This window comes from Streptomyces griseicoloratus, from assembly GCF_014534645.1.
GTDB classification, from domain to species: domain Bacteria; phylum Actinomycetota; class Actinomycetes; order Streptomycetales; family Streptomycetaceae; genus Streptomyces; species Streptomyces griseicoloratus.
The window spans coordinates 1-48,862 of record NZ_JACVQF010000230.1; the positions used below are offsets into that span (position 1 = coordinate 1).

The window sequence follows — 48,862 nt, forward strand, 5'->3', positions numbered from 1 at the left end:
CTGGCCGGCAAGGTCGTCGTCGCCGGCGAAGCACTCCCGGGTGCCCTCGTCGAACGCTGGCGACAGATCCTCGGCGACGGGAAGGTCCTCAACGAGTACGGGCCCACCGAAGCCACCGTCGGCACCTGCGTCTTCCCGCTCGTGGACGAGTTCGACGGCGTCGTACCCATCGGCCGGCCCCTGCCCAACATGACCATGCGCGTCCTGGACACCCACCTCCAGCCCGTCCCCGTCGGCGCCGTGGGCGAACTGTTCGTCGGCGGCACCGGCGTGGCCCGCGGCTACGTGGGTGACCCGGCCCGCACCGCCGACAAGTTCGTCCCGGACGTATACGGTCCGGCGGGCAGCCGCATGTACCGCACCGGCGACCTCGCTCGCCGGCGGCACGACGGAGCCGTCGAGTTCCTGGGCCGCATCGACGACCAGGTCAAGATCCGCGGCTACCGCATCGAACTCGGCGAGGTGCGCGCCGCACTCGTCGCCCGACCCGGCATCACCGACGCGGCCGTGATCGTGTCCGAGCAGGACCAGCGCCTGATCGCCTACGTCGTCGGCGAGGTCCCCGACCTGGCCGACGCCCTGCCGGACTACATGATCCCGTCCGTCTTCATGCAGGTGGACGCGATCCCGCTCACCGCCAACGGCAAGCTCGACCGCCGCGCCCTGCCCGACCCGGACCAGACCGCCACGGACACCTACGTCGCCCCCCGCACCCCCGCCGAGGAACGCATCGCCGCGATCTGGAGCAAGGTGCTCGGCGTGGAACGGATCGGTGTCGAGGACAACTTCTTCGACCTCGGCGGACACTCGATCAAGGCCATCGCCCTCGTCGGCGCCCTGCGCGCCGAAGGCTTCGAAGCCGCCGTACGCGACGTCTTCCAGCACCGCACCGTCGCCAACCTCGCCGCCACCCTCACGGCCGGCGGCGAAACCGCCGACGCCCACCAGCCGGTTGAACCGTTCGCCCTCATCGGCGACGAAGACCGCGACCGCCTCCCGAACGGACTCGTCGACGCCTACCCGGTCGCCAAGGTGCAGCTGGGCATGCTGGTCGAAATGCTCGCGGGCGACGGGCTGCACAAGTACCACAACACGGCGACCTTCCGGATCAACGACGGCCGGCCCTTCGACGCCGAAGCCCTGCGCCACGCGGCCCGCACCGTGGTGGAGCGGCACGAGATGCTGCGGACCTCCTTCGATCTGGAGGGCTTCTCGGTGCCGTTGCAGCTGGTGCATCCGGCCGCCGAACCACAGGTCGTGGTGCGGGACCTGAGCGGTACGGACGCCGAGCGGTTCACCGCGGCCCGGCAGGAGCACATCGCCGCCGAGCGGGCCGCGCTGTTCGACCTGGACCGGCCGCCGCTGCTGCGGTTCGCCGCGCTGGTCGAGTCGGACGAGGCATGGCACCTGGGCTTCACACACTGCCACGCCATCACGGAGGGCTGGAGCCAGCAGTCACTGCTGCGGGAGGTCCTGGACCTGTACCAGGTGTACGCGGCCGGCGAACTGCCCGGTGAACCGGAGCCGGTGGCAGTGCGGTACGCGGACTTCGTCGCCGCCGAGCAGGAGTCCCTCGCCTCCGACGAGGACCGCTCGTACTGGCAGGGCGTCGTCGACGGGTACGCGCCGTGCCGGCTGCCGCTGGAGTGGGGCGCGGGCAACGGTGCTCCCCGGGAGGACTTCAAGCTGTCCGTGGACTTCCGCGACATCGAGCCGGCGCTGCGCGAGCTGGCCCGGTCCACCGACACCTCGTTCAAGGCGGTCCTGCTCGCCACTCACCTGAGGGTGCTCTCCACGATCACCGGCGAGGACACCTTCCACACCGGCGTGGTCTACAGCGCCCGTCCCGAGGCGCCGGGCGCCGAGCGCGTGTTCGGCATGTACCTGAACACGTTGCCCTTCGCGCACGACCGGACCGCGCGCACCTGGCGCGAGCTCGTCCGCCAGGTCTTCGACCGGGAGGCCGAGGTGTATCCGCACCGCCGGTACCCGCTGCCCGCCGTGCAGCAACTGGCGGGCGGCAGGCGCCTGTTCGACGTGATGTACCGCTACCAGGACTTCCACCAGACCGTCGGCAGCGCGGTGGACGTACAGGCGGGCGCGGGCGACAGCTCGAACGAGTTCACCCTGTCGGTGGCGAACGTGCCCGGACGGCTGGTGCTGCGCGCGGTGAGCACCGGACTCGACCGGGCCAACGCCGAACGGGTGGCAGGCATGTACCGGGCGGTACTGGACGCCATGGCCACCGACCCGGACGGCGACGTGCACGCCTCGCTGCTGTCCGTCACGGAGCTGTCCCAGGTCCTGGACGACTTCAACGACACCGAGGTGGAGTGGGGATGAGACGCTACGTCCACGAGGTGATCGAGGGGCAGGCCGCGGCCACCCCCGACGCCGTCGCCGTACAGGTCGGCGCAGAGACCATCACATACCGGCAGCTCGACGAGCGGGCCAACCGGATCGCCCACCGGCTGCGGGAGGCCGGGGTGGGACCCGAGTCGGTGGTCGGGGTGCTGCTGCGCCGGAGCCCCGACACCCTTCCGGCCCTGCTCGGCATCTGGAAGGCGGGCGGATCCCATCTGCCGTTGGACACCGCCCTCCCCGCCGAGCGGCTGCGCTACATGCTGGAGACGGCGGGCGCGCGGCTGACGGTGACGCACGGCGGCAGTGCCGCGCTGCTCGGCCCCGGGCACGGGGGCGAGACCGTCGACCTGGACACGGAGCGCGAGCGGATCTCGGCGTGTCCCGTGACGCCGCCCGACCGGTCCGCCGACCGCGACCCGGACGATCCCGCGCGCACCCACCGGCTGGCGTACACCCTGTTCACCTCCGGCTCCACGGGCCGTCCCAAGGGCGTGCAGATCGGCCAGTACGCCTTGCTGAACATGCTCTTCTCGATGCGGCGGTGGCACCGTTCGAAGCCGGAGCACCGCTGGCTGGCCATCACCTCCCTCGCCTTCGACGTGTCCACCGCCGAGCTGTACCTCCCCCTGGTCACCGGTGGCCGGGTGGTGCTCGCCGACGACGCCGAGGCCCACGATCCGGTGGCGCAGCTGCGGCTGGTGGAGAGTGCGGGGATCACCCATGTGCAGGCCACCCCGGCAGGCTGGAAGCTGCTGCTGGCCGCGGGGATGGACCGGCTCCCGGTCGCCGCGGTCACCACCGGGGAGGAGTGCCCGCCCGGACTCGCCGGACAACTCGTGGGCCGCGTCGACCGGCTGAGCAACCTGTACGGGCCCACCGAGGCCACCGTCTGGTGCACCGGCACCGACCTGGCGCCGGACGCGGAGTCGGTGCCGATCGGCCGGCCGCTGCCCAACTACCGTGCCTACGTGCTCGACTCGGCTCAGCGGCCGGTGCCCATCGGGGTGACCGGCGAGCTGTACATCGCGGGCGCGGGCGTGGCCCGCGGCTATGTGGGGCGGCCGGGGCTCACCGCCGAGCGGTTCCTGCCGGAGCCGTACGGCGGCCCGCCCGGCTCCCGCATGTACCGCACCGGGGACCTGGCCAGGTTCCGGACCGACGGACAGCTGGAGTGCCTCGGGCGCGTCGACAACCAGATCAAGATCCGTGGTTTCCGCATCGAACTCGGCGAGATCGAGGAGGTGCTGCGCGGCGGACCGGACGTCCATGACGCCGCTGTGGTGGCCCGCGACGACGACCAGGGCGAGAAGTGGCTGGTGGCGTACGTGGTCGGCGCCGGCGGCACGGCGCCGGACCCGGCTGCGCTGCGGGACCGGCTGGCCGCCGCCCTGCCCGCGTACATGGTGCCCGCGGCCGTGGTGCCGCTGCCGGCGCTGCCGTTGAATCCGGCCGGCAAGGTCGACCGGGCCGCGCTGCCCGCCCCCGGCCGCGCCGCGCTCGCCGGGGACCGCGCCTACCTGGCGCCCCGCACCGCCACCGAGCGGCGCCTGGTGGAGATCTGCTCCCAGGTGCTGGGCGTGACCGACGTCGGCGTACGGGACCGGCTGCAGGACCTGGGCGCCGACTCCATGCGGATCGTCCACGTGATGGCCGCCGCGCGGCGGACCGGTCTCGCCCTGACCCTGCGGATGCTGCTGGACAGCGAGACCGTGGAGGACCTCGGGCGGGCCCTCGACGGCGCCCCGTCCGAGGAGACCGGAACGGAAGAGACACGAGAAGGCGAGGAATCGGCCATGACGTCGTGGGTTCCGGCGGGCGGGCCCGTGGACCCGACCCGGACCATGGCCGCGCACCGGGTGCCGGGCGCCGCCGTGGCCCTGCTGCGGGACGGACGGCTGGTGGGCGTGCAGGTGTACGGGCAGCGGTCCGCGGACACCGGACTCCCGGTGACGCTGCGCACCCGCTTCCAGGTCGGGTCCATCAGCAAGCAGGTCACCGCTTTCGCCGCGCTGCGTCTGGTCGCCCGTGGCGAACTCGACCTCGACACGGACCTGGACCGGTACCTGAGCGGGCGGCGGGTGCCCCGCACCGCTACGGGAGCCTCCGTGACCCTGCGCCACCTGCTGTCGAACACGGCGGGTTTCTCCAGTGCCGTCGCCACCTGGTGGCGGCCCGGTGAACCGATGCCGAAGCTCGACACCCTGCTCGACGACGTGAGCGCCGAGCACGAACCGGGCACCCGGTTCCGCAAGGCGGGGAGCCAGTGGGCGCTGGCCGAACGGCTCCTCGGCGACGTCACCGGTCAGGACTTCGCCGACCTCGCGGAGGAACTGGTCTTCGCGCCGCTCGCCATGGCGGACAGTTCCTTCTCACCACCCGCCGACGGGCTCGCCGCCCGGGACGACTGGGCGGCGGGACACGACCGGCACGGCCGGCCTCTGCTCGACGGCTTCCGGGTGCGGCCGGTGCGGGCCGGCAGCGGACTGTGGTCCACCGCCGCCGACATCGCCCAGCTGGCCGCGGAGATCCGCCAGGCCCACCTGGGCTGCTCCGACCTGCTGCCGGCGCCGCTCGCCACGCAGATGCTCACCGAGGCGTTCCCGGGCAGCTTCTACGGTCTGGGCACGGTCGTCGACGGGTCCCTGGGGGAGAAGGAGTTCGGCCACGGCGGGCAGACCGCGGGGTTCCGCGCGCTGGTCTCGCTGCGGCTGCGTTCCGGCACCGGCTGCGTCGTACTGACCAACGGAGAGGGCGGCAAGCACGTGCACAAGGCGGTCGCCGCGTCCCTGGGCCGTGAGCTGAACGTCGACGACGACTGACCCGTGGCGGTGGACCGGTGGCGAGTGGCCGGTTCCCGACCGGCCGTTCCCGGATGTTGCCGTCGCGAGCCGGTGGTGTTACCGAACGGATAACACGAGAATAGGGCTCCCGCGTAGCTTCGTGGCGATTCATCGTTCGCACATGCCAGACGGGGGATGTCACATGGACTTCCGAGTCCTCGGCCCGGTGGAAGCGCACAGAGGCGGACTCCGCATTCCGCTCTCCGGTTCCAAGGTGCACACAGTACTGGCGGCGCTGCTGCTCGCAAAGGGCCGTGTCGTGTCGGACAGCAGACTCAACTTCCTGCTGTGGGGCTGGGAACCGCCGGCCACGTCCGGCGCGCAGATCTACACGTACATGTCGCGGCTGCGCAAGCTCCTCGGTGACGAGGTGCGCATCGAGCGCAGACCGCCCGGCTACCGGCTCCAGGCCCCGAACAGCGCGGTGGACCTGCTCGAGTTCGAGCGGCTGGACCGGCTCGGACGGGCGGCGCTGGCCCAGCGCCGCCACCGGGAGGCGGGGGCGCTGCTCGCCGAGGCCCTCGGGCACTGGCGCGGCACCGCACTCGCCAACGTCACCGAGCACCTCGCCGACGCGGAGCTGCCGCAGCTGGAGGAGGCCCGGATGCACACCCTGGAGAACCGCATCGAGGCCGACCTCGCGCTGGGCCGGCACGAGGAGCTCACCGCCGAACTCACGGGCCTCGTCGCCCGGCACCCGCTACGGGAGAAGCTCCGGGCACAGCTGATGACCGCCCTCTACCGCAGCGGCCGGCAGAGCGACGCCCTGCAGAGCTACTACGAGGGCCGCAGCCTCCTCGCCGACCAGCTCGGCATCGACCCCGGAGAGGCCCTCGGCGCGACCTACGCGGCCGTCCTCAAGGGCACCCGGGGGCCGGGCCCCGGCGGTGCCACCCGGCCCACGCGGGAGGTGCCGGCCGGTCCCGTCGCACCGTCGACGCTGCCGCCGTGCGTCGAGCGGCTCGCCGGGCGGGACGCGGAGATCCGGACGCTCCGCACCCAGCTAGCGGATTCGGTCGCCGGACGGGGCCCGCGCCATCTGCTGGTCACCGGCATGGCCGGCGTCGGCAAGACCGCCCTCGCCGTGCACGTCGCGCACGCCGCGGCCGGGGACTTCCCCGACGGCCGGCTCTTCGCCGAGCTGTCGGACGCGCACGGCCGCCCTCGCCGGCCCCACGACGTCCTCGTCGCGCTCCTGCGCGACCTCGGGGAGCCCCTCGAGGACGGCGACACGACGCCGGAGGGCGGCGAGCGGGGCGACCGCAGGCAGTGCGAGGACCTCGTGCGGCTGCTCCGCGCCCGCACCGCGGGCCGGCAACTGCTGGTGGTGCTGGACGGCGCGGCCGAGGGAAGGCTGCTCGACCCGCTGCTGGCGGGTCTCCAGGGCGCCGTGGTGCTGATCACCGGCCGGACCAGGCTCACCCAGGTCATCGGCGCCCGCACCACGGCACTCGCGCCGCTCGGCTCTTCCGCGGCGCACGACCTGCTGGCCGCGGTCACCGGCCGGGCCCGGCTGGCCGCGGAACCCGACGCCACGCGCGAACTGCTCGGCCACTGCGGTGGACTGCCGCTCGCGCTGCGCATCGCCGGGAGCCGCCTCCTCGCCCGCCCGTTCTGGCCCGTGGCCCGCCTCGCCCAGCGCATGGCGGCCCCCGAGAACCGGCTGCGGGAACTGTCCTACGGCGGCATGGACGTCGGCGCGGCCCTGCTGCCGTCGCTGTACGCCCTGCCGTCGCCGGCACGGTCGGTTCTGGTACGGCTCGCGGGCATGGGCGCCGAGCCCTTCCCCGCGCACCGGGCTGCCGGGGTGCTGGGGACGACGGAGGCGACCGCGGAGCAGTGGCTGGAGCAACTCGTGGACGGTGCTCTGCTCGACCTGTGCGGCGTCGACCTGATGGGCCGGCCCTTCTACCGTTTCCACGAACTGGTGCTGCTCTTCGCCGCCGGCCTGCCCGCCGCGGCACGCACCGGCCCGAGGTCCCCGGCCACCCGGTGAACGAGCGGGAGACGACGGCGGCCCCGAGCCGAGCTCGGGGCCGCCGTCGTCGGCTCAGTGCCAGCTCTCGTCGTCGGAGCCGGTGATCGCTGCGGCGTTCCGGTGAGTGACACGGACGTCCATCATTTCATCCCCCATGTATCGACAGTGATGTTGCGAAATCCTGGAACAACACCCTAATGCCTTCGGTTTTCCCCTCATTATCGAACGGCTTACCGTCCCGGTTTCCCCGTCCCCCGTTTCTCCTCGGGAAGTTCGTCCAGCGCGGTCCGGGCCCGCCGTATCCACGCCTCCACACCGATGCGTTCGAAACTGGCCAACGCCCCCAGATAATTGCGCCGAGCCTCTTGGATATCGCCGCATTGCCGACCGGCGGTGCCGAGCGCGAGTTTGATGCGTCCGTCGACGAGCGCACTGTCCACCAGGGCCGCCGTCTCCAGCGCCTGCCGCAGCGTGGCCCGCGCCTGCTCCCACCGTCCGGCGCCCATCCGGGCCTCACCGAGCGCCAGCAGCCCGTGGGCCAGTCCCAGCATGTCCAGCTGGCCCCGCACGATGTGGATCACCCGGAGCAGGGCCTCCTCGGCGAGGTCGTACTCCTGGCGGGCCAGATGCACCCGGGCCAGCCGGTGGGTGCCCAGCGCCAGGCTGCGGGCGCCGCCCTCGCCGATCGCGGCGGAGACCCGTACCGACTCCTCGCTCAGCCGCAGGGCCTCGTCGACGTCGTCCCGGTCCAGGCAGATCTGCGCCATGTTGTTCAGCACGTGGGCCTCCGAGGAGCGGTCTCCGACCGCACGGAAGACCTCCAGCGCCGCGGTGCTGTACCGCATCGCGGTGTCCAGTTCACCGCGCATCTCGTCGATCATCGCCATGTTCCGCAGCACCAGGGCCCCGCCGTGTTCCTCCCCCGCCCGTTCGTGCAGCTCCCGTGCCCGGGTGAACAGGCCGTACGCCGTGGTGAAGTCCCGTTGGCGCATTTCGAGTGCCCCGAGAACGTGCAGCATCGTGGCCTCGCCGCGCGCGTTGCCCGCGGCGCGGGCCGCGGCCAGGGAGCGCTCCGCGCACTCGCGCCAGTCGTCGAGGTAGTTGCGGGTCTCGAAGAGCACCAGGATGCAGAGGGTGAGGTCCCAGGCGAGCTCGTCCATGCCGGCGTCGGCCGCCTGGGCGACGACCGCGTTCAGCGAGAGCCGCTCGGCCTCCAGCCAGTCCAGCGGCCGGGCCAGCAGGACGTCGGTCGGCTCGGGCGGCAGCCGGTGCGGGACGACGGTGCCGTGGATGATGCTGAAGTCGCCGCCGAAGGAGCGCCGGTGGGCCTCGGCCGCGAGGAACAGGTACGTGCGGAACACCCGGTCCAGCGCGGCACCCCGCTCCTCGGCGCTCTCCTCCTCCACGCGCTCCCTCGCGAACAGCCGCAGCAGGTTCTGGAACCGGTAGCGTGTGTGCCCGGACAGGTCCTGGCCGATCACGTCGAGGAACTGCGCGTCGACCAGCTCCTCGATGAGCCGTTCCCCGGTGTAGAGGTCGGTGTCGAGCAGGGCGGCGGCCACCCAGGAGGAGAAGTCCGGCACGTCCAGCAGCCCGAGTCTTCGGTAGAGCCGCGCGGTCTGGTCGGCCAGGCCCCGGTAGGTCAACGCGAAGCTGGCCCGCACCTGCGACTCGCCCTGGCTCAGTTCGTCCAGCCGCAGCCGCTCGTCGCTGAGCCGGCGCACCAGGTGCTCGACGGTCCAGTGCGGCTTCGAGGCGAGCCGGGCACCGGCGATGCGCAGCGCCAGCGGCAGCAGGTCGCACAGCTCGGCGAGCGTGGCGGCGGCGGCCGGTTCGGCGGCGACGCGCTCCTCGCCCACGATGCCGCCCAGCAGCTCGACGGCCTCGTAGCTGGAGAGCGGACCCAGCCGCACCCAGGCGCGCGGCGGCCAGGCCACCAGCTCGGGCAACTGCTCGCGTCCCGTGACCAGCACACAGCAGCCGTCGCCGCTCGGCAGCAGGGGGCTCACCTGGGCGAAACTGCGCACGTTGTCCAGCACGACGAGCACCCGGCGGTCGGCGAGCAGGCTCCGGTAGAGCGCGGCCCGCTCCTCCGGCTCGGCGGGTATCTGGCCCGCGGGCACGGACAGGGACCGCAGGAAGCGACTGAGGACCTCGTCGGCGGTGGTCGGCTCCAACTGCTCGTCGTAGCCGTGGAGGTCGGCGAAGAGCTGGCCGTCGGGGAAGAGGTCCGCGACGCTGTGCGCCCAGTGGATCGCGAGTCCCGTCTTGCCGACCCCGGCGACGCCGGTGATCAGTCCGGTGGCGGGGCCGCGCGTGGCGCCGCCCGTGTCGAGCAGTTCGCTCAGCAGGGCCAGTTCCTCCTTGCGGCCGGCCAGCCTCGGCACGCCGGGCGGAAGCTCCAGTGGGTCGCCGACCGGGTTCGGCCGGGGTACCGGCTCGTCTTCGGGGTCGGGCACCGACAGCGACCGTTCGTCCTGCAGGATGGCGTCGCGCAGTTCGGTCAGGGCGGGGCCTGGCTCGATGCCGAGTTCCTCCAGCAGCGACCGTCGCCCTTCCTGGAAGGTCTCCAGCGCCTCGGCCCGCCGGCCGGAACGGTACTGCGCGGTGATCAGCTGATGGCGGGCGCGTTCGCGCAGCGGATGGCGCCGGACCATCGCCGCCAGGTCGGGCAGGACCCGCTGATGGTCGCCCAGTTGCAGACGTACGGCGGTGGCGTCCTCGAAGGCGTTGAGGCGTAGCTCCTCCAACCGCTGTGCCTCGTCCTCCATGCGCACGCCGCTGACGCCGGCGAGCGGGCGTCCGCGCCACAGCCGCAGCGCCTCCGCGTAGGCGCGGGACGCCTCCGGCAGCCGCTCCTCGCGCACCGCCGTCTCGGCCCGGGCGACCAGCGCGGTGAACTCGGCCGTGTCCAGCGTGTGACGGCCCAGCCTCAGGAGGTACCCGGGGTGGGCCGTGACGATGATCTCCTCGGTACAGCCCGCGTTCTTGAACGCCTTGCGCAGCGCCGCGATGCAGATGGAGACCTGGGTGCGCGCCGTGGCGGGCGGGTGCTCGTTCCACACCGAGTCGATCAGCGCGTCGACCGGGACGACACGGCCCGGGGTGAGAAGCAGAAGGGTGAGAATCGTGCGGTGCCGTGGCCCGCCCAGCGGCACCTGCTCATCCCCGACGCGTACTTCCGGTGGCCCCAGGAGTCGGAATTCCAGCCGCTTCTCCATGCTCCCCTTGATCCCGTACATGGCGGACAGGCGGGAGCGTGCCCCTGCCCCACCAGAATTCAACGGCTCGCCCCCCAGCACACGATACGACGGAGGATGAAGCTACTGTCCAGTAGAGGGGCGATAACCGGCAGTAACGAAAGAGAGTTCACCGAAAAATGACCCTCCCGAACGTTCCTGGAATGAAGCTGAGTATCGCTCAGTTTCCCGACAGGGAAGGGAGCGGAGGGGTATTGCCGTCTGGTTCCGGCCCGACACGGTGCACCGCTGGAGCGCCATCGACACCTCGGCCCGATCCTGCGCCTGCCGCGGGACGCATCCCCTCGAACCCCGGCGGGCCCCCTCTCACCGGCCCGTACGGCTCGACCAGCGCGAGGTAGGCCGGGTCGTCGCTGCGCGGGGTGCAGTCGGCCTGGCTCAGCCAGTCGGGATGGCCGCCGTTTCGGCACTCACCGTGGGACCGCGGGCCGAGTCGTACCACGAGAGCCAGGTCGAGTTCGGCGCACAGCTCCACGAAGCGGCGCAGGTCGATGCCGCCCGCCTTCATCTTGAGGAGTTCCTCGCGCCGCTGGGCGGCCGGGCACCGGCTGAAATGGAACTCACCCATGGCGGGAGTCCAGGGCCGACCGTCCCGGATCAGGCTCTGGCAACATGACAATCGGCTCCTACAAGCGCGGCTCGGTGAAGTGCGTTCATCGTGGGCCGCAGCCCCGTCAAGATGTATTCATAATTAACGCTCAGAGCTATGATGGACGCGTCCCAGCACCCCAACCGCTTCCCACCGCGAGGAGAACACCGCCATGGCGTCCTACACCGGCCGCGGCGTACACGGGCAGATCGTGCGCACTCTGGGCACTCGCATCGTCGGTGGTGACCTGCCCGAAGGCGCGATACTCGACGTCCGCGCACTGGGTGAGGAACTGGACGTCAGCCTGACCGTCATGCGCGAGTCCCTGAAGGTCCTCGCCGGCAAAGGGCTGATCGACGCCCGCCAGAAGCGCGGCACCTTCGTCCGGGAGCGCAAGTACTGGAACCTCCTCGACGCGGACCTCATCCGCTGGCAGGTGGAGTGCGGCGGCGGTCAGCGCCTGATGCGGGACCTGGCCGACGTGCGCTCCATCGTGGAGCCCGCCGCCGCGCACCGGGCCGCACTGCATCGCACCGACGACGACCTGAGCGCCATGCAGAGCGCCCTCGACGCCATGGCCGAGGCTCACGCCCACTCCCCCGCAGGTGCCGCCGAGGCGGACGCCGCGTTCCACCGAGCCCTGCTCAACGCCACCGGCAACGAATTGCTGGCCCGCATGGACCTCCTCCTGGAGCCGGGACTGCGCGAACGCGACCGCGTGGTGCACTCCCACAGCCAGGCATCCGACCCCCTGCCCAGCCACCAGGCCGTGTTCGACGCCGTCCGCGACCAGGACGCGGCCCGGGCAGAGCTGGCCATGCTCGACCTGCTGGCCCAGGCCACGCACGACTTCGACCAGGTCACCGGGGACCGGCACACCGCACCCCGCTGATGCGGCGCGCATCCCGGGGCGTCCGACTGCACAGGGCGGCCCCCTGCGAGCCCTCTCCGTCCCCGGTCAGGCGCGCTGCTCGGCGCCGGGGGTGACCGGAGCGGTGGCCGTGCAGGAGGCGCGGAGCACGGCTCCGTCCCACGGGCCCGGGTCGGCCGGCCCGTACGCGGCCGTCGACACGATGAGGTGCTGTCCGGTCAGGCAGACCGCGGTGGGCTGGAGGGCGGGAACGTCCACGCTCTGCAGCAGCTGCCCTTCAGGGCTGTAGCGGCGAATCTGGCTGCCACCCCAGATCGCCGACCAGATACAGCCGTCGGAATCGCCCGTCATGCCGTCCGGGGTGAAGACCGGCCCGTTGGGAATGGTCAGCCCGTCAAGGACGCAGGTCACCGAGCCGTCCTCGGTGTTCCACCGGTGCAGCGCGCCGGCGCCGGGTGAGACGTCGTAGGCCATGGTGCCGGCCCACATCCGCCCGGCGGGATCACAGACCGGGGGCGCAGGCATGTAACGGCCTTTCGGGGGAGGGAGGAAGAGGATGTCGCCTCGCCGGGTACCGGGCGGGCTCAGCGCACCGTCGCGCCGGGCGCCGCGTCCAGGAGGCGGAGTTCGTCGCGGTGGGGCAGCCCTTCCCAGTCACCGGAGCCGGCGACGGCGAACGCGGCGGTGCGGGTGGCACGGTGCAGCCTTTGTCCGGGCGGAAGTTCGTCCAGTACGCCGGAGAGGTAGCCGGCGCAGAACGCGTCGCCGGCGCCCACCGTGTCGACGACGGGTACGGGGTGGGCGGGGGCGTGCACGATCCGATCGGCACCGAGGTACAGGTCCGCGCCCTGGGCGCCCCGCTTGACCACGACCTCCTGCACGCCGCGGGCGATCAGCTCGGCCACCCGGTCGGTCTCCGACGTGCCGGGGTCTCCGGCGATCAGGGGCAGCTCGTCGTCGGAGGCGATGACGATGTCGATCAGGCCGAGCAGCGGGCGCAGGGCGGCTGAGGCGGTGGCCGCATCCCACAGGCGGGTGCGGTGATTCACGTCGAAGGACACGGTCCAGCCGTGCTCGGCGGCGTGTTCGGCCGCAGCGCGCACGGTGTCCAGGGGGCCGGGGCCCAGGGCGCAGGTGATGCCGGTCAGATGCAGGAGGCGGGCTCCCGCGCTCAAGGCGCTCCTCACGTGCGGTGGCCGCAGGTGGGACGCGGCGGATCCGGCGCGCCAGTAGTGCACGCGGGCCAGATCGGCGACCCGGCGCTCGCGCATCAGGGCTCCCGTGGGGGCGCCGGAATCGACGGTGGCATGGTCCACGTGCACGCCTTCGCCGCGCAGCGTCCGCAGGATCATCCGGCCGGGTTCGTCGGCACCGAGGCGGCCGGCCCAGCCGACCTGGTGCCCCAGTCGGGCAAGGCCCACCGCCACGTTGGACTCCGCGCCCGCGACCGCGGTGCGGGCCGTGCCGCCCGAGGTCAGCGCACCGTCCACCTGGAGCGAGAGCATCGTCTCACCGAACGTCAGGGCCTGCAGCGGGGCGGCGCTCACGCGCTGGCTCCCGCCGCGCACACGGCCAGGAACTCCCGGGCCCGGACCCGCAACTGGGCCAGGTCCCCGCCCTGCGCCGCATCCCCGAGCAGGGGGGAGCCCACGCCCACGGCGACGGCACCCGCGGCGAAGTAGGCCCGGGCGGCTTCGGCGTCCACTCCTCCCACCGGCACGAACGGGATGTCGGGCAGCGGGTCGCGCAGCGCGCGCAGATAGCCGGGGCCGCCCAGGGAGGCGGGGAACAGCTTGACCGCGCCGGCCCCGGACCGCATCGCCCTCACCGCTTCCGTCGGCGTGAGCGCGCCGGCCAGCACGGGCACGCCGAGTGCGACGGCGTGCTCGAAGCCCTCGTCCAGGGCGGGCGTCACCATCCACTGGGCTCCCGCGTCCCGGGCCCGCAGAGCGTCCTGCCGGGTGACGACCGTACCCGCTCCGATGACGGCGTCCGCGCCTGCTTCTTCGACAGCCCGCGTGATGACGGTTTCGGCGTCGGGCGTCGTCAACGAGATCTCGATCAGGCGCACGCCCTCCTGGGCGAGGGCCAGAACGCCGGCCAGCGCGGCTTTTGCGTCACTGCCTCGCACGATGGCCACCAGCCGGTTGCGGTGCAGTTCATGGGTGAAGTCGCTGTGGTTCAGCATGTGCTGTTCTCCGTCGGGCTCGGCGGGGGCGGGGGTCACCATTCGGCGAACGAGCCGTCGGCGTGGCGCCACAGGGGGCCGCGCCAGTCCGGGGCGCTGTCGTTCGCGCGGCGTACGGCCTGCTCGTCGACCTCGATGCCCAGGCCCGGGCCGAGCGGCCGGTTGATGTGGCCCTGGTCGAACCGGAAGACGGCAGGGTCGACCAGATAGTCCAGGACCTCGGCGCCGGCGTTGTAGTGGATGCCGATGCTCTGTTCCTGGATGAGGAAGTTCGGTGTACTGAAGGCGACTTGCAGGCTGGAGGCGAGGGAGATCGGGCCCAGCGGGCAGTGCGGGGCCAGCAGCACGTCGAAGGTCTCCGCCAGCGACGCCATGCGCCGCACCTCGGAGATGCCGCCGGCGTGCGAGAGGTCCGGCTGCAGCACGGCGATGCCGGCCTGCAGTGCGGGCAGGGCGTCGGTGCGGGAGAAGAGCCGCTCTCCGGTGGCGATGGGCACGGAGGAAGCCCCCACGACTTCGTGCAGTCGGTGCGCGTACTCCGGCAGGACGGGTTCCTCGACGAACAGCGGGTGCAGCGGGGCGAGTTCGGGCAGCACGCGGCGGGCGTTCGGAGTGGTGAACCGGCCATGGAAGTCGATGGCGAAGTCCCGGTCGGGCCCCAGCACTTCGCGGGCGGTGCGGGCCCGTTCGACCACGGCGTGGACTTCCGCGGCAGTGGCCACCTTCCCGGTCCGCCCGCCGGCGTTCATCTTGACCGCTGTGAAGCCGGCCTCGACCTGGGCCTGGACGGCTTCGGCGATCTCGCCGGGTTCGTCGCCGCCCACCCAGCTGTAGGCCCGTACGCGGTCGCGCACGGGGCCGCCCAGCAGCACATGGACCGGCACGCCGAGGGTCTTACCCGCGATGTCCCACAGGGCCTGGTCGATGCCGGCGACGGCGCTCGACAGGATCGGGCCACCCCGGTAGAAGGTGCCCTTGGTCATGACCTGCCAGTGGTCCTCGATGCGCATCGGGTCCTGGCCGACGAGGTACTCGGCGAGCTCGTGCACGGCCGTGCGGACGGTGGCGGCCCGGCCTTCCACCACCGGCTCGCCCCAGCCCACCACGCCGTCGTCGGTCTCGATGCGGCAGAACAGCCAGCGGGGCGGTACGGCGAAGGTCTCAACCCGGGTGATTTTCAAGGGACATGACTCCAAGGCGAGGGTTCGGGGGGAAGAGGGGAGGGTGATGCGGGCCGCTCACGAGGACTTCTTCAGCACACTCCATCCGCCGTCCACGACCAGGGACGTCCCCGTCACGAACGACGCGTCGTCGCTGACGAGGAAGGCGACGGCGGCGGCGACCTCCTCGGGGCGGCCCAGGCGGCCCATTGCGGTCTCGGCGGCGCTCGCCCGCCGGTCGTCCTCGCTGATGGCGTCCCATGCCCGGGTCAGGACCGGGCCGGGCAGCACACTGTTCACACGCACCTGCCCGCCGTACTCGACGGCCAGCTGCCGGGCCAGTCCCGTCAGGCCTGCCTTCGCGGCCGCGTAGGCGGGCCGTCCGGGCAGGCCGACCAGGGCGTGCACCGAGGACACCAGCACCACGCTTCCGTCCGTGGCCCTCAGGTCGTCGAGGCAGGCCCGCACGCCGAGGAACGATCCGCTCAAGGTCACGGCGAGTTGCCGGTTCCACTGCTCGGCGCTGGTCTCGTGGGCTGCGGCGACCCGGACCGTGTAGGCGTTGCTCACGAGAGCCCGGATCGGCCCGAACGCGTGGCGGGCGGCCTGGACCGCCCCATGCCAGGAGGACTCGTCGGCGACATCGCAGTACTGGAACAGCGCCTCTCCGCCGTTCTTGCGGATGTCGGCGGCCACCGCCTCTCCGGCTTCGGCATCGATGTCGGCGAGGACCACGCGGGCACCCTCGGCAGCGAGGCGGTGGGCCGTGGCGGCCCCGATGCCGGACGCGGCTCCGGTGACGAGCGCGCACCGGCCGCTGAGGCGTTCCGAGGGGGTTACCCGTGCGGGAAGCATGGAGGCGTCTCCTGTGGCCGAGGCAAGCAACAACAAGGACATTAAATATTAATTATCCATGCACGCCAAGAGGTGAGAGGCCCCGGTCCCGGCGACGAGGCAGGAGGCCGTGAACTGCGGACCGACCACCGACCGACGCGATGACCGCAACGCGGACAGCTCGGGGCCCGGGTTGATGCCCAGGTCGTCGCGCAGCCGGTCGCGCACCTCACCGAGGCCGGCCAGCGCCTCGTCCTGGCGGCCCTGGAGGTACAGGGCCCGGACGTGGGCGGCGCGCAGGCGCTCGCGCAACGGGTGGGCGGCGACCGGTTCGCTCAACTCGGCTGCCACCAGCGCGTGTTCGCCGAGCGCGAGCCTCGCCTCGGCCAGTTCCTCCAGAGCGGTCAGCCGCTGTTCCTCGAGCCGCCGGGCCTCGGCGCGTACGAACCCCTCGTCGGCGTGGTCGGCGAACCCCTCAGTGCCGCGCCACAGCTCCACCGCCTCGCCGAGCAGCCGGGCGGTGGCGCGCGGGTCGCCGGTGACCGTCCGGGCGCGGCGCAGCAGTGCCTCGAAACGCCCGGCGTCGACCGCGTCCTCGTCCACCCGCAGCAGGTATCCCGGTGGCCTGGACTCGATGCCGAAGTCTCCTGACCGGATGCCACCGGGCGGCAGCCGCCCGGAACGCCGGAACTGCTGACTCCGGTGCCTGGAGTCCCCAGTCCCTTTGCCCAGCCGGTCAGAGGGCTCCCGGTGTGCCCAGGCCCGTCAGGGCGCCGACCGGGTCGAGGTCGGGGGTGCCGCGCGGCCACCAGTCGTCGCGCCCCGGCTCCGACTCGTAGGCGTACCACAGGCCGGTGCGTCCGAGGCGGAGCTGGACATGGCCCTGAGGGTGCGTCAGGCGGTTGCGCCAGGGCCTGAAGGCGGGGAGATCGGCGGCCAGGAGCAGGGGCCGGGCACGGTCGAAGCGGCCGGCCGGCGGGTCCCAGGGTTCCTCCAGGACGGTGAGGGCCTCCAGGCCGCCCTGGCGCCACGCGGCCACCGCGCGCGCCAGCTCCGTCGGGGTGCGGCCGGCGGCCGAGGCGAGGGAGGTGTAGAGGGAGCGGCTGCCGGCGGTGAGACCGGAACCGGGGCGGGCCGCGGCGAGACGGACGGCGTCCTGCCACAGCGTCAGCCCGCCGACCGGGTCGCGGCCGGTGGTCAGCAGGGCGTGCGCGCGGGCGGCGGCGTCGGTGGCCAGCTGGTCCAGCGCGAAGGGGTCCGGGCCGCCGGGAGCGGCCGGGTAGGCGGGGGGCTGCTCGGGGTGCGGGGGCGCGGGCAGCGGCGCCGGGAGGGGCGGGAGGGTGCGCACGGCCAGCGCCTCGCCGGCCCGGACGCCGGGCAGCGGCGCCGGGCCCTTGTCCTGGGCGGCGCGTGCCGCGCGGGCGGCGCTCAGCCGGGACAGGGCGTCCAGCAGCTCGCGTTCGCCCCGGCCGCGCAGCAGGAGCAGGACGAAGGGGTCGGCGTCGAGCAGTCGTGCCGTCTGGTAGCAGAGCGCGGCGGCGTGCTTGCAGGGGTGCCCGGAGTCGGGGCAGCTGCACTGCGGGGCGAGGTCGCCGGGGCCCGGGAGCAGGGGGACTCCGCAGTCCGCCAGGGAGTGGGGCAGCTCCTTGTCCAGCAGGGCGGCGATGTGCCCGGGGCGCTCGGCGGCCGCGTCCAGGAACCGCTCCCAGTCGGCGTCGTCGAGTGTGCGCAGCCGTACCTGTACGCGGTACGGACGGGATCTGCTGCCCTGTACGTAGGCGAGGACGAGCCCGGGCGTCACGGTGATGGCGTCGACGTGGCCCCGCGCGGCGTACCCACGGCCCCGGGCCAGCCGCTGGGGGTCCAGCGCGCCCTCCTCCAGCGCGGTCACCCACGCGTTGCCCCACCACGTCTCGGCGATTGCCTCGTCCTCCCCCGGCGTGGGCGGGAACGTCGGGAAGGTACGGCGAAGCTCGCCGTCACGGCCGGGCGCGGCCATGGAGCGGGGGGTGCGAGGGGACGCGGGCGCGGCCGTCGCGGGGTGCCGGCGGGCGTCCGGGTGCCCACGGCCGGTGGGCGGGGCGGTCGGGGGCGGGTCCGCGGGGCGCGCCGGGGGTGGTGTGTGAGACGGATCCGCTGCGTGGGCGGGGGTCTCCTCTTCGGGGCGCTCCCCGGAAGCGGACGTCTGCGCCGCTGCACCGGTGTGGTTGTCCGTGCCGGTGCTGTCGGTGTCGCTGTCGGTGTCGTCGTCGGAGGGCAGCCGGAAGGCGCCCGCGATCAGTTCCCGGAGTTGGCGGGCGCGGGGGTCGGCGATGCGCGTGCCGCTCCCAGCGCCGGTCGGGGACGGCGCGGCGGACGCGGGGCGGGACGCCCGTCGTACGCCGGCCTTCCTCCCCGTGGTGTCCGCCCGCCGTCGCAGCGCCTCCTGACGCGCCGCCCGCAGCGCCTCACGCGCCACGTCGGCGGGACGAACGCCACGTCCGTCACCGGCCCCGGGGCCGGGAGCGGCCGACGGCGCGGAGTCCGGTCCGGCGCTCGAATCCACATCCTGGCGCGGGTCCCGGTCCCGGTCCCAGTCCCAGTCCGGGTCCCGATCCTGGTCCTGGTCCTGGTTCGGGTGCCGGTCCCGGTCCCGGTGCCGGTCCTGGTCCGGGTGCCGGTCCTGGTCCTGTTCCTGGCTCTGGTGCCGGTCCGGGTCCGGGTGCCGGTCCTGGTCCTGGTCCTGGTCCTGGTGCCGGTCCCGGTCCCGGTGCCGGTCCTGGTCCGGGTCCGGGTGCCGGTCCTGGTCCGGGTGCGGGGCGTCCGCGAGATCTGGCCGCGCCGTCGGGGCGGGGGCGACGGTTGCCCCGGCCGGGTCGAACCCGACGCCGGAACGGCCCGGCGCGGCCCCTCGGGCGCCGGACTCGTCACCGAGACGCCCCGGCTCCGCTCCCCCGGCACCCGCCATGCCATCGAGCCGGGCCACTCCCGCACCCGCACCCGAGACGCCGGACGTGTCACCGAGCCGGGCCGGCTCCACTCCAGGGTCGGCGGAGACGTCACCCGGGGTGTCAGGGCACGGCCCGGCGGTGTCCGTGGTGTGGTCCGGCGTCTCCTCTGCGGTGCCCCCGGCCGCGGCGCGCCTGGCGGTCACCGCACGCCGCAGCGCCGCGCGCGCGGCGTCGGCGGGGCGCGGCTCGGTGCCGCCTTCGCGCTCGGCTGCCGGCGGGCGCTCCGCGTCCGCGGCCGTGGCCGGGTCCGGCGCGCTGTCACCGCGGCCCCGTGCCGCGCGCAGGGCGCGGCGGGCCTCGTCCGCGGGCCGACGGGTCATGAGGGCCTCCGCAGGGACACCAGGTCGGACAGCTCACGGTCCGTCAGTTCGGTCAGGGCCGACTCGCCGGAGCCGAGGACGGCGTCGGCCAGGGCGCGCTTGGACTGGAGCATCTCGGCGATGCGGTCCTCGACCGTGCCCTCGGTGATGAGGCGGTGGACCTGGACGGGCTGGGTCTGGCCGATGCGGTAGGCGCGGTCGGTGGCCTGTTCCTCGACGGCCGGGTTCCACCAGCGGTCGAAGTGCACGACGTGGCCCGCCCGGGTCAGGTTGAGTCCGGTGCCGGCCGCCTTGAGGGAGAGGACGAGGACGGGGGTCGCCCCGCTCTGGAAGCGGTCCACCATGCGCTCGCGCTCCGGCACCGGCGTACCGCCGTGGAGGAGGTCCACCGGGACCGCGCGCACGGCCAGGTGGGAGGCGATGAGCCGGGCCATCCCGACGTACTGCGTGAAGACGAGCGCGGAGCCGTCCTCCGCGAGGAGCGTGTCCAGCAGTTCGTCCAGCAGGGTGAGTTTGCCGGAGCGGGCGGCCAGGCGGTCGCCCGCGCCCCGCGGGTGCTCCTCCTTCAGGAACAGCGCGGGGTGGTCGCAGATCTGCTTGAGCGAGGTCAGCAGTTTCAGCACCAGGCCCCGGCGGGCCATGCCCTCGGCGGTCTCGATGGCGGCCATCGACTCGCGCACCACCGCCTCGTACAGCGCGGCCTGCTCGCGGGTGAGCGGGACCGGATGGTCCGTCTCGGTCTTGGGCGGCAGCTCGGGGACGATGCCGGGGTCGGATTTCCGGCGGCGCAGGAGGAAGGGGCGGACGAGCCGGGCCAGGCGCTCCACCGCCTCCTCGTCCTCGCCGGTCTCCACCGCCCGCGCGTGCCGGGCGCGGAAGGACTTGAGCGGGCCGAGGAGCCCGGGGGTCGTCCAGTCGAGCAGGGCCCAGAGTTCGGAGAGGTTGTTCTCCACCGGCGTGCCGGTCAGCGCGACGCGCGCGGGGGACGGGATCGTGCGCAGCGCCTTGGCCGTCGCGGAGTACGGGTTCTTGACGTGCTGTGCCTCGTCGGCGACGACCATGCCCCAGCGCTGCTCGGCGAGCGTCGCCGCGGCCGACCGCATCGTGCCGTAGGTGGTGAGGACGAAGCCGCCGGTCAGGTCGGCGAGGGTGCGGTCGGGGCCGTGGAAGCGGCGCACGGGGACGCCGGGTGCGAACCGGGTGATCTCCCGCTGCCAGTTGCCCAGCAGCGAGGCGGGGCAGACGACCAGGGTCGGCTCGGTGCGGGCGCGCTTCAGGTGCAGGGCGATGACGGTGACCGTCTTGCCGAGGCCCATGTCGTCGGCGAGGCAGCCGCCGAGGCCGAGCGAGGTCATGAGGTCGAGCCAGGCCAGTCCGCGCAGCTGGTAGTCGCGGAGGGTGGCGTCCAGGCCGGGCGGGGGCTCGGCGGGCCGGACACCCGCCGTCAGCCGGTCGCGCAGGGCGGCCAGCGCTCCCACCGGCACCACCTCGACGGTCTCGCCGTCGGCCTCGGCGCTGCCGGTGAGGGCGACGGACAGTGCGTCGACCGGGTCGAGCAGGCCCAGGTCGCGTTTGCGGGCCCGGCGGACGAGGGCCGGGTCGACCAGCACCCACCGGTCGCGCAGCCGGACGACCGGGCGGTGGGCCTCGGCGAGGGTGTCCATCTCGGCCTCGGTGAGCGCGTCGCCGCCCATCGCCAGCTGCCAGCGGAACTGCAGCAGGTCCCCGCTCTCGAAGAAGCCCGTGCCGTCGGTCGCCGAGCCGGGCGCGGACCGGACCACGGCCGTCGCGGTGAGGTCCTGGGCCAGGTCGCGGGGCCAGTGCACGGCGACGCCGGCGGCGGCGAGCCGGCCGGCCGCCACGCCCAGCAGGTCGGTGACCTCCTCCTCGGAGAGGCTGAGGACGTCGGGCACGTCCTGCTCGGTGAGCCGGTCGAGCGGCGGCCAGACCCGGGCCGCGCGCCGCACCGCGAGGGCCGTGTCTACGCGTGCGCGGGCACCGAACGCCGCGTCGGCCGCCCCCGACCACAGGTCCGCGGCGTCGGCGACGAGGGTGGGGTCGGCGAGGCTGTGCACCTGGACGATCGCCGCCCCCGCGCTGCGCGCGCCGGTGCCGTCGCCGTCCCCGTCGAACAGGTCGTACGCCGACAGGTCGAGGCGGAGCGAGATCCGTACGCCCGCGTCCATGCCGGCGGCGACCTCCGCGGCCCAGTCGTGGGCGGCGGGCAGCCGCCGGGCCTCGCGCGCGGCGAAGGGCCGGCCCACGGCGTGGGGCGCGGCCGGGGTGCGGGGCAGGGTGTCGGCGACCGCGTCCAGGAAGGAGCGCATCAGCGCTTCCGGCTCCGGCAGCCGGATCGGGCCAGGGCCGTCCAGCGGGACCGCGTGACCCTCGGGGGGCAGTGCGGCGGCCACCGCGCGCAGGTGCGCGATGTCGTCCGGGTCGAGGGGGCCGGCCCGCCAGGCGTCGTGCCCCGTCGGCGTCAGGCCGGGCAGCAGCCGGCCGCGTGCGGCGAGCCGCAGGGCGTGCAGGGCGGCGGCGCCCCAGCAGGCCGTGGCCGGGTGGGCGGCCGGGTCGTGCCGGGCGCCGACCAGCAGGGGCAGTGCCTGGTCGAGGGGGAGTGACAGGGCGGGTGTGGTCCGGCGCCGCACCCCGGAGCCGTGCCGCCGGACGACGGTCAGTTCCGTCGTCCCGGCGGGCGGTGCCTCGCCCTCGGGGGCGTCGACGTGCGGGTGCCCGGCGGGCCGGGTTCCGCCGTCGGGGTCGGGGACGGCGACGGGGCCGCCCTCCGGGTCCCAGAAGGCGATCCGCCCGGCGCGCGGGAGGGAGGCGGGCAGGAAGACGGCGGCGAGCCGCACGGGAACCGGCGGGGCGGACCGCCCCGTCTCCCCCGGCGCTCCCGCTTCTCCGGGCGCTCCCGTCTGCCCCGGCGCTCCCGTGCGCTCGGCCGCCGAGGCCGCCACGGCCATGTCGCTCATACGTTCTGTCACCTCCCGCCCGTGTGTCGGATCAGACGTCTTCGACTCTACGGGCGGGGTCTGACAATCGGCTCCGGGCACCGGCGGCCCCCGCGACGGTCAGGGCACCGTGCGCGAGACGACGTACACCATCGGGTAGTCCGGGTCGTTCATGTCGACGACGATGTCCCGCGTGGGCGCCGGGTTCTTCTGCTCGTGGACCAGGCCCCACCAGGGACCGGGCCCGCCGAGGTCCCAGCCGGTGACCCGCTGGTCGCGGTCGCTGATGGCGATCTTGTCGCGCTTCAGGTCGTCCCGGCCGACGCCCACGCCGGCCAGGAAGGCGTCCAGACCGGCGGCGGTGGTCTCGAACTGGACGTAGAGGCGGCTGGTCTTCCAGTTGTTCGTCTCGTAGTACGCGACCTCTTCGGACGGTATCGGGACGGGCACCTCGTAGATGCGCCGCTGGAGCTTGGAGGGCCAGCCCCGGGTCAGTCCGGTCGCCGCGTACTTCGCCTCCTTGTCCCTGCCGCTGTCGCGGCTCTGGTTGGCGGAGATCACCAGGTAGCCGGCCGGGACGCCGATCAGCAGCACGATGATGATCAGCGTCAGCGTCCGGCGGCGGATCATGTGGCGGCGGTCCTCGGCGGGGCGGCCGGGGCGGTCCGGGAGGCCGGCCTGGTGCGGCAAGGAGTCCGTCACAGCGACTCCCGGGCCGTGCGGCGGGCCTCCGCGTACCGCTCGTAGCGCTCGTAGCGCTCCACCCGGCGCCGCTTGGCGCGGCGGAACCGGCGGGCGACGAGCCGGGCCAGGTCGGCGGCGCCCACCATGCCGGCCTCGGGGCCGAGCTGGGCGCGGACGATACGGGCCTCGGGACGGTAGCCGCGGCCGGTGAGCTGGCGTTTGAAGGCGTCCCGCGCGGGGCCGATCAGCAGGTCGTCGGCCGCGCTGACCCCGCCGCCGATGACGAAGCAGGACGGGTCGAGGGCGGCGGCGAGGTTCGCGATGCCGACGCCGAGCCACTGCCCGATGTCCTGCAGCAGCTCGATGCACATGGCGTCGCCCTCGCGGGCCAGCTCGGTGATCATCGGGCCGGTGATGTCGGAGACGTTGCCCTTGACGTGCTCGATGATCCCGTAGGCCACCGGCGAGTCGGCGGCGGCCAGCTCACGGGCCTCCCTGACGAGGGCGTTGCCGGAGCTGTACTGCTCCCAGCAGCCGCGGTTGCCGCACGGGCAGCGGTGTCCGCCGGGCACGACCTGCATGTGGCCGAACTCTCCGGCGACGCCGTACTTGCCGCGCTTGACCTGGCCGCCCTCCAGGATCGCGCCGCCGATCCCGGTGCCCAGCGTGATCATGACGAGGTGGTCCTCGCCGCGGCCGGCGCCGAAGCGCCACTCGGCCCAGGCGGCGGTGTTCGCGTCGTTGTCGACCAGGACGGGCACGGACAGCCGGCTGGAGATGCGGTCCCGCAGGGGTTCGTTGCGCCAGGACAGGTGGGGGGCGAACAGCACGCGGTTGCGGTCGGCGTCGACCCAGCCGGCCGCGCCGATGCCGACGGCGTGCACGTCGTGCCGGTCGGACAGGTCCAGGACCAGCTCGACGATCGTGTCCTCGACGACCTTGGGGCTCTTGGACTTGTCGGGGGTCTCCGTGCGGAGCTTCTCCAGGATGTTGCCGTCGGCGTCGACGACGCCCGCCATCACCTTCGTGCCGCCGATGTCGATGCCGACGGTCGGCACGCGGGGGGCCGTCAGGTGCGAGCGGCGTTCCCTCGTGCCCACGGTGCGCAGGACCGGGGCACGGCGGGAGCCGATGGGGGCGGTGAAGTCGCGGTAGGTGCTCATCGGGTGCGATTCTGCCGCACGGGTGCGGTCTGTGCGGTGCGGGGCAGCGGTGGGGTGGTGCGGATCATTGCCGGGTGCGGGTTGCGTCGTGGCTGGGCGCGCCCACGCGGCGGAGCCGCACATTTACACAGCCCCGCGCCCCTAGCCCCGCTGCAGTTCATGGCGTAGATCGTCCAGCTCATTCCCCCCGGCCATCTGGCGCGTCAGTTCGTCCAGGGTGATGGAGTCCCGTGTGTGGTTTCCCACCATCGTCCCCCTCTTGAGCAGCACGAATCGGTCGCCCACCAGGTACGCGTGATGCGGGTTGTGGGTGATCAAGACAACACCCAGGCCCTGGTCCCGTGCCGCCGCCACATACTTCAGGACCACACCCGACTGCTTCACGCCCAGTGCCGCCGTCGGCTCGTCCAGCACCAGCACCTTGGCGCCGAAGTACACCGCGCGTGCGATCGCCACGCACTGGCGTTCGCCGCCGGAGAGGGTGCCGATGGGCTGGTCGACGTCGCGCAGGTCGATGCCCATGCGCAGGAGTTCCGCGCGGGTGGTGCGGCGCATGAGGTCGACGTCCATGCGCTTGAACGGGCCGGCGCCCTTGCGGGGCTCGGAGCCGAGGAAGAAGTTGCGCCACACCGGCATGAGCGGGACGACGGCCAGGTCCTGGTAGACGGTGGCGATGCCCCGGTCCAGGGCCTCGCGCGGGGAGGACAGGCGGGTGTCCTCGCCGTCCAGGGCCAGCGTGCCGCCGTCGTGCTGGTGCAGTCCGGCGATGATCTTGATGAGGGTCGACTTGCCGGCGCCGTTGTCGCCGAGCACGCAGGTGATCTCGCCCGCGTGGACCTCCAGGGAGACGCCTTCGAGGGCGCGGACGTTGCCGTAGTGCTTGCTGACGCCGGACAGCTCCACGAGCGCCGTACGTGCTTCCGTCTCGGTCACTTGGTGGCCTCCGCGCGCTTGCGGACCCAGGCGTTGAGCAGGGTCGCGAGGAGCAGCATCGCTCCGAGGAAGAACTTGAACCAGTCCGGGTTCCACTCGGCGAAGACGATGCCCTTGCTGGTCATGCCGAAGATGAACGCGCCGACCGCCGAGCCGACGGCGCTGCCGTAGCCGCCGGTGATCAGGCAGCCGCCGATGACGGCGGCGATGATGTAGGTCAGCTCGTTGCCGACGCCCTCGCCGGACTGGACGACGTCGTAGGAGAAGAGCAGGTGCTGGCCGGCGATCCAGGCGCCGAACGCGACGCCCATGTAGAGGCCGATCTTGGTCTTGGTGACCGGGACGCCGACCGCGCGGGCCGCTTCCTGGTTGCCGCCGACCGCGAAGATCCAGTTGCCGGCGCGGGTGCGCAGCAGGATCCAGCTGGCGACGGCGACCAGGGCGAGCCACCACAGGATGGTGATCTTGAAGCCGACGCCGCCGACGGTGATCGTGGAGGCGAAGACGTCCCGGGCGGAGGGGAAGCCCTCCATGTCGGCGATCGTCTTGGTGGAGACGGTCCCGTCGATCAGCTTGGTGAAGCCGAGGTTCATGCCGGTCAGCATGAGGAAGGTGCCGAGCGTGATGATGAAGCTCGGCAGCTTCGTGCGGGTGAGCATGAAGCCGTTGAAGGCGCCGATGGCCAGGGTGACCAGCAGGGAGACGCCGACGCCCACCCAGACGTTGGCGGTCATCTGGTAGCTGAACATCGACGACACCAGCGCCGACGAGGTGACCATGACGCCGGCGGACAGGTCGAACTCGCCGCCGATCATGAGCAGGGCGACGGGGACGGCCATGATGCCGATCGTCGAGGAGGCGTACAGCACCGTGCTGATGCTGGAGGCGCGCAGGAAGCTGTCGGCGGCGAAGGCGAAGAAGACGAAGACGGCGATCGCGCCGACGACCGAGCCCAGCTCGGGGCGGCCCAGGAGCTTCCGCAGCGGAGAGGTCTGAAGAATCCTTTCGTCAGCGGTCGTCGCGTCCGTGGCGCTCATCGGGTGCCCCGCTTCGTGTAATCGGCCAGCGCGGCGGCGTCGTCCTTGGTGATGATCTGCGGGCCCGTGAGCACCGGCCGGCCGCCGCCGAGCACGTCGGCGTTGTACTTGTACAGCCACAGCAGGTCGACCGCCTCGTAGCCCTGGAGGTAGGGCTGCTGGTCGACGGCGAAGCCCAGCGTGCCGTCCTCCAGGCCCGCGGCCACCTTGGCGTTGAGGTCGAAGGTGTCGATCTCGGCCTTGCTGCCGGCGCCCCGCTTGGCCTTCACGGCGGTGTCGGCGTAGGGGGCGCCGAGGGTGACGACGGCGTCGAGGGTCTTGTCCGTCTGGAGCTTGGCCTCGATGGCGGACTGCACGTCCGGCATGCTGGTGCCGTTGACGTAGAGCCGCTCGGTCTTGCCGTCGAAGGTCTTCTCGACGCCGTCGCAGCGCTGCTCGTGGCCGACGTTGCCCTGCTCGTGCAGGACGCAGATCGCCTTCTTGCGGCCCCGCGCGTTCAGCTCCTCGCCGACCGCCTCGCCGGCGATGGTCTCGTCCTGGCCGATGTGGGTGAGCGCGCCGAACTCCTTGGACTCCTCGGAGCCGGAGTTCACCGTGATCACCGGGATGCCGGCCTTCTCGGCGCGGGCCACGGCGGCCTTCATGGCGTCCGGCTTGGCGAGCGTGACGATGATCCCGTCGACCTTCTTGTCGACCGCCGCGTCCACGAGCTGCGCCTGCTGCTGGGCCTCGTCGTCGTGGGAGTACAGGAAGTTGATGTTGTCCTTGACGGCGGCCTGCTCGGCGCCGCTCTGGACGATGTCCCAGAAGGTGTCGCCATCACCCGAGTGGGTGATCATCGCGAACGTCCAGCGGGGGGTGTTCACCGCCGCCTTCCCCTGGGCCGCCGCGGCCTTGCGGGCGTCCTCGGCGCGCTTGCCGCCGGTGCTGCTGCATCCGGCGAGGGACACCGACAGTGCTCCTGCCAGCGCGATGCCTACCCAGGTCCGAAACCGTGCCACGAGGCCGTGCCCTTCTTGCTGTCGTGCTGCGTCTTGCTGTGCGTTCTGTGGTGGTTCTGTCGTACGCAGGGGCCGGTGACCCCACCAACCCCAAACGCCCCATTGTCCGACACGGCAATCGATCATGTGGCGCCGGGGAGCGGGAGTCGGTCACATTGTCCGGACATTGCGACGAACGCGCACGACCGGGCCGGGCGCGGTCAGGACCGGACGAGCAGCTGGAACTCGAAGGAGTAACGGGACGGCCGGTAGGTGTGGGTGCCGAACTCCACGGCCCGCCCGGTGTCGTCGAACGTCGTGCGCTGCATGGTGAGCAGGGGCGCGCCCTCGTCCTCGCCGAGCCGCTCGGCCTCGTCCGCGGTGGCGGCGCGGGCGCCGATGGACTGGCGGGCGCTGTGCAGCGTGATCCCGGCGCCGCGCATCAGCCGGTACAGGCCGGTGGCCTCCAGTTGTTCCGTGTGCAGGTCGATCAGGCCGGGGGGCAGGAAGTTGCACAGGTACGCCATCGGCTCCCCGTGCGCCAGCCGCAGCCGCTCCACCCGGTGCACGTCGGCGCCCTCCTCCACGCCGAGGGCGGCGGCGACCTCGGCGGACGCGGGAACGACCGTGTTGACCAGGACCTTGGTGGCCGGGCGCTGGCCCGCCGCCTCCAGGTCGTCGTAGAGGCTGCTGAGCTCCAGGGGGCGCTTGACCTGGCTGTGCACGACCTGGGTGCCGACGCCGCGACGGCGTACGAGCAGGCCCTTGTCGACGAGCGACTGGATGGCCTGGCGGACCGTGGGCCGGGACAGTCCGAGCCGCGCGGCCAGCTCGATCTCGTTGCCCAGCAGGCTGCCGGGGGTCAGCGCTCCGTGCTCGATCGCCGCCTCCAGCTGCTGCGACAGCTGGAAGTACAGCGGCACCGGGCTGCTGCGGTCCACGCTGAGATCGAGGGACACGGTCGGGTCCGTTACTGGTTTCGGCACGGCCCGAGCGTAGCTCCGTGCGCTGTTGACGGGAAGTTGTGTAGTTCGGTTGTCCGGACATACGCATTGACAGGGTGCGGGCTGTGCACCCACTTTGTTTCCATGCGCATCGGGGTCATCGGTACGGGCCGTATCGGCACCGTTCACGCCAACACGCTCAGCCGCCACCGGGACGTGGGATCCCTGATCCTGACGGACGCGGACGTGACGCGGGCCCAGGAGCTGGCCCACCGGCTGGGCGAGACGGCGGCGCCGGGGGTGGACGAGATCTTCCGGTGGGGCGTGGACGCGGTGGTGATCACCACGGCGACGTCCGCGCACGCCGAGCTGATCGGCCGGGCGGCGCGCTCGGGGCTGCCGGTGTTCTGCGAGAAGCCCATCGCGCTGGACCTGCCCGGCACCTTGCAGGCGATCGCCGAGGTGGAGGCGGCGGGGACGATTCTGCAGATGGGGTTCCAGCGCCGCTTCGACAAGGGCTACACAGGGGCCCGCGAGGCGGTGCGGTCCGGGCGGCTCGGCCGGCTGCACACCGTCCGGGCGGTGACGAGCGACCAGGCGCCGCCGCCCGCCGCGTACCTGCCGCAGTCGGGCGGGCTGTACCGGGACACCCTGATCCACGACTTCGACATCGTGCGCTGGGTGACCGGGCGGGAGATCGTCGAGGTGTACGCCGCCGGCTCCGACGCCGGTCCGCCGATGTTCCGCGCCGCGGGCGACGTCGACACGGGAGCGGCGCTGCTCACCCTGGACGACGGCACGCTCGCCACGGCGACCGCGACGCGGCTGAACGGCGCGGGCTACGACGTCCGCATGGAGCTCGCCGGAGAACGGGACCAGATCGTCGTCGGTCTGGACGACCGTACGCCGATCGCGTCCACCGAGCCGACCGGGCCGCCCGCCGCGGACAAGCCCTGGACCGGGTTCGTGGAGCGGTTCGGGCCCTCCTACGAGGCGGAGCTGATCGCGTTCGTCGAGGTCGTGCGGGGCGAGCGCGCCAATCCGTGCGACGGGCGCGAGGCGCTGCAGGCGCTGCGCGTCGCCGAGGCGTGCGAGGTGTCCCGGCGGGACCGCAGGCCGGTACGGCTGGCGGAGATCCCGGGGGCCGCGGAGTCCTTGCCGGGGTGAGCGGGCGGCGGGGCTCCGCCCGGGCGGCCCGGCCTCTCCGGCGGCGGGTACGCGGCCCCCGCGCGCGGAGAGCGTGTGCGGGGTCCGTTCAGTGACCGTTCTCGCGGGACTCCTCCAGCAGCCCCGCGTCGTACGCCAGCAGGGCGATCTGCACCCGGTTGTTGAGGCCGAGCTTGGCCAGGACGCGCGAGACGTGGGTCTTGACGGTGGCGACGCTCATGAACAGCTCCGCCGCGATCTCGGCGTTGGCCAGGCCGCGGCCGACCGCGACGGCGACCTCGCGTTCGCGGTCGTTGAGGACGGCGATGCGCTCACGCGCACGCGTGCGCCGGGTGTCGGCGGTGGTCCCGGCGGCGTGCTCCATCAGCCGGCGGGTCACGGTGGGGGACAGCACGGGATCGCCGGCGGCGACCTTGCGCACCGCGTCGACGATCTCGGCGGGCGGGGTGTCCTTGAGGACGAATCCGGCGGCGCCCGCGCGCAGGGCCCTGAGCACCTGCTCGTCGGCGTGGAAGGTGGTGAGCACCACGACCTGCGGTGCGTCCGCGCGCCCCCGCAGCCGCTCGGTGGCCGTCAGGCCGTCCACCGTCGGCATCCGGATGTCCATGAGGACGACGTCCGGACGGGTGCGGTCGACCAGCGCCTCGGCCTCGTCGCCGTCGGCGGCCTCGCCGACGATCTCGATGTCGTCGGCACCGCCCATCATGAAGGACAGCCCGGCCCGCACCAGCGGGTCGTCGTCGACGAGGAGCACTCTGATCGCAGTCATGGGTCTTACGTAACCACGGCCGGCCGGCCGGGCGCCCGGAGCCCGTGACGAAAGCGGTGGGCGGACGGGGCGCGGGACCGGCTCACACGGCGAAGGACGCTTTCCACAGGGGTGCCACGGCGGGGCCGGGGCCGCGCGCGTGGAGCAATTCGGCCTGCAGGCGGCGGAGTTCGGGGGACGGCTCCAGGCCGAGTTCGGTGTCGAGGATGCGGTAGAGGTTCTGGTACGCCTCCAGGGCCTCGGCGCGCCGGCCGGCGCGGTGCAGCGCGGAGATCAGCTGGCCGTGGAACCACTCGTTGAGGGGGTAGTCGTGGACCAGGGTGCGCAGTTCGGGTATGGCCTCGCGGAGGCGGCCGAGCCGGTTCTCCGCCTCGATGCGCAGCTCCAGGGCGCGGATGCGCAGCTCGGTCAGGTAGACGACGCGTCCTTCGAGGATCTTGCCGGCGGACACGTTGGACAGGACGGGGCCGCGCCACAGGGCCAGGGCCGCGCACAGGTCATGGGCGGCCGCCTCGGGCCGGTCGTCCTCGAGCGCCGCCCTGGCCCGGGTGACGAGCCGTTCGAAGACGGTGATGTCCACGTCGTCCGGGTCCACCTCCAGCACGTAGCCCGGCGGGCGGGTGACGAGGAGCCGGCTGCCCCGTGAGGCCGGCCCGTGCTCGTCGAGCATCCGCCGCGCCTGGTGGACGTAGGTCTGTACGGTGGCGGGCGCGCTGCGGGGCGGCGTGTCGCCCCACAGTTCGCGCACCAGCGACTCCGCCGTGACGAGTTCGCCCGGCGGGGTGAGCAGCAGGGCGAGTGTCTGGCACACCTTGGGCGTGGTCGGGAGGTGCACGCTGCCGTCGTCGGCGACGATCTCGAACGGACCGATGAGGTTGAACCGCACGTCTCATGCTCCTGTCCTGGCGCACTGCCCCGTGGTGATGGGTGCGGACACCCGTACTGACCGGGCGGCCCCTGTCCGATTGTTCGCCGAGGCGCCCACTGAGGACCCATCAGGAGGGAACAGGACCGGCCTTCGCCGCGGCCGGCGGGCGGCCCGCACGGGGACCGGCCGGTGCGGGGACGAGGGCCGCCCTGACGATGTCGGCCACCTCGGCGGTGCACTGGTCGAGGTAGAAGTGGCCGCCCGGCAGCACGTGCAACTGGGCCCCTGCGGTGGTGTGTTCGCACCAGCCGACGGCGGCGTCGACGGGGACCACCGGGTCCCGGTCGCCGACGAGGACGGTCAGCGGCGCGTCGAGCGGCGGCCCGGGACGCCAGGTGTAGCCGCCGAGGGCCCGGTAGTCGGCGCGGAGCGGCGGCATCACCATCTCCAGCAGGTCGGGATCGTCGAACACGGCGCCCACCGTGCCGCCGAGGCGGCGGATCATCGCGAGGATCTTCTCGTCGGTGTCGAGCCGGTCGGTGTCGGCGCCCTGCGGGGTGGGCGAGAACCGGCCGGACAGGAAGAGGTGACGGGGGCCGGGGACACCGCGCCGGCCGAGCTCCCTGGCGAGTTCGTAGGCGAGGACCGCGCCCATGCTGTGGCCGAAGAACGCGTACGGGCGGGCCGGGCCGGCGGCCGTCGCCGGGACGAGTTCGCGCTCCGCCTCGTCGGCGAGGGCCTGGACGAGCCGGCCGATGTCGTCCACGGGCGGCTCGGAGCGGCGGTCCTGCCGTCCGGGGTACTGGACGGCGAGGACGTCGAAGTCCGGGGCCAGTTCCCGGTGGAGGCCGAGGTAGGCGCTGGCGGCGCCGCCGGCGTGCGGGAAGCAGACGAGGCGCACCCCGCCGCCGGGCGCCTCCGCGCCGAATCGCCGGAACCAGTCACTGGCCATGTCGTGCTCCCCTCACCGCTCTGTCACTCGTCCGGGTGGGGCTCACCCGGAGAGACCGGGGCCAGCCTCCGTCAGAAGGCTTGTGCGCCACATGAGATCGCTCGGTGTCCGGACCGGGCGGTGACCGGATGATGACCCGGGCATGACCGGTACGGCGGTTTCCGCTTCCGAGAGGCGGGATTTGTGCCCGTGAAGCCATCGGTTCAAGCCAGGGTCTCCGACAACTCACAAACCGCCGAAGCGGTTTCATATACTGGCGGTTCGGCCCCGTTCAGGCCCGACCACTGTGACCATGGAGCACGACATGACGAAACAGGAGCGGGCGGCCCGTACGCGTCACACGCTGATTCGTTCCGCCGCCGAGGTGTTCGACCAGGACGGCTTCGCGCCGTCCTCCCTCACGTCGATCAGCCGCCGCGCCGGCGTGAGCAACGGAGCGCTGCATTTCCACTTCGTCAACAAGGGCGCCCTGGCGGAGGAGGTCGAAGTCGAGGCGATGGCGATCCTGCGCGGCATCGCCGGCCCCTGGCGGAGCGCCGCGGAGGCGGACTCCAGCCTGCAGACACTGGTGGACACCTCGCACACGCTCGTGGCGCGGCTCCAGGAGGACACGATCCTGCGCGCGGGTTTCGGGCTGAGCGCGGACATCACCTGGAAGAGCCGCTGGGACCTGCGGCAGTACTGGGTGGACTGGGTCGGCGAGGGGCTGTCCGTCGCGGCCCGCCAGGGCGCGCTCGCCGAAGGTGTGCGGCCCGAGGACGCCAGGACGGTGATCGCCGCGGCCACCGTCGGCCTGGGGGCACTGGGCCGGGCGGACCCGCGGTGGTGGGACCGGCGTGTGTGCACCCGGCTGTGGCGGCTGGTCCTTCCCCGGCTGGCGGCGGACCACCTGGCCGGCCGCCTCCGCGCGGAAGGCGGTGACGCGCCTCCGGAGCGGGAGGTGCCGGGAACTCCGGCACCGGACCCGGTCTGACGCCTCGTCGTGTGCTGTGCGCCGCGCGGCGCACAGCACACGACGCACAGCACGCGCCACACAGCACACGCCACACAGCGCATGACGCACGCGGCACTCGGCACGCGGCAGCGGAGCCACACACCCGCCGGGGTGTGCGGCTCCGCTGCTGTGGTGGTGCCGGGCCCGTCGGCGGGGGGCGGCTCCCGGGCCCGGCGGTCCGTCAGGCCGCGTCGCGCCAGGTCGGCGCGTGGGCCGCGGCCCAGGACGTCGCCGCTCTGCGGCGGGTCGCCGACGGCAGCCAGCGCGCCCCGTCGCGGCGCCGGCCGCCGTCCTGCTCCCGCACCTCGCGGGCCGTCTCGTCCGCGCGGGCGGCCAGCACCGCGGAGAGGACCGCGGCCACCGCGGCCACCTCCTCGGGGGTGGGCGACCCGCCCGTGATGCGCCACACCTGGCCCGCGGCCCCGGCGTACAGGTCCGTCACCGCGCTCACCGCTCGTACCGCCATGGTTCCTCCTCCGGCCGGCCGGTCGTCCGGCGTCACTGGGGCTGGTTGCCGTGCTTGCGCGTGGGCAGCGGCGCGTGCTTGTCGCGCAGCATGGCCAGCGCGCCGATCAGCGCGGAACGGGTGTCGGCGGGGTCGATGACGTCGTCGACCAGGCCGCGCTCCGCGGCGTAGTAGGGGTGCATGAGTTCCCGGCGGTACTCCTCGATACGGGCCGCACGGGTGGCGTCCGGGTCGTCGGACGCGGCGATCTCCCGTCGGAACACCACGTTCGCCGCGCCCTCGGCGCCCATCACGGCGATCTCGTTGGTGGGCCAGGCCAGCGCGACGTCGGTGCCGATGGAGCGGGAGTCCATCACGATGTAGGCGCCGCCGTACGCCTTGCGCAGCACCAGGGAGATCCGCGGCACGGTGGCGTTGCAGTACGCGTAGAGCAGCTTCGCGCCGTGCCGGATGACGCCGCCGTGCTCCTGGTCGACGCCGGGCAGGAAGCCGGGCACGTCGACGAGGCTCACGAGCGGGATGTTGAAGGCGTCGCACATCTGGACGAAGCGTGCGGCCTTCTCCGAGGACTCGATGTCGAGGACGCCGGCCAGCGTCTGCGGCTGGTTGGCCACGATCCCGACGACCTGGCCGCCGAGCCGGGCGAGGGCGCAGATGATGTTGGGCGCCCAGCGCGCGTGCACCTCGAAGTAGTCGCCGTGGTCGACGATCTCCTCGATGACGGCGTGCATGTCGTAGGCCCGGTTCGGGTCGGCGGGGACGAGGTCGAGCAGCGACGCGTTGCGCCGGTCCGCGGGATCGTCGACCGGCTCGGACGGGGGCAGCTCGCGGTTGTTGGACGGCAGGTACGACAGCAGGTGGCGTACGTCCTCCAGGCAGTGCTCCTCGTCGTCGTACGCGAAGTGGGCGACGCCCGAGGTGGCGGCGTGGACGTCGGCGCCGCCCAGCCCGTCCTGGGTGATCTGCTCGCCGGTCACCGCCTGCACCACGTCGGGGCCGGTGATGAACATCTGCGAGGTGCCGCGCACCATGAAGACGAAGTCGGTGAGGGCCGGGGAGTAGGCGGCGCCGCCCGCGCAGGGGCCCATGATGACGCTGATCTGCGGGATGACCCCGGAGTTGCGCACATTGCGCTGGAAGATGCCGCCGTAGCCGGCGAGGGCGGTGACGCCCTCCTGGATGCGGGCGCCGGCGCCGTCGCACAGGCCGATGACGGGGGCACCGGCCTTCTCCGCCAGGTCCATCAGCTTGTGGATCTTCTGCGCGTGCGCCTCGCCGAGGGCGCCGCCGAAGATGCGGAAGTCATGGGCGTACGCGAAGACGGTGCGGCCGTCGACGCTGCCCCAGCCGGTCACCACGCCGTCGCTGTAGGGCCGCTTGGCCTCCAGGCCGAAGCCCGTGGCGCGGTGCCGGCGGAACGGCTCGGTCTCCGTGAACGTGCCCTTGTCGAACAGCAGCTCCAGCCGCTCGCGGACGGTGAGCTTGCCCTTCTTCTTCTGCGCCTCGGTGGCCTGTCGGCTGGGTCCGGTCAGCACCTGCTCGCGCAGTCCGGCCAGTTCCGCCACGCGCCCGGCCATCGTCACGGTCGGGGGGCCCGGCGGCTGTTCCTCAACGATGCTCATGCCTGTCCTTTCCGGATGCGAGGGAGGGTGGTTCTCGTCGACGCGCCGAGCGGCGCGGTACGCCGTGCGCCAGGCGCGGCACGACATACCTCTCATCCTGGGCAATTCCGATACAGGCCCGCTTGAGGCCGCCGTGAACCGCCGTGGGCCGGCCGCGTCCCGCCCGGTGAGCGCCGGGTGCCGGGCGGGGCGCGGCCGCTCCCGGCGCGTCAGGCGCGCCAGGCTCCGGCCGCCGCGGCGTCGGCGACGTAGGCGGCGAAGTCGCGCGGCTCCCGGCCGAGGGCCTCGCGGACGCCGTCCGAGACCTTCCGCTCGTAGCCCTGGGCGATGGGGTGCATGGCCGCGGCCCACATCTCGGCGTCCGGCTTGGGGACGCCCTGCTCCACCAGCTCGGCGACGAACTCGTCGGCCGTGAGCGGCGTGTAGCGGACCGTGCGGCCGGTGGCCCCCCGGATCAGGTCCAGGACCTCGGACAGGGGCACGGGCGCCGGCCCGGACAGCTCGTAGGTACGGCCCGCGTGGCCCTCCTCGGTGAGCGCGGCGACGGCGACGGCGGCGATGTCCTCGACGTCGATCCAGCTGGCGGCACCGTCCCCGGCGGGCAGTCGCAGCTCGCCGGAGAGCACGCCGTCGTTGAAGAAGCCCTCGCTGAAGTTCTGGGCGAACCACCCCGGCCGCAGCACCGTCCAGTCCGGGCCGCCGCCCTGGACGGCGGCCTCGCCGGCGAGGAAGTCCTCGCTGGTCTCGGTGGCGGAGCCGTAGTAGCCGGGGGTGTCCACCCCGCGCGCGGACAGCAGGACCAGGCGCTCCACACCGGCGCGGGCCGCCGCCTCGACGAACGCGCCGGTCCTGCGGGCGCCGTCGAGCTGGACGACGTACACCCCGCGGACGCCGTCGAGGGCCGGGCCCCAGGTGGACTCGTCCAGCCAGTCGAAGCGGTGCTCGGCGCTGCGGGACGCGGCGCGCACCGGCACGCCGCGCTCGGTGAGCTGCCGTACGACGCGGCTTCCGGTCTTTCCGGTGCCGCCGATCACGAGAACGGGTTCGAAGGTCATGGCCGGAGACTAAATCCGGAATCGTGCCCGCAGACCGGGCGGTGTGCCGGGAGTGGGCGGGCGGTGAGAGCACGGGAGGACGATCGCACTCGCGGCCCTGGCATCAGCGGTCGCCACGGTCGAGAGAATCGGGAGTTTCCTGCATGACAGCCCTCACGAACAAGACGGCATTGGTCACGGGCGGAAGCCGGGGCATCGGGCGCGCCATCGCCAAGCGGCTGGCGAAGGAGGGCGCGCTGGTCGCGCTGACCTACTCGAGCGACGAGGCCGCCGCCAAGGAGACGGTGACCTCGATCGAGGCCGCCGGTGGCCGCGCGTTCGCCTTCCGCGCGCAGCTCGGCGTCCCGGGTGACGCCGAGGCCCTGTGGCAGGAGTTCGACGCGCGCATCGGTCAGCACTCCGACAGGCCGGGCCTGGACATCCTGGTGAACAACGCGGGCATCGCCGGCCCGGGCCTCATCCACGAGGTCTCCGAGGAGGACTACGACCGGGTGTTCGCGGTCAACGCCAAGGCCCCGTTCTTCATCATCCAGAAGGGCCTGGAGCGACTGCGTGACGGCGGCCGCATCGTCAACATCTCCTCCGGTGTCACCAAGGTGGCCTTCCCCGGCATGACCTCCTACGCGGCCACCAAGGGCGCCCTGGAGGTGCTGACGCTGACGCTGGCCCAGACGCTGGGCTCGCGCGGCATCACCGTCAACGCGGTGTCGCCGGGCACCATCGAGACCGACATCCACCCGTGGATGGCCGACCCGGACGCCAAGGCCCACGCCGCCGGCTTCTCCGTCTTCAACCGTGTCGGCCAGCCCGAGGACGTCGCCGACGTGGTCTCCTTCCTGGCCTCGGACGACGCCCGCTGGGTCACCGGCCAGAACATCGACGCGAGCGGAGGTTCCGGCCTGGGCATCTGACGATTCGACCACGAGGGGTCTTCTTCCGTTCCGCACACGGAAACCCGCCGCCTCCTCCCCGCCCAGGGGAGGAGGCGGCTCCCTTGTGTGCCCTGCCGCTTGTCCCCCGGCCGCATGTGCGCCCGGCCGCCCTTGTGTGTCGTCGGGGAAACGACGGAGCGGGCCTCCGGTCGCCGAGGGTTCGCCTCGTCGTCCGAAGGCCCGCTCGTTCGGCCGGGGCCGTGGGCAGGGCCTCAGGGCCTGATGCTGAGCGCGTGCCGGAACAGGTTGTTCGGGTCCCAGGTGCGCTTCGCCGCCTGGAGGCGGGCGTAGCCGTCCTTGAAGTAGAGCGTGCCCCAGTCGATGCCCGAGGTGTTCAGCGCGGGGTCGGCGAGGTCGGAGTCGGCGTAGTTGATGAACGCGCCGTCGTTGACGCCCCCGGGGCGCGGAACGCCGCCGGTGGCGGCGTGCACGTCGCGGTAGAACTCCCGCACCCAGGCGATGTTCTGGGCGTCCTCGGCCTGGGTGGCCCACAGGTCGATGAAGAGCATCTTGATGATGGAGTCGCGCTGGGCGGTGGCCGTGGCGTTCGACGCGAGCTGGTTGGCCCGCGCGCCGTAGCCCGCGATCTCCACGAGGGCGGCCGGGTTGTCGTAGTCGGTGCGGTTCAGGTGCTTCCAGAACGCCTGGAGCTGGGCCGCGGGGAACGGCTTGCGCAGATAGGCGGACTTGGCCTTGAAACGGCCCTTGCCCTCGAAGCCGCTGCCGCCGAGACCCGGCCAGTTGAGCACGTTGTACAGCCAGTCGACGCGCTTGCGGGTGTCGACGCGGTACGTCAGTCCCGTGCCCGCGACGATCGCCGCGAGGTAGTCGTCGAGCAGCCGGTCGGCGTCCGGCACGGCCGAGTCGATCTGCGTGGTCAGCAGGAACTCGCCGGCCGAGCGGTGCCGCGGCTTCAGGGCGCTGAACAGCTTCGCGTACGGGGAGGTCGGCGACTGGTTCACCGCGTGCCACACCGAGAAGTTGCTGAGCAGACGGGTGAACGCCGCCTCCGTCATGCCGGTCCAGGAGAAGGCGACCTCGGAGAGGATCAGCTCCCGGGGCGCCTTGGGCAGGAGGGCGGCCGGCGTGGTGCCGGTCGCGCCCGGGGTGCGGAACCAGTAGCGCGTGACGATGCCGTAGCTGCCGCCGCCCGCGCCGGTGTGGGCCCACCACAGCTCGCGGTTCGGGTCGTCCTGTGCGCAGGTCGCGACGATCTTGCGGGCCCTGCGGTCGGCGCCGACGACCACGATCTCGACGGCGTGCAGGTGGTCGACGGTGATGCCGTGCGAACGGGCCAGCGGGCCGTAGCCGCCGCCGGCGACGTGGCCGCCCACGGCGACGGACGGGCAGGTGCCGCCCGGCAGGGTGACGCCCCAGCCGTTGTACAGGGTCTCGTAGACGTTGCCGAGCCGGGCGCCCGGCTCCACGGCGAACGCGCGGCGCGTCGAGTCGTAGCCGATGGCCGTCATGGCGGAGACGTCGATGAGGACGCGTATGTCGGGGTTGCTGGTGAAGTCCTCGTAGCAGTGCCCGGCGCTGCGCACGGTGAAGCGCAACCCCTGGTCGAGGGTCTCCTGGACGGCCTGGACGACCTGGTCGGCCGTGCTGGCGACGAGGACGTAGGCGGGCGTGCCCACCCAGCGGCCGTTGGCGCCGGTGACGAGCGGGGCGTAGCGCGGGTCGTCGGGTGTGACCTTGACGAGCGTGTCGCCGGCGACGGCCTCGGCCGCCGTCGGTGTGGCGGCGTACGACTCGCCCGCCCAGCCGCCGAGGGCCGGGAGAGCGAGGGCTGCGCCGCCGGCCACCGCGCTGTTTCGCAGGAACACCCGGCGGGACAGTCGGGTCATGTCGGTGTACCTCCGTGAGGATGTGCTGTCCGGGAATTGCGGATATCGCTGTGGGGGTGTGGGTTCGAACCGCATGGGCACAGAACTCGACAACCACAGCCGTTCCTCACGCGGAGGTGGCGTGGGTTCATGACGTTCAGCCCCAATGGCGCCGAACGTTATCGGCCAGTTCGCACCGTCAGGTAACCCATGGCCAATTCCGTTTGTGTCGGTGGGCCGCCGGTGCCGCGGCACCGGCCGGTCCGGCGGTCCGGGGGTGGCTCAGACGGCGCGTGCCCGCCGGGCCGAGCGGCTGTGGGCGAGCACGTCGACGGCGCGCCAGGCGCGCGGCTGCCCCTCCACGGGCGTGTAGTCGACGGCCGACGCGGTGGCCGCGCGGGTGGCGTCGCAGACCTGGATGGCCCCGGCGGGGGCGGTGCTCAGCAGCCCCTGGCACAGGTCCAGAAGGGCTCCGTTGACAGAAGGGGGTACGGCCTGCCCCGGCCGGAAGCGGACGAGCGCCTGGCCGGTGGCGACGGAGGCGTGCAGGACGACGCCCCGGCGCGGCTGCGGACGGCGCGGGTTCACGCCGGCGGGCACGGCCGCGGCGAGCGTCTCGCGCAGCGCCGCGGCGGCGCGGACCGCTCGCAGGGCGGCGCTCTCGTCCTGTTCGGTACGGAACAGACCGAGGGTGACCGGGCCTATCGTGGCGACGGGCTCTCCGCCGAACCGCTCGATCTGCCCCCGGGCCGTGGCGCCGGCGCACTCCAGCAGCTCGTCCATGGCCTCTTCGGAGTACCCCGCCACGTTGGCGCCGGGCGCCGGTACGGGGATTCGGGTGCGGGCCAGCAGGACGCTCAGACGCTGGCGCTCCGTCACCAGCTGGGTGCCGGAGGCCTGCCCCGGGACCGGACGGCGCGCCGTGACCGTCCGGGCGGCCGGGACCGTGCGCGGCTGGGCGGAGCCCGTCAGCGGGCCGCGCGGCTGGGACAGGGCGCGGGACGGGACCGGCCGCGCGGCGACGGGGCGCTCGGCGGCCGGGGCGAGCGGGAGGCTGTTCACGCGGCTCTGCCACGCGGCGGCGCCGGGGACCGTCCCCTGGGCGCCCGCGAAGGAGCGGGTCGTGAGCGGGGCCGCGACGGGGGCGGCCGGGGCGCCGAGCCGGGCGGCAGGGACCGCCGTCCCGTCGTGGTTGCGGTCGCGCGCGGCGGACGGCACGGTGCCGAGCGGGCGATGCCCCTCCGTCCGCGCGTCGGCGCGTCCGCCGGCGGCCGCCGTGGCGCCCGGGCCGAGGGCCGCGCCGCCGAACACGGGGGTGTCCAGGAGGTCCAGGGCGGGGTCCTGGGCGAGGATCGCCTGCTGGAGGCGGCGCAGTTCGTGGCCGGGCTCCAGGCCGAGGTCCTCGATCAGGGTGGCCCTGATGCGGTTGTAGACGCCGAGGGCGTCGGCCTGCCTGCCGCACCGGTACAGGGCGAGCATCAGCTGCCCGGAGCTGCGCTCGCGCAGCGGCTCGGTCTCCACCGTGGCCTCGATCTCGCCGATGACGGCGTAGTGCTGGCCGCAGCGCAGCCGGGCCTCGAAGTAGTCCTCCATGACGTCGAGGCGGGCGTTCTGCACGGCGGTCAGCTCCGGCCACATGATGCCGATCTCGACGAGGTCGGCGAGGACCGGGCCGCGCCACAGCTCCAGCGCGCGGCACAGCAGGGCGAGGGCCTCGTCCGGGGCGTCCTCGGTCAGCTTGGCGCGGCCCTGCGTGACCCACCTGCGGAAGAGGTGCAGGTCGACCTGGTCCGGTTCGACGCGGATCATGTAGCCCGGTACGCGGGTGACGAGCTCCGCGGACGGGCCCCGGGCCGGGGCGTGCGTGCCGAGCAGGCCCCGCAGGCTCCAGACGGCGTTCTGCAGGATCTTGCGGGCGGTCGCGGGGGCGTTGTCGGCGCTCCACAGGGCCGACAGCAGCTGACTGGTGGGGACCACCTGGTTGGCCTGGAGCAGCAGGTAGCCCAGGGTCGCGCGCTGCTTCGTGCCCCCGAGGGGAACCGGTAGGTCGTCCGACGTGACTTCGAGCGGTCCCAGCATCCGAAAGCGCATGTCTCCCCCACGAGTCGAGCCAACCGACCTCTGCCAACTTGCCAAAAATTTACAAACCAGCAGCCCGGTTTGTCAAAGCCCTGACTCGTCGGCCACGCGGACCGGCCACCCGACAGGGACCGGAACCAGGGCCCCGCTTTCCTGACGGGACGACAAAACAGCAGACCAGAGGGCCCGGACGGGGGATTACCGGGCCCTCTGGAGTATCGCGATCCGCCTGGGGTGGCGGGTGACACAGGGAGCGATGATGTGGTTGTCGGATGCTGGATGCGGGGCCTGCGACCCTCAAATGAGACCGGATGGTCTGTTCTTCGGGGTCGCAGGCGCGCCACGGGCGGTCAGGCGACCGGGGCGAGGCTCCCGCCGTCGGTGTCGCGGATGATGGCGCACACGTCCCGCAGCGACGTCTCCAGCCGGCCGATCTCCTCGTCCGTCAGGTACACGGACGGCTCGAAGCGGAGGGTGTTGACGGCGCTCGACGTCGGGAAGACGCGGATCCGGTGCGCGCGCAGCATGTGTCCGGCGACGAAGTAGCCGAAGAACCCGCTCCGCGCCACCTGCCGCAGCGGCTCTGCCGCCGCCTCGGACTGGTCGTGGAACTCCAGCCCGACCATCAGTCCGCGCCCGCGGACGTCCTTGACGACCTCGGGGAACTCGTCCCGGACGGCCCGCAGCATGGCGAGCATCCGCTCCCCGCGCTCGGCGGCCGTCCGGTAGACGGCCCCGTCGCCGGCCTCCAGCAGCTCCAGCACCTTCAGCGCGACGAGGCAGGAGAAGCTGTCCTTGGCGAAGGTCGAGCTGTGGGCCAGCTCGAACTGCCCCCGGTACAGCGGCCGGCGCACCAGCATCACCGCGGCCTTGGCGATGCCGCCGCCGAGGCTCTTGGCGAGGGTGTAGTAGTCGCCCTTCAGGCCGAGCCGGGTGGCGGCCAGGAAGGTGCCGGTACGGCCCATGCCGGTCTGGATCTCGTCGATGACGAGAGGGATCCCGGTCTCGGCGCACACCTGCTGGACCTCCTGCGCGAACGCGGGGGTCAGCTCGTGGATGCCGCCCTCGCCGAGGACCGGCTCCAGCACGAAGGCCGTGAAGAGCGGGAAGTCCCGCTCGACGAGCTGGACCTCGCCGCCCTCGACCGTCAGGTCGAGCACCTTGGCCCGCTCCTCCTCGACGATCTTCCGCAGCGCGCCGGGCTGGTCGCGGGGCACGAACCTGGCCTGGGCGGCCAGCGCCCTGAACGGCAGCCGGTAGCCCTCGTTGTGGGTGAGCTGGACGCTGCCCGCGAGCTTGCCGTGGAAGCCGCCCTCGGGGACGAGGAACAGCGGCGGACGGGCGAACTGCGCCTCGTTGCGGCGGCGCACCTCGGCGGCCAGCTCCTCCACGGAGTCGGCCGAACCGGCCGGAAGGACGGCGGTGCCGTCGGCGACCCGCACGGTCACCTCCGTGATGTGCCCGTCGATCTCCTCGGCCAGCGCCGCCAGCCGCAGGCCGCGGTCGAGCTCGGCGTGCTTCATGGCCGCCTCGTTCGCCTCGGCGCCGCTGTTGGCGAAGATGGCGTAGTACGACTCGTCGTCGCCGCGCTCCCGCTGGACGATGCGGTTGAGCGCGGCCGCCACGTCGTTGGCGTACGGGTGGCGGGAGAACTGCGCGTGGACGGGGGTGCCGCCGTCGAGCAGTTCCTTGGCATAGGCGTTGATCTCGGGGTGGTTGTGCCCGAGCATCAGCGATCCGTAGCCGCCGACGAAGTCGGTGACGGGGACCTCCTCACCGTTCTCGCCGCGCCGGTAGAGGGTGTTGCGCTCGCCGCGGACGTACTCCGCGTCGAGGCCGCCGGAGGCGAGGACCGCGAGCAGGAACGGCTCGGCGTACTCGGAGCCCGCGGTGTGCGGGCCGGTGTTCTCGGTCATCCGACGTCCCCTCAGGCCCTGGTGGCGGTCTCTTCACGGGCGCCGGCGGGCGCCGCGTCACCGGCCTGCCCGGCGGTGTCGCCCGGAGCCCCGGTGACCTCGGGCGTGGCCTCTGCGGCCTCTGCGGCCTCTGCCGCCTCGGCACCGATCGCCGGGATCTTCCGGAGCAGGGTCAGGGCGACGAGGGCCGTCAGCACCGCGAGCCCGGCACTGACCCAGGCGGTCATGTGGTAGCCGGCGGTGAAGGCGTCCCGTGCGGCGGCGACGAGCTGGCCCGCCTGCTCGGCGGGGAGCGACTCGGCGGCGGCGGTGGCGCCGCCGACCGTGTCGCGGGCCGCCTCGGCGGCCTCGGCCGGGATGCCGGCCGGGGCGGAGTCGGCGACCTCGTCGCGGTAGACGGCGACGGCGACGCTTCCGGTCACCGCGATGCCCAGGGCCAGGCCCAGGTCGTAGGCGGTCTGCCCGGTCGCGGCGGCGGCACCGGCCTTCTCCGGCGGCGCCGAGCCGACGGCGAGGGCCGTGCCGAGGACGCTGATCGGGGCGACGCCGAACATGATGACCGCGAGGCCGATCGAGGCCGGTACGACACCGTCCCGGTCCCCGTCCGCGGCGACGGTCAGGGCGAAACCGGCAAGCGTGACGAGCAGTCCGGCGGCGATGACGTAGGCCGGGCGGATCCGCTTGGCGAGCACGGGCGTCAGCTGGGAGCCGACGATGAGACCCGCCGCGCCGGGCAGCAGCCACAGGCCGGCGGCCAGCGGGGTCAGTCCGCCCGCGACCAGCAGGTACTGGGGCACCAGGTACTCGACGCCGTTGAGCGCCATCATGCCGAACAGCAGCGTCAGCAGCGCACCGGTGAAGGCGCGGATGCGGAACAGGCGCATGTCGAGCAGCGGCGTCTCCAGGCTGTTCTGCCGGCGGACGAACACCACCGCGAGGACGACGCCGACGAGGATGGCCGCCAGGTTGACGGCGGACCAGCCGTACTCGGCGAACTTCTTGACGGCGTAGACGATCGGCAGCATCGCGGCGAGGAACAGCACGACGCTGGCGAAGTCGAGGCGCCCCGGGTTCGGGTCGCGGTACTCGGGCAGCAGTACGGGGGCCGCGAGCAGCGGCACCAGCATGACCGGCACGCCCATGAGGAACACCGAGCCCCACCACCAGAAGTCCAGCAGGACTCCGCCGATGACCGGGCCGATCGCGATGCCGACCGAGAGGGAGGTGACCCACATGGCGATCGCCGTGGCGCGCTGCTTGGCGTCGGCGAACATGTGGCTGATGAGGGACAGGGTGGACGGCAGCACGGCCGCGCCGGCCACGCCGAGCAGACCGCGGGCGACGATGAGCATCTCCGGGCTGGTCGCGTACGCCGCGAGCAGCGAGGAGAGGATGACGCCGATCGAGCCGAGGATCAGCAGCCGGCGCCGGCCGAGCCGGTCTCCGAGCGTGCCCATGACCACCAGGAAGGCGACGGTCATGAAGCCGTAGATGTCGGTGGTCCACAGCAGTTGGGAGCTGGTGGGCTGCAGGTCGGCCGCGAGGTAGGGGGTGGCCAGCCACAGCACGCCCAGGTCGGCCGTCATCAGCGTCACCGGGAGCAGCAGCACCAGCAGTCCGAACCATTCGCGCGGTCCGGCCCGCAACTCTGCGGGTGCGGTGTTGGAGGACATGGGTGAAGGGGTCCCTTCTAGTGCTCGGTGTTCTGTTGTCGGTTCTTCGGGAGGGTTCCGCCGGGGCGCCCGGACGGGGCGCCCCGGGGCGTGGGGGGTCGGTGTGCGCCGCTCAGCCGCGCCCGGACCGTGTCGCGGGCGGCACCGTCGTCGCGGGGTCCGACGTGCCGCGCGCCCGTACGCGGGCGATGATCTCGGCGGCGATCGTTCCGGGGTCCTGCTGCGGCTGCCAGTGCGAGGTCTCTTCCAGGGTCACGAGCCGGTAGGGGCCGGTGACGTGCTCGGCGGTCTTCTCGACCGCCAGTTCGCTGACGGCCGTGTCGGTGCGGCTGTAGACGAAGGTGGTCGGCACGGTGACCGGGCCGAAGCCGAACGGGTCGCCGAGGAGGTCGTTGGCGCGGTACCAGTTGAGGGCCGCGTCGAGCGTGCCAGGGCCGGTGTGGGTCCTGACGTACCGCTCGATCTGGGCGTCCGTGAGGACGCCTTCGCCGGCCTGTGTGAACCATGCGTGCAGCTGGGCGGCGCCGTCCGCGAGGAAGTGCTCGGCGGCGCCGTCCGACACGAGGAACTTCACGTACTCGGAGCTGCGCTGCTGCTCCTCGTCGACGCGGTAGGCGTACTGGTAGGCGTCCAGGTGCGGGATGGCGAGGGCGGTGAGGGTGTGCACCCGGTCGGGCCGCTTGGCCGCCAGGTACCAGGCGACGGCGGCCCCCCAGTCGTGCCCGACGACGTGGGCGCCGGTGACGCCGAGGCCGTCGAGGATGCCCAGCGCGTCGGCGGCCAGGTGCGGCAGCCGGTAGGCGTCGGTGCCGGCCGGGCGGGCGCCGGGCGAGTAGCCGCGCTGGTCGGGGGCGATGGTGCGCAGCCCGGCCGCGTGCAGCAGCGGCGCGGTCTCGGTCCAGGACTCCTTGTTGTGCGGGAAGCCGTGGAGCAGCAGGACCGGTTCGCCGTCGGGCGGTCCGTCGACGGTGACGTCGAAGACGAGGTCGTCCAGGGTGATCTGCATGGTGGTCTCCGCCCGTCAGTTCCGCGGTCCGGCGAGGGCGGCCTCGATCTCCGGGGTGTGCAGGACCGACGGCGGGTCGACCAGCCCGATGACGCGGGAGTAGGCGCGGGCCACGGCCGCGTCGCGGGTGGCGGCCTCCTGCACCTGGGCGATGAAGGCGTGGGCCTGCTGGACCTCCTCGGTCCGCTCGCCCTCGACCTCGGGGAAGCTCAGGTCGGCGCCGACGGCCATCTCCCAGCAGCCGTCGACCGCGTCCGTCGCCAGGTCGCGGAAGTAGGCGAGGGCGTCGGGACGGCGGGAGGCGGCGACGTGCCGCCGCAGCACGAGCGAGCCCATCGCGGCGACCGTCATGCCCTGTGCGTAGCTGGGGTTGAAGCTGCAGACGGCGTCGCCGATGACGAGCAGGCCGGCCGGGAAGTCCGTCATGCGCTGGTAGTGCCGGCGCAGGTTGGTGGGGAACTTGTAGGCGACCGGGTCGTCGAGCGGCTCGGAGACCTGGAGCACCTCGTGGATGTCCGGCGCGGCGAGGGACTTGATGAAGCCGAGGAAGCCCTCGGGGTCGGTCGGCGGGTGGTCGCCGAGGATGCCGTACGCGGTGACGATGGCGCGGCCGCCGTCGATCTTCTGGCAGATGGCGCCGCGCGGGATGCCGGCGGAGGCGACGGTGTTGATGGAGATGTTGCCCTCGAACGCCTCGTCGGGCACGCGGTAGTAGCGGGTGGTGTAGCCGAGGCCGATCTTGTGCTTCTCCTCGGGTACGGCCTCGTAGCCGAGCTCCTCCAGCCAGACGGAGGTGCGCGAGCCGCGGCCGGTGGCGTCGACGACGAGGTCGGCGTCGAGTACCTGCTCGGCGCCGTCCTTGCGGACGGTGACACCGGTGACCGTGCGGCCGTCCTCCGTGGTCCTCAGGCGCAGGATGTCGGCGTTCTCCAGGACGCCGACGCCGTCGAGGGCCAGCACCCGGTCGCGGACGTGCCGCTCCAGGAACGGGCGGCCGGAGGTGAGCGCGACCAGCCCGGACTCGACCTGGACCAGGCGCTTGCCGTTGATGATCCAGCGGACGTCGTCGGCGACGTCGCCGGTCTGGGCGCCGTCGGCGCGCATCTCCTCGGTGATCCCCGGGAAGTACTCCTCGGTGATCTGCTGGCCGCGGGCCAGCAGCCCGTGCAGGTGGTGGCCCTGCGGCAGGCCCCGGCGCAGGTCGTTCGGGCCCGTGAGCTCGTCGCGGTCCACGATGACCACCTCGGCGAAGGTCTCGGACAGCGCACGCGCGGCGAACAGGCCCGCCATGCTTCCGCCGAGCACTATCGCGCGGCCTTCCCGATCGTTGATCATGGCGATCGATCTCCTTGAATTCGCTGGGGATTCCCGGGGTGGGGCCACGACGAACTCGCTGAAGAAACGCCGTGACTTCATATCGCGTGAGCCCGCGGAAGAAGGTATCCGGCGACGTTCCACCGGCCGCCCACCGCGCGGCAACGCGCGGGTCATCGGCCTTTCCTGGCACGGGAGTTACCGCTGCGTGACTGTTCGTGAACCCTGACTCATTAGCCTTTCGAACATCAGCTTTCAAGGTTTCGTACAGAACTCGCGCAGCGAACTCCGGGCGCTTTCCGCCGTATGCGGGTGCCCGCGGAATTCTCGTCCGCCGGGGAGTTCACCGAGTGATCCGTGGAGCGATACAGCCATGAAAGGGCAGCCGAGCGTGGTGACGAGTGAGAACAATCCTGTAGCAGCCGGTGCTCCCACGGGGAAGGCCGCGAAGGCCGGCCCCGGGGAGCCGATCGCTGTCGTGGGACTGTCCTGCCGGTTCCCCGGTGCGGCGGGGCCGGCGGAGTTCTGGAGCCTCCTGCGTGAGGGCGCGAGCGCCGTCACGGACGTGCCTCCCGGCCGCTGGGACGAGCCCGCGGACGCCGCCCCGGGCACGCGCGAGGGCGCACGGCGCGGGGCGTTCCTGCCCGACGTGGACCACTTCGACGCGGGCTTCTTCGGCATCTCGCCGCGCGAGGCCGCCGCGATGGACCCGCAGCAGCGGCTGGTGCTGGAGCTGGCCTGGGAGGCGCTGGAGGACGCCGGGATCGTGCCGGCGACGCTGCGCGGCACCTCCACCGCGGTCTTCGTCGGCACGCTGCGCGACGACTACACGAACCTGCTGTACCAGTACGGCGCCGAGGCGGTCACGCAGCACACGATGACGGGCGTGAACCGCGGCGTCATCGCCAACCGCGTGTCGTACCACCTGGGCCTGCACGGGCCGAGCATGACGGTGGACGCCGCGCAGTCGTCGTCGCTCGTCGCGGTGCACCTGGCGTGCGAGAGCCTGCGCGCCGGGGAGTCGGCGACCGCCCTCGCGGCCGGTGTGAACCTCAACCTGCTGGCGGAGAACGCCATCACGGAGGAACGTTTCGGCGCACTGTCCCCGGACGGTGTGTCCTACACCTTCGACGCCCGCGCCAACGGCTTCGTGCCCGGCGAGGGCGGAGGCGTCGTCGTGCTCAAGCCGCTGTCCGCCGCCCTCGCGGACGGCGACCGGATCCACGGCGTCATCCGCGGCACCGCCGTCAACAACGACGGCACCACCGAGGGCCTGACGGTGCCCGGCCGGGACGCCCAGGAGCAGGTTCTGCGCCTGGCCCACGAGCGCGCCGCGCTGGGACCGGACGAGGCCGTCCAGTACGTGGAGCTGCACGGTACGGGGACGCCGGTCGGCGACCCGGTCGAGGCGGCGGCGCTCGGTGCCGCGCTCGGTGCGGGACGCGCGCCCGGGGACCCGCTGCGGGTGGGCTCCGTCAAGACGAACATCGGCCACCTGGAGGGCGCGGCGGGCATCGCGGGGCTGATCAAGACCCTGCTGAGCATCCGGCACCGGGAGCTGCCCGCGAGCCTCAACTTCGAGACCCCCAACCCCGCCATCCCGTTGGAGGAGCTGGGTCTGGCCGTGCAGCGCGAGCACACGGCCTGGCCGCACCCGGACCGTCCGCTGGTGGCGGGGGTCAGTTCCTTCGGCATGGGCGGCACCAACGCGCATGCCGTGGTGGCGGAGGCGCCTGCCGGGCAGGTGGCGGAGCCGCCCGCCGGCATCCCGGACGCCGGCGCGCAGGACGCTCCGCAGGCCCTGGCGTGGGTCGTCTCCGCGCGTTCGGAGGCCGCCCTGCGCGCCCAGGCCGGGCGCCTGGCGGCGTTCGCGGCGGACGAGGACGCCCCGCGGCCCGTGGACGTCGGCCACTCACTGGCCACGAGCCGTACGGTCTTCGCCGAGCGCGCGGTCGTCGTCGGCGGCGACCGGGAGGAGCTGGTGGCCGGTCTGCGGGCGCTCGCCGACGACCGGCCGTCGGGTGCGCTCGTGCGGGCGGCCGGTGACACGTCGGCGGAGGCCGGCGGCATCGCGTTCCTGTTCACCGGTCAGGGCGCGCAGCGCACCGGCATGGGCATGGAGCTCTACGACGCC

At 73.0% G+C, this 48,862-nt stretch carries 35 protein-coding genes and 1 pseudogene; 8 read left to right on the forward strand and 28 right to left on the reverse strand.

Going from position 1 to position 48,862, the window contains the following annotated elements; translation table 11 throughout:
- From H0H10_RS33775 to H0H10_RS33785, 3 genes are all read left to right on the forward strand, one after another.
- Positions 1–2,343: condensation domain-containing protein (locus tag H0H10_RS33775; protein ID WP_188184999.1), on the forward strand; the 2,343-nt coding region annotated here is incomplete at its 5' end.
- On the forward strand, positions 2,340–5,183 hold the full coding sequence (locus H0H10_RS33780) for a non-ribosomal peptide synthetase (protein ID WP_188185000.1): 2,844 nt from the start codon (positions 2,340–2,342) through the stop codon (positions 5,181–5,183). The genes H0H10_RS33775 and H0H10_RS33780, both read left to right, overlap by 4 nt.
- A gap of 235 nt (positions 5,184–5,418) precedes the next feature.
- A complete protein-coding gene (locus H0H10_RS33785; protein WP_309141952.1) occupies positions 5,419–7,200 on the forward strand; it encodes an AfsR/SARP family transcriptional regulator in 1,782 nt (593 codons plus the stop codon).
- Positions 7,201–7,412: 212 nt separating this feature from the next.
- Here the strand turns inward: H0H10_RS33785 and H0H10_RS33790 are convergent, their stop codons facing one another.
- Together H0H10_RS33790 and H0H10_RS33795 are read right to left on the reverse strand one after the other, a co-directional pair.
- Positions 7,413–10,424, reverse strand: a complete 3,012-nt coding sequence (locus H0H10_RS33790; protein ID WP_223180853.1) for an AfsR/SARP family transcriptional regulator — start codon at positions 10,422–10,424, stop codon at positions 7,413–7,415.
- Positions 10,425–10,758: 334 nt separating this feature from the next.
- Positions 10,759–11,010 (reverse strand): annotated as a pseudogene (locus H0H10_RS33795) (beta-galactosidase); the annotation flags it as partial.
- Positions 11,011–11,203: 193 nt separating this feature from the next.
- Here H0H10_RS33795 and H0H10_RS33800 point away from each other — a divergent pair.
- The gene (locus H0H10_RS33800) at positions 11,204–11,923 is read left to right on the forward strand and encodes a FadR/GntR family transcriptional regulator (RefSeq protein WP_188185003.1); all 720 of its coding nucleotides are present in this window, start codon (positions 11,204–11,206) and stop codon (positions 11,921–11,923) included.
- Between the two features lie 66 nt (positions 11,924–11,989).
- Here the strand turns inward: H0H10_RS33800 and H0H10_RS33805 are convergent, their stop codons facing one another.
- The 14 genes from H0H10_RS33805 to H0H10_RS33870 all read right to left on the reverse strand — a co-directional run bounded on the left by H0H10_RS33805 (position 11,990) and on the right by H0H10_RS33870 (position 28,104).
- Positions 11,990–12,427: an SMP-30/gluconolactonase/LRE family protein gene (locus H0H10_RS33805; RefSeq protein ID WP_188185004.1), complete on the reverse strand. Its 438-nt coding sequence runs from the start codon at positions 12,425–12,427 to the stop codon at positions 11,990–11,992.
- Positions 12,428–12,486: 59 nt separating this feature from the next.
- Positions 12,487–13,407, reverse strand: coding sequence for a sugar kinase (locus H0H10_RS33810; protein ID WP_188185027.1), 921 nt, complete (start codon positions 13,405–13,407; stop codon positions 12,487–12,489).
- Between the two features lie 38 nt (positions 13,408–13,445).
- Positions 13,446–14,090, reverse strand: a complete 645-nt coding sequence (locus H0H10_RS33815) for a bifunctional 4-hydroxy-2-oxoglutarate aldolase/2-dehydro-3-deoxy-phosphogluconate aldolase (protein ID WP_188185005.1) — start codon at positions 14,088–14,090, stop codon at positions 13,446–13,448.
- Between the two features lie 35 nt (positions 14,091–14,125).
- Positions 14,126–15,271: a galactonate dehydratase gene (gene dgoD, locus H0H10_RS33820; protein ID WP_188185006.1), complete on the reverse strand. Its 1,146-nt coding sequence runs from the start codon at positions 15,269–15,271 to the stop codon at positions 14,126–14,128.
- Positions 15,272–15,328: 57 nt separating this feature from the next.
- A complete protein-coding gene (locus H0H10_RS33825; protein ID WP_188185007.1) occupies positions 15,329–16,105 on the reverse strand; it encodes an SDR family NAD(P)-dependent oxidoreductase in 777 nt (258 codons plus the stop codon).
- Between the two features lie 48 nt (positions 16,106–16,153).
- Positions 16,154–16,687 (reverse strand): AfsR/SARP family transcriptional regulator, encoded by a 534-nt coding sequence (locus H0H10_RS33830; protein ID WP_373566955.1) that lies wholly within the window; start codon positions 16,685–16,687, stop codon positions 16,154–16,156.
- A gap of 133 nt (positions 16,688–16,820) precedes the next feature.
- The gene (locus H0H10_RS33835) at positions 16,821–19,394 is read right to left on the reverse strand and encodes an SWIM zinc finger family protein (RefSeq protein ID WP_223180854.1); all 2,574 of its coding nucleotides are present in this window, start codon (positions 19,392–19,394) and stop codon (positions 16,821–16,823) included.
- Positions 19,391–22,369, reverse strand: coding sequence for an SCO1167/SCO6262 family helicase (locus H0H10_RS33840; RefSeq protein WP_507227375.1), 2,979 nt, complete (start codon positions 22,367–22,369; stop codon positions 19,391–19,393). The genes H0H10_RS33835 and H0H10_RS33840 overlap by 4 nt, the downstream gene beginning before the upstream one ends.
- A gap of 99 nt (positions 22,370–22,468) precedes the next feature.
- On the reverse strand, positions 22,469–23,050 hold the full coding sequence (locus H0H10_RS33845; RefSeq protein WP_188185008.1) for a sugar kinase: 582 nt from the start codon (positions 23,048–23,050) through the stop codon (positions 22,469–22,471).
- Positions 23,047–24,195 (reverse strand): ROK family glucokinase, encoded by a 1,149-nt coding sequence (locus H0H10_RS33850; protein ID WP_188185009.1) that lies wholly within the window; start codon positions 24,193–24,195, stop codon positions 23,047–23,049. Before H0H10_RS33850 ends, H0H10_RS33845 begins: the two co-directional genes overlap by 4 nt.
- Positions 24,196–24,336: 141 nt before the next feature.
- Positions 24,337–25,128 (reverse strand): ATP-binding cassette domain-containing protein, encoded by a 792-nt coding sequence (locus tag H0H10_RS33855; protein WP_188185010.1) that lies wholly within the window; start codon positions 25,126–25,128, stop codon positions 24,337–24,339.
- A complete protein-coding gene (locus tag H0H10_RS33860) occupies positions 25,125–26,165 on the reverse strand; it encodes an ABC transporter permease (protein WP_188185011.1) in 1,041 nt (346 codons plus the stop codon). The genes H0H10_RS33855 and H0H10_RS33860 overlap by 4 nt, the downstream gene beginning before the upstream one ends.
- On the reverse strand, positions 26,162–27,166 hold the full coding sequence (locus H0H10_RS33865) for a sugar ABC transporter substrate-binding protein (protein ID WP_188185012.1): 1,005 nt from the start codon (positions 27,164–27,166) through the stop codon (positions 26,162–26,164). Before H0H10_RS33865 ends, H0H10_RS33860 begins: the two co-directional genes overlap by 4 nt.
- A gap of 200 nt (positions 27,167–27,366) precedes the next feature.
- Positions 27,367–28,104, reverse strand: a complete 738-nt coding sequence (locus tag H0H10_RS33870; RefSeq protein ID WP_188185031.1) for a GntR family transcriptional regulator — start codon at positions 28,102–28,104, stop codon at positions 27,367–27,369.
- A gap of 129 nt (positions 28,105–28,233) precedes the next feature.
- Here H0H10_RS33870 and H0H10_RS33875 point away from each other — a divergent pair, with 129 nt between their 5' ends.
- Positions 28,234–29,256 (forward strand): Gfo/Idh/MocA family protein, encoded by a 1,023-nt coding sequence (locus H0H10_RS33875; RefSeq protein ID WP_188185013.1) that lies wholly within the window; start codon positions 28,234–28,236, stop codon positions 29,254–29,256.
- A gap of 88 nt (positions 29,257–29,344) precedes the next feature.
- On the opposite strand, the gene H0H10_RS33880 is transcribed toward H0H10_RS33875, so the two are convergent.
- The 3 genes from H0H10_RS33880 to H0H10_RS33890 form a co-directional block, all read right to left on the reverse strand.
- Positions 29,345–30,025: a response regulator transcription factor gene (locus H0H10_RS33880; RefSeq protein ID WP_188185014.1), complete on the reverse strand. Its 681-nt coding sequence runs from the start codon at positions 30,023–30,025 to the stop codon at positions 29,345–29,347.
- A gap of 82 nt (positions 30,026–30,107) precedes the next feature.
- The gene (locus tag H0H10_RS41015) at positions 30,108–30,911 is read right to left on the reverse strand and encodes an AfsR/SARP family transcriptional regulator (RefSeq protein WP_188185015.1); all 804 of its coding nucleotides are present in this window, start codon (positions 30,909–30,911) and stop codon (positions 30,108–30,110) included.
- A gap of 109 nt (positions 30,912–31,020) precedes the next feature.
- The gene (locus H0H10_RS33890) at positions 31,021–31,845 is read right to left on the reverse strand and encodes a thioesterase II family protein (protein WP_188185016.1); all 825 of its coding nucleotides are present in this window, start codon (positions 31,843–31,845) and stop codon (positions 31,021–31,023) included.
- A gap of 304 nt (positions 31,846–32,149) precedes the next feature.
- Here H0H10_RS33890 and H0H10_RS33895 point away from each other — a divergent pair, with 304 nt between their 5' ends.
- Entirely contained in the window at positions 32,150–32,818 is a 669-nt protein-coding gene (locus H0H10_RS33895) for a ScbR family autoregulator-binding transcription factor (protein WP_188185017.1), read from the forward strand.
- 202 nt (positions 32,819–33,020) lie between these two features.
- Here the strand turns inward: H0H10_RS33895 and H0H10_RS33900 are convergent, their stop codons facing one another.
- The 3 genes from H0H10_RS33900 to H0H10_RS33910 all read right to left on the reverse strand — a co-directional run bounded on the left by H0H10_RS33900 (position 33,021) and on the right by H0H10_RS33910 (position 35,982).
- A complete protein-coding gene (locus H0H10_RS33900; RefSeq protein WP_188185018.1) occupies positions 33,021–33,305 on the reverse strand; it encodes an acyl-CoA carboxylase epsilon subunit in 285 nt (94 codons plus the stop codon).
- Positions 33,306–33,337: 32 nt separating this feature from the next.
- Positions 33,338–34,927 (reverse strand): acyl-CoA carboxylase subunit beta, encoded by a 1,590-nt coding sequence (locus H0H10_RS33905; protein WP_188185019.1) that lies wholly within the window; start codon positions 34,925–34,927, stop codon positions 33,338–33,340.
- Positions 34,928–35,136: 209 nt separating this feature from the next.
- Positions 35,137–35,982 (reverse strand): NAD(P)H-binding protein, encoded by an 846-nt coding sequence (locus H0H10_RS33910; RefSeq protein ID WP_188185020.1) that lies wholly within the window; start codon positions 35,980–35,982, stop codon positions 35,137–35,139.
- 143 nt (positions 35,983–36,125) lie between these two features.
- Here H0H10_RS33910 and H0H10_RS33915 point away from each other — a divergent pair, with 143 nt between their 5' ends.
- Complete coding sequence (locus H0H10_RS33915) at positions 36,126–36,893, forward strand: SDR family oxidoreductase (protein ID WP_188185021.1); 768 nt, start codon at positions 36,126–36,128, stop codon at positions 36,891–36,893.
- A 233-nt stretch (positions 36,894–37,126) separates the two neighbouring features.
- On the opposite strand, the gene H0H10_RS33920 is transcribed toward H0H10_RS33915, so the two are convergent.
- The 6 genes from H0H10_RS33920 to H0H10_RS33945 form a co-directional block, all read right to left on the reverse strand.
- Complete coding sequence (locus H0H10_RS33920) at positions 37,127–38,761, reverse strand: FAD-binding oxidoreductase (protein ID WP_188185022.1); 1,635 nt, start codon at positions 38,759–38,761, stop codon at positions 37,127–37,129.
- Positions 38,762–39,022: 261 nt separating this feature from the next.
- Positions 39,023–40,831, reverse strand: a complete 1,809-nt coding sequence (locus H0H10_RS40325; protein ID WP_223180855.1) for an AfsR/SARP family transcriptional regulator — start codon at positions 40,829–40,831, stop codon at positions 39,023–39,025.
- 338 nt (positions 40,832–41,169) lie between these two features.
- The gene (locus tag H0H10_RS33930) at positions 41,170–42,735 is read right to left on the reverse strand and encodes an aspartate aminotransferase family protein (RefSeq protein WP_188185023.1); all 1,566 of its coding nucleotides are present in this window, start codon (positions 42,733–42,735) and stop codon (positions 41,170–41,172) included.
- An 11-nt stretch (positions 42,736–42,746) separates the two neighbouring features.
- On the reverse strand, positions 42,747–44,408 hold the full coding sequence (locus H0H10_RS33935; RefSeq protein ID WP_188185024.1) for an MFS transporter: 1,662 nt from the start codon (positions 44,406–44,408) through the stop codon (positions 42,747–42,749).
- A gap of 112 nt (positions 44,409–44,520) precedes the next feature.
- Positions 44,521–45,414 carry an alpha/beta fold hydrolase gene (locus H0H10_RS33940; protein ID WP_188185025.1) on the reverse strand — a complete coding sequence of 298 codons (894 nt, stop codon included), beginning with the start codon at positions 45,412–45,414 and terminating at the stop codon, positions 44,521–44,523.
- A gap of 15 nt (positions 45,415–45,429) precedes the next feature.
- A complete protein-coding gene (locus H0H10_RS33945) occupies positions 45,430–46,749 on the reverse strand; it encodes an FAD-dependent oxidoreductase (RefSeq protein ID WP_188185026.1) in 1,320 nt (439 codons plus the stop codon).
- 352 nt (positions 46,750–47,101) lie between these two features.
- On the opposite strand from H0H10_RS33945, the gene H0H10_RS33950 reads away from it, so the two are divergent.
- On the forward strand, positions 47,102–48,862 hold a 1,761-nt coding region (locus tag H0H10_RS33950), incomplete at its 3' end, for a type I polyketide synthase (protein WP_306420990.1).

Excerpts from the sequence above, each read along its gene's own strand:
- H0H10_RS33780 (WP_188185000.1), top strand. The coding sequence starts at position 2,340 with ATGAGACGCTACGTCCACGAGGTGATCGAGGGGCAGGCCGCGGCCACC.
- H0H10_RS33790 (WP_223180853.1), bottom strand. The coding sequence starts at position 10,424 with ATGTACGGGATCAAGGGGAGCATGGAGAAGCGGCTGGAATTCCGACTC.
- H0H10_RS33800 (WP_188185003.1), top strand. The coding sequence starts at position 11,204 with ATGGCGTCCTACACCGGCCGCGGCGTACACGGGCAGATCGTGCGCACT.
- H0H10_RS33805 (WP_188185004.1), bottom strand. The coding sequence starts at position 12,427 with ATGCCTGCGCCCCCGGTCTGTGATCCCGCCGGGCGGATGTGGGCCGGC.
- H0H10_RS33810 (WP_188185027.1), bottom strand. The coding sequence starts at position 13,407 with ATGCTCTCGCTCCAGGTGGACGGTGCGCTGACCTCGGGCGGCACGGCC.
- H0H10_RS33815 (WP_188185005.1), bottom strand. The coding sequence starts at position 14,090 with ATGCTGAACCACAGCGACTTCACCCATGAACTGCACCGCAACCGGCTG.
- H0H10_RS33825 (WP_188185007.1), bottom strand. The coding sequence starts at position 16,105 with ATGCTTCCCGCACGGGTAACCCCCTCGGAACGCCTCAGCGGCCGGTGC.
- H0H10_RS33835 (WP_223180854.1), bottom strand. The coding sequence starts at position 19,394 with ATGACCCGTCGGCCCGCGGACGAGGCCCGCCGCGCCCTGCGCGCGGCA.
- H0H10_RS33840 (WP_507227375.1), bottom strand. The coding sequence starts at position 22,369 with ATGAGCGACATGGCCGTGGCGGCCTCGGCGGCCGAGCGCACGGGAGCG.
- H0H10_RS33850 (WP_188185009.1), bottom strand. The coding sequence starts at position 24,195 with ATGAGCACCTACCGCGACTTCACCGCCCCCATCGGCTCCCGCCGTGCC.
- H0H10_RS33860 (WP_188185011.1), bottom strand. The coding sequence starts at position 26,165 with ATGAGCGCCACGGACGCGACGACCGCTGACGAAAGGATTCTTCAGACC.
- H0H10_RS33875 (WP_188185013.1), top strand. The coding sequence starts at position 28,234 with ATGCGCATCGGGGTCATCGGTACGGGCCGTATCGGCACCGTTCACGCC.
- H0H10_RS33880 (WP_188185014.1), bottom strand. The coding sequence starts at position 30,025 with ATGACTGCGATCAGAGTGCTCCTCGTCGACGACGACCCGCTGGTGCGG.
- H0H10_RS33890 (WP_188185016.1), bottom strand. The coding sequence starts at position 31,845 with ATGGCCAGTGACTGGTTCCGGCGATTCGGCGCGGAGGCGCCCGGCGGC.
- H0H10_RS33895 (WP_188185017.1), top strand. The coding sequence starts at position 32,150 with ATGACGAAACAGGAGCGGGCGGCCCGTACGCGTCACACGCTGATTCGT.
- H0H10_RS33900 (WP_188185018.1), bottom strand. The coding sequence starts at position 33,305 with ATGGCGGTACGAGCGGTGAGCGCGGTGACGGACCTGTACGCCGGGGCC.
- H0H10_RS33905 (WP_188185019.1), bottom strand. The coding sequence starts at position 34,927 with ATGAGCATCGTTGAGGAACAGCCGCCGGGCCCCCCGACCGTGACGATG.
- H0H10_RS33910 (WP_188185020.1), bottom strand. The coding sequence starts at position 35,982 with ATGACCTTCGAACCCGTTCTCGTGATCGGCGGCACCGGAAAGACCGGA.
- H0H10_RS33915 (WP_188185021.1), top strand. The coding sequence starts at position 36,126 with ATGACAGCCCTCACGAACAAGACGGCATTGGTCACGGGCGGAAGCCGG.
- H0H10_RS33920 (WP_188185022.1), bottom strand. The coding sequence starts at position 38,761 with ATGACCCGACTGTCCCGCCGGGTGTTCCTGCGAAACAGCGCGGTGGCC.
- H0H10_RS40325 (WP_223180855.1), bottom strand. The coding sequence starts at position 40,831 with ATGCGCTTTCGGATGCTGGGACCGCTCGAAGTCACGTCGGACGACCTA.
- H0H10_RS33930 (WP_188185023.1), bottom strand. The coding sequence starts at position 42,735 with ATGACCGAGAACACCGGCCCGCACACCGCGGGCTCCGAGTACGCCGAG.
- H0H10_RS33935 (WP_188185024.1), bottom strand. The coding sequence starts at position 44,408 with ATGTCCTCCAACACCGCACCCGCAGAGTTGCGGGCCGGACCGCGCGAA.
- H0H10_RS33940 (WP_188185025.1), bottom strand. The coding sequence starts at position 45,414 with ATGCAGATCACCCTGGACGACCTCGTCTTCGACGTCACCGTCGACGGA.
- H0H10_RS33945 (WP_188185026.1), bottom strand. The coding sequence starts at position 46,749 with ATGATCAACGATCGGGAAGGCCGCGCGATAGTGCTCGGCGGAAGCATG.